Source organism: Flavobacterium sp. P1_E4 (genome assembly GCF_056405915.1).
Window position 1 is genome coordinate 1 of record NZ_JBFUBE010000002.1, and the last position, 57,671, is coordinate 57,671.

Consider the following 57,671-nt stretch of genomic DNA (forward strand, 5'->3'; position numbering starts at 1 on the left):
GATATAGTTCGAATCTGGACGATACTTAAACCTCTAAAGCAATTTTAGCCGATATAGTTCGAATCTGGACGATACTTAAACCTCTAAAGCAATTTTAGCCGTTTTTTTTTGTTTAATTTTTAGAAAAAATTAGATAAAGATATAGTTCGAATCCAGACGATACTTAAAACCTCTAAAGCAATTTAGAGGTTTTTTTTWTGTTTAATTTTTAGAAAAAATTAGATAAAGATATAGTTCGAATCYGGACGATACTTAAAATCTCTAAAGYAATTTTAGCCGTTTTTTTWTGYTTAATTTTTAGAAAAAATTAGATAAAGATATAGTTCGAATTCGGTCGATACTTAAAACCTCTAAAGCAATTATAGTCGTTTTTATGCTTACTAATTTTAAAAAATAAACAAAAGATAGCGCTGAATAAGTAAATGATTGACATAAAAAAAGAGACTAATCATAGTCCCTTTTTTATTAATATTTATAGAAAAATTATTTATCTATTTTTTCAAAAGCTTTTTTTACCATTTGTTTTTCTTCTGGAAACCAGCCTTGAAAGATTAAAACAAAACCAAAAATCATTAGAACAACACTAATTCCTCTTTTGATTTTGTAAATATTTGTTGGTGTCATTTTGTGCTTCAATTGCTTCGCTAAAGCTATTTTAATACAATCAATACTCAAATAAGTTATAATAACTGAAATGAAAAACGTAAATACTCTTGTGGTTTCCATTTCTAATTTTGGACCTACCGAAATAATTACGGCCAACCAAAAACCAAGTACACCAATATTAATAATATTCAGAAAAAAGCCTTTAAAGAAAAGACCAATGTAATTTTTTTTTATAATCTCATTATCGATTGTTTTAGTGTTTATTTTCTTTTCTTTTTTAGTTCCTAAAAAAGATATAAAGCCATAAGCCATCATGATAAAGCCTCCAAAAATAAACAGGGAAGAATTATCATTCAAACTTTGAATCAATCTATAACTACCTAAATAAGCAATTGTTATAAAAAAAACATCTCCTAAAACAACACCTAAATCAAAAACTAAAGCAGCTCTAAATCCTTTAATTATACTTGTTTCAAGTAAAATAAAAAAAACAGGGCCAATCATAAAACTCAATAGAACTCCCCAAGGAATACCAGTTAAAATATCGTTTATCATTAAAAAATGACTTTAAAAATTATTTATTATTTCTGAACAATAGTTCCACCCATAACTGTTTCTTGTTTTATTTCTTTTGGTTTACCATAAATAAAAATAGTCCCTCCAGTTTTTACTTTAGCATCAACAAGAGTAGTTGCATTTACATCAGCATTTCCACCAGCAAATATACTTACAGTTGTTTGGGAAGTTTCTAAATCTTTGCCATTAAAAACACCTCCAGAATTAACAGAAACCGATTGAGTGACCGCTTTACCTGACACTGTAACAATTCCTCCAGAAAAAGCTTTAATAGATGTTTTATCTACATCTAATACAACAGTTATTTTAGCTCCTTCCTGAGTACCTAAATCAAAAGTTGTTTGTTTAAAAGTATCTGCACAAGTTACAGAACTACCTTCATTAGCATCAATACTTTGAATTTTTTTGAAATATAATGTCACTTTTGCTTCATCTCCTGTCATCAATTTTGTTAATGGCATTCTTATTTTCAAAAGTCCATTTTTATTAACAATTTCCACTTTACTTTGTTCAGGTCCTGTAATTATGGCCTTCGTTTCATTGGAAGCTATTAGAGTAACACTTAATTTATCAAACACTTTTACATCATCAAAATCCTTGAGAACTATTGTGGTTTGTGCAAAAGTAAATTGAACTAGAAATACAAAAAATACAAAAATTATTCTTTTCATTTTAATAAAATTTAATTGTTAATATCACTATCTAAAAATAACATTATTCATTCCTTCTTATAAAATTGAAATCCAATTGTTTTTTAACTAAATCGGCATTTTTTACTTTTACATAAATCTCATCACCTAATTGCAATAATCGATCAGAATTGGCTCCAACCAAAGCATATTGTTTTTCGTCAAAAGTATAATAATCCTCTTTTATATCACGGGTTCTTACCATACCTTCACATTTATTTTCTATTATTTCAACATAAATACCCCATTCGGTAACTCCAGAAATAACACCTAGGAATTCCTGATCGTTATGGTTTTGCATGTATTTTACTTGCATGTATTTTATAGAATCTCGTTCCGCATTGGTAGCTAAACCTTCCATAGTTGAGGAATGTAAACATTTTGCTTCATACGTATCTTCATCAACAGATTTTCCTCCATCCAAATAATACTGCAATAAACGATGAACCATAACATCCGGATAACGACGAATAGGAGATGTAAAATGAGAATAATAATCAAATGCTAATCCATAATGGCCAATATTATCCGTAGAATATTTGGCTTTACTCATAGATCGAATGGCAAGAGTATCAATTAAATTTTGTTCTTTTTTACCATTCACTTCTTCCATCAATGCATTCAATGATTTCGAAATATCTCCTTTGTTTCTAAAATCAATTTTATAACCAAACTTAGCAATAAGATTTTGCATCGCTATTAATTTATCTTCATTTGGTTCATCGTGAATTCTATAGATAAACGTTTTCTTTTGTTTACCAATGTATTCCGCCACTTTTCTATTTGCCAAAAGCATAAATTCTTCAATCAAATGATTCGCATCTTTTGAAACTTTAAAATAAACTCCTTCCGGTTCTCCTTCAGCATCCAAGTTGAATTTTACTTCTACTTTATCAAAAGAAATGGCACCTTCATTCATTCTGTTTCTTCTAAATATCTTTGCTAATTGATCCATTTTTAGCGTAGCTGCCACAATTTCATCTGAAACCACATAAGAACTTCCAGTTATAGAAATATCGACAGGAATAGTATTGTCTTTGGTTTCTATGATGTATTGCGCTTCTTCGTAAGCAAAACGTTGATCGGAGAAAATAACAGTTCTACCAAACCATTGATTTACTACTTTGCTAGTTTCTGTAATTTCAAAAATAGCCGAGAACGTATATTTTTCCTCTTGAGGACGTAATGAACAAGCAAAATTAGAAAGTACTTCTGGTAACATTGGTACTACCCTATCCACCAAATAAACTGATGTAGCTCTTTGAAAAGCTTCATCATCGAGTATGGTCCCTTCTTCCAAATAATAAGAAACATCGGCTATATGAATTCCAATTTCATAATTACCATTTTCTAATTGTTTGAAAGATAAAGCATCATCAAAATCTTTGGCATCTTTTGGATCAATTGTAAAAGTCAGCGTATCACGCATATCACGACGTTTCGCAATTTCACTGGCTTCAATCGAAGTGTCTATTTTTTGGGCAAAAGTTTCTACTTCAATAGGAAACTCAGCTGGCAAGCCATATTCGGCTAAAATGGCGTGAATTTCAGTGTCATGTTCACCTGGTTTTCCAAGAACTTTAACCACTTTTCCAAAAGGACTATCGGCTCTTGTAGGCCAATCTTCAATATGGACCAAAACTACATCTCCTTGCTCAGCCTCCCCTATTTTATCCTTTGGAATAAAAATATCTGTGTACATTTTTGGATTCGCAGTTGACACAAAAGAGAAATTCTTTTGAATATCAATAACCCCAACAAAGTCGGTTTTGTATCGTTCAATTACTTCAATCACTTCACCTTCAGCTCTTCTACCGCTTCTTTTATTATAAACATACACTTTTACGGTATCTTTATCTAGAGCGTGATTCAAATTATTGCTTGGAATAAAAACGTCTTCTTCAAATTCTGGACAAATAAAATAAGCAGTTTTACGACCGGTCATATCAATTGTTCCTTCGTAATACTCTTTGCTTGCCGCTTTTATTAAATATTTTCCAGGTTCGGATTCTATAATTTTCTTTGAAGCTGCCAAAATCTTTAGATCTTTTATGATTTGATTACGGCTTTGGGTATCATCTAATTCTAACTTGGCTCCTATTTGCTTATAATTAAAGGCTTTATTGGCACTTTGCGATAATATTTTTATAATTTTATCTGAGAAATCTTTCTCTTTCTTTATCGGCTTTCTTAATCTTTTACTCATGTATCTTTTCTTAAAAGTCTAAAATTACAAAATTGTATTCACTATTCCTTATTCTGCCTAGAGTTTTAAACTAATAATAACTTTACTACATTTATAAAAAATTCAAAATGAAAGGCTTTAAAACGATTGCTATTTTTAATTATCCACATGAAATCGTGGTACTTAGACATATTCTGGATCAGGAAGAAATTCATTATTTTTTTGAAAATGAACATATCGTCTCCATTGACCCATTGGCAAGCTTTGCCTACGGTGGCATACAACTAAAAGTACACCCAAACGATTTTGAACAAGTTCAAGAAATACTAGACAATTTGAATTCCAAACTTTCAATCGTTTAAAAATTTTCAAAAATTCAATTTTATTTTTTGTTTTCAAATTTCAAAGTTGTCAACATATATTAAATACAACAAAAAGAAAATTTAAATTTAAATTAATTATTTATGGTTATTATAGCTTGTTAATAGTTGCTATAAATTTCTAGAAAAATGTATTGAAATGAAGTTTTAGCTTTTTATCTTGAGTTATTAACAGTCTTATTTATACTTAAATTCCTGTTTTTTAGGATATTTTTTAAATTAGTTAACAACTGTTAACAATTCAAAAAATAGATAAATTGTAAATAAGTGAATTTTGTTTTCTTGTTGAAAAACCAATTTTAAGTATTGATAACTTTTCTAAAAATTCATCAAACTTTATTTGGATTTCTAATATAGGTTTTGGATTACTTATTTTTTGTTTACAAACATAAAAAACTTCTAAAATTCTATCTAAAGTTATAAACACTTTTTGTTAACTTAAGGTTAATTGAATATCAAGTACTTACGTTTTGCTATTAACAATACAAAATATTAACATTAAAATTACATTCTGTGTATTGATTTGCAGACTATTATATATTTATGAAAATGTTAATAAACTCCAAAATTTCTTAGTATCAAGGAGTTGTGTTACAGTTATAAAATAATATAGAAGTTCTTATTTCTTAATCTATTATTAGAATTGAATAACTATTTTTTGGCTTATATCTAAAATACTTTGGTTAAATTTGCAGTTCAAAATCTAATACAAAAAAAATGAAAATTTCGATAGGAAATGACCACGCTGGACCAGATTATAAAAAAGCTATTGTTGCAATGCTTGAAGCAAAAGGATATGAAGTGACCAATTACGGTACCGATACTGAAGCAAGTGTTGATTATCCTGATTTTGCGCATCCGGTTGCTGAAGATGTAAGTGAAGGTAGAGCTGATTTTGGAATTGTTATTTGCGGAAGCGGAAATGGAATTGCCATGACTGTTAATAAACATGCTAAAATCCGCGCTGGTTTATGTTGGACTAAGGAAATTGCAGTTTTGACAAGATTGCATAATGATGCCAATATTGTTAGTATTCCGGCACGATTTACTTCTATTCCACAGGCTGTAGAAATTGTTGAAACTTTCTTGGCTACCGAATTTGAAGGAGGAAGACACCAAAATAGAGTTAATAAAATTGCTTGTCAATAAAAAATTCGCGAGGTGCTTCGCACCAAAATATTTAAAGGCTCAGTTTTAAACTGGGCTTTTTTTGTTTTATAATGATATTAAATCAAAATAAAACAAGAAGATAATGGTTATAATCTGAAGGGAAACGATTCCGAAAAATTTCAACAAATAGCTTGTTTTTGATGTTTTGTGCCGAAAAATCGACATCGCAAGCGATGATCCAATTGTTCCACCGATGGCCACCCAGGCCAAAAGTGTTTTTTCGGAAATTCTACTTTTGTTTTTAATGGCTAGTTGTTTGTCGTAGGCTATTGTAATAAACGCCATAAAATTAACAAGAAAAAAGAAATACACTAATAACTTCATTTGAGTAAAATAAGGTTCAAAGATAGTAGAAGTTTGTTGTTTTTATTATATTTAGAGTCTCTATTTAAGCCTTAAAAATATATAAATTATGAGCCCAGTTAAATTATTTGAAGAGAAAAAAGTACGTAGCCATTACGATGCTGAAAAAGAAATTTGGTATTTCTCGGTTATTGATGTGATTCAGATTTTGACAGGAAGTACAATACCTAAAAGATATTGGACAGATTTAAAAAAGAAGTTAAAACTTGAAGGAAGTGAAGCGTACGATAAAATCGTACAGTTGAAAATGCTTGCCGAAGATGGTAAAAATCGCCTGACAGATACCGCAGATACTGAGACATTACTTCGCTTAATCCAATCTATTCCCTCACCAAAAGCGGAACCGTTTAAACAATGGTTGGCAAAAGTAGGTTACGAACGTATACAAGAATTGGCTGATCCAGCTCAAAGTTTAGATCGCGCCCGTGAAAATTGGCAAAAACTAGGAAGAAGCGAAAAATGGATTCAGCAACGAATGACAGGGCAGGAGACTCGTAATAAATTAACCGATTATTGGAAAGAAAGCGGTGTCGAAAAACAAGATGAATTTGCATTATTAACCAATATAATTCATCAGGAATGGACAGGATTATCTGTAAAAAAGCACAAAGAAGTTAAGGGTTTGGAAACCCAAAACTTAAGAGATCATATGAGTGAGGCTGAATTGATTTTTACTGCATTGGCGGAACTTTCTACTAGACAAATAGCAGAAAGTGATCAAGCCAAAGGACTTATTGAAAATGCAAAAGCAAGTAAAAAAGGAGGTGCTATTGCCAAAAATGCCCGTATTGCCCTGGAAGACAAAACCGGAAAAAGCGTAGTGACAGGTGAGAACTTTTTGCCACCATCAAAAAAAGAATTAAACTGATAGAAATGCATTCCTTTTTCTATTTTTACATGATAATAAAATTACAGCATAAATAATGACCAATTTACAATTCATATCAAAGTACGTTGCCACAGCAACAATCAACATTCAAAACACGGTTCAATTATTACAGGAAGACTGCACGATTCCATTTATTTCGAGATATCGAAAAGATAAAACTGGAAACTTAGATGAAGTATTTATTGAGCAAATTGCTAAATTTCAAAAAGAATATGAAACTATTGTAAAACGTAAAGAAGCTATTTTGAAATCCATTCAAGAACAAAATGCTTTGACGCCCGAATTGGATAAAAAAATCCAGCAGAGTTTCGATTTACAAGAGTTGGAAGATTTTTATCTGCCTTATAAAAAGAAAAAAAGAACCAAAGCCGATGTGGCTAGAGAGAATGGATTAGAACCTTTGGCGAAGATTATCATGGCGCAAAGCAAGGATGATGTTGATTTCTTGGCAACACAATATTTGAATGAGAATGTGATTAATGAAGAATCGGCATTGCAAGGTGCAAGAGACATTATTGCCGAATGGATTAATGAAAATATTTACGTTAGAAAGCAACTCAGAAGATTGTTTGAGCGCAAGGCTACAATTACGACTAAGGTTGTTAAGTCTAAAAAAGAGGAGGAAGGCGCCCAGAAATTCAATCAGTATTTTGATTGGGCAGAACCTTTGACCAAAGCACCATCACATCGTTTGTTGGCCATTATGAGAGCTGAAAACGAAGGTTTTATCAAGTTCAAAGTAGATGTGGAGCTTGATGATGCTTACGATATTATTGACGAATTAATTATAAAAGGAGACAACAGTACCACGCCACACATTCAATTGGCGATTGAGGACAGTTATAAACGTTTGTTGAATCCTGCAATTTCGAACGAAGCATTGCAGGAAGCTAAAGCCAAAGCGGATGCCAATTCGATTCAGGTATTTGCGAATAATTTAGGGCAGTTGTTATTGGCTCCGCCATTGGGTGAAAAACGAATTTTGGCAATTGACCCAGGATTTCGTTCGGGATGTAAAGTGGTTTGTTTGGACGAGAAAGGGGATTTGTTGTATAACGAAACCATTTATCCTCATGCACCTCAGAATGAAACTGCAATGGCGATGAAAAAGATAAAATCGATGGTAAATGCCTATAATATTGATGCGATATCAATAGGAAACGGAACGGCTTCACGCGAAACCGAATTCTTCATCAAGAAAATAGCTTTTGATAAACCTTTACAAGTATTCATCGTATCGGAGGCTGGGGCTTCGGTGTATTCGGCTTCGAAGATTGCGAGAGAGGAATTTCCTAATTATGATGTTACGGTTAGAGGATCGGTTTCCATTGGGAGAAGATTATCGGATCCGTTGGCAGAATTGGTTAAAATTGATCCAAAAGCCATTGGAGTTGGGCAATACCAACACGACGTGGATCAAAACAAACTTAAAGAAGAACTGGATAATACGGTGATTCGTTGCGTGAACTCGGTGGGAATAAACATCAATACGGCAAGTAAGCATTTGTTGGGTTACGTGAGTGGAATAGGGGAGAAGTTGGCCGAAAATATTGTAACATACCGTTCAGAAAACGGACCTTTTACAGACAGAAAACAACTCAAAAAAGTGCCTCGTTTGGGTGACAAAGCCTACCAACAAGGAGTTGCTTTTATCCGAATTTCGAATGCTAAGAACCCTTTGGATAATTCTGCAGTTCATCCAGAAGCGTATGCTATTGTTGAAAAAATGGCAAAAGATTTGAAAATAACGGTAAATGATTTGATTGCCAACAAAGAAAAAACGGCTTTAATTAAACCTGAAAATTACATTACGGCGGATATTGGAGTTTTGACCTTGAAAGACATCATAAAAGAGTTAGAAAAACCGGGATTAGATCCAAGGAAAGCAGCGACTGTTTTTGAATTTGATCCGAATGTCAAATCAATAAAAGACGTTAGAACCGGTATGATTTTACCCGGTATTGTGAATAACATTACCAATTTTGGATGTTTTGTTGATATTGGAGTGAAAGAAAGCGGTTTGGTACATATTTCCCAACTCAAAGCGGGTTTTGTAAGCGATGTGAATGAGGTTGTCAAATTACACCAACACGTTCAGGTTAAAGTGACGGAGGTAGATGAAGACAGGAAAAGAATTCAGTTGACTATGGTGATTTAAATGTATAAAAAAGGGGTTCAAATTAAATGAACCCCTTTTTTCATATTTATTATGTTTTTTAAAGTTGGATAACTCCACCTATATTAAAGCTGCCTCCCGAATTTTTGATGTCATCACTAGAAGCGTTATTAATATTGGTTAAACCAGAAAAATTTTGATAATCTAGTAAAATACCGAATTTCTCAGTAACTTCTATTTTATAGCCTATTCCAAAAGTGAATCCTAATTGGAAAGATTTTAAAGTATTGCTAGAAATTTCTGTAGTATTTCCTGAAGGATCACTTACTTCAGCATTTAGTAAAAAAGAAGGACTTATTCCAAAATTTAAATTCCATTTTCGAGTGCTCCCAAAGTGCCAGTTAGCATTTAATGGAATACTCAAATAGTTTAATTTATCTTCCCAGTTACCTCCATATTTATATTCACCCCCCATTTTGTCAAAAACTAATCCAGAACGCAAGCTCCACCTGCTATTAAAATAGTAATCAGCTGTTGCGCCAAATTCTACTCCAGCATTTGCGTCAGTATTACCTCCTTCATTGTTTTCGCTAAAGTTAGAATATCCAATTTTTGGGGTAATTTCAACAGTTCCTTTTTCTCTAGATTGTGCGTTAGCAAATGCAAATGAAATTAAGGCAATTAAAGGCAATAAAATTTTTTTCATAATAGTTTTTTGGGTTAATTTTTTTTGTGGCGAATGTAGTAAGCAAAAACTTTATAAACAACCGAAACAAGAAAAAACTTATGTGTTAAAAAAAGCTGTTTCAATGACGGGAATTATTTAAGAAAATTGGAAGCTTCTAAATTATGTGACTTTATTAAGTATGCATTATTTAAGGTGAAATCAACTACTTATATTTAAGTAAAAAACTACAAATTACATAAAACTACGTATTTTTACTTATTTGTAAAGAATTGCGAATATCCAAATAGCACCGACTCTAAGTAGATGAAATGATAATTGACATCATTTTTTCGGGTTCATTTATAAAAAATGCATAAAAAAAGAGTCTTTTTTTTGAGTTGATAACATGGCTCAGAGGGGTGTGTCAATTACCATTTATTGCGAAAAACCTATACATTTACTTCAAATAAAGACAGTTACAGTATAATTTTTACTGATTTTGTCATTTAACAAAGATTTGTTCATTGATCCAAATGGTCAATAGAAGAATTGGTTTTGGATGTCTTAAACACTTAAAAAACAAACAATAATTAACTACAGATGAAAGAGAATCAAGCTATTTGCAACAGTTGTAGTAATGAAAATTGTTTTATCAAAAAGCATATTCATTTGCCCAACATGCAAAGTTACATAGAGAAGAAACACAGTTTTACCTGCAAGAAGACACAGCAGTTCATTATAGAGGGCGCACCCATTCAGGGGCTTTATTTTGTACAAAAAGGAAAGGTGAAAACGGTAAAAACAGGAATCAACGGCAGGGAACAAATTGTTCGGTTTACCACAAATGGGGATACGGTTGGTTTTAGGGGTTTTGGGACGAGCAATCGATATTTGATAGGCGCTTATGCCTTGGAGGATACGGTTTTGTGTAATTTCAACAATGAAGTGATGCTCGACATTCTTAAAAATGTTCCAGAGTTTACTTATGATATGATGCTTTTTTATGCCGAGGAGTTGAACAAGAGCGAGAATAACATTCGTAAAATTGCCCACATGAATGTGAGAGAGCGCGTGATCGATACCTTATTATATATCCATAGAAAGTTTGGACAAACAAATGATTTGATTAATCTTGATTTGTCCCGAAAAGAAATCGCCGACTTTGCTGGAACAACCGAAGAACAAGTAACCCGAGTGATTTCGAGTTTGAAGAGAGAGGCTTTAATAAAAACGGTTGGGAAGAAAATAGGATTGCAACAAATCAATAAAATGAAATCGGAGATTATGGAACATAAGTATGTATAAGTAGTTTTAGATTTGAACTTTGAATTTATTAAGCCCTTCTGGGGCTTTTTTTGTGGAAATAAATGTTGTTTTAGGAGTATTGGAGGATAAATATTTTTTTGACGTTGAGCTAAGTACGTATTTTAGATAAAAACTAAGTGGCTATTGATACCAATAATTATGGGACTTCATGAGATTTGTTTGCGTTAACGCAGAAAATTAATTGTTTTCTGAATAATTTTTGCTGTGTAAAAAAGAGGTTTTAGGCTGTAAAAAGAAAATACGTAAGTATTAATACGTATGTATATTTGCTTCATACTAATCAAAACCAATTTATCATGCAAAAGATTACAACCACAATACAAAAAATAAAAGCACTTAAAAAAAGAAAAAATTCAAAATCGATACTATTAGGTTTGGCCATAACATTGTTTGGTTATAACGCTGCAAATGCACAGTTAACAGCATCAGGACAATTTAGACCAAGAACAGAATTCAGAGATGGTTACAGTACTTTGCAATCAAAAGACGCCGAGACAGCTGTTTTTACTTCACAAAGAACCAGATTGAATGTTGGGTTTACAGGATACAGATTCAAATTTTTTGTTGCTGTTCAGGATGTTCGCGTTTGGGGACAAGATGCTTCAACAATTAACAGAGTAACAACTGCAGAGAATAATGGAATTCAATTGCACGAAGCCTGGGGTGAAATTATGTTGAATGACACCGTAAGCAGTATTCAAAATTTATCTTTAAAAATAGGACGTCAGGAGATTTCGTATGATGACCAAAAGGTAATAGGAGGACTGGATTGGTTACAACAAGCGCGTTACCATGACGCGATTGTTTTGAAATACTTTAACAAAGGATGGACAGCCGATTTTGGTGCTGCTTTTAACCAAAACAAAGAATTATTAGCGGGAACAATTTACAATGGAGTACCAGCTGCAACTTCTGGTTATACCGCAGGAACCAACGGTTTGGGGACCAATTATAAATCATTGGAATATGCATATTTGGCTAAGAAATTTTTCTTTGGAGACATTTCCTTTTTATTCTTAAGCGATAATTTTAATAAATACTCAAATGTCACTTCGGGAACTCCACCGGTGACGACCAAAGTATTCGAGCAAGGAATTTGGACCCGTAACACTACCGGTTTCTACTATAATATCAATGCTACCAGAAAATTGAAATTTGAAGGAAGTTTGTACCACCAATTTGGTCACGACAAAAACGGCCGTAGTCTAAGCAGTGATTTGACTTCTATAACGGCGACTTTACAAGTAGGCAGAAAATTATTTATAGGCCCTGGAGTTGATTATTTATCAGGAAACGATGGAACAAAAGCCGTTACAGCGACTTCAGAGAACAATCAATTTGATCCGCTTTATGGAACGCCTCACAAATTTTGGGGAACTATGGATTATTTCTACGCCTCAAGCGGTTTTGGAGCTCAAGGTTTGCTAAACTACTTTTTGAAAGCCAAATACAACTTGAAAGACAACCTAACCCTTTTTGCAGATTTACATGGTTTCGAAGCCGCAAACACTTTGTCTAACGGAGCAGGAGGAACGCAAAGCAGTTATTTGGGAACAGAATTAGATTTGAAAATGTCTTATAACATGACCAAAATGATCAATATTGAAGCTGGTTACTCATTCATGCAGGCAACCAATTCAATGTCATCAGCACAAGTTAAAAATGTTGCAAACGCGAATTTAACTCCACAATGGGCTTATGTGATGGTGAATATTAAGCCTAATTTTTTAAACAAAAAGTAATTGAATTAACGATTTAAAAATTAAAAAAATGATACAGACTAAAAAACATATAAGAACTCTTTTTGCCCCATTGATGTTGGTAATGTGTGTGGTTTTGTTTTCTTCTTTCAAAACAAATCCTAAACCGCCAATTGCCGGCGAACCGATCAAATTAGGTTTTATTCCCTTGACCGATTGTTCGCCAATCGTAATGGCCAAAGAACTGGGATTATTCAAAAAATACGGTGTTGAGGTTATCGTAACCAAAGAAACGTCTTGGGCAAATGTTCGTGACAAAATCTTAACAGGTGAATTGGACGGAGCACACTGTTTATACACTATGCCTTTTTCAGTATACACTGGAGTAGGAGGTAAGGCTGGTTCCGAAATGAAAATCGCCATGATGCTGAATGTAAACGGACAAGCAATTACCCTATCGAATGATTTTTGCGGTAAAGTGGGATTCAAACAAATGAATAAAGTAACCCCGGTTGTGGCTGCCAAATTGAAAGCCGAAAAAGAAGTGACTTTCGCCATGACTTTCCCAGGAGGAACCCACGATTTATGGTTGAGAAACTGGATGTCATTGGCAGGATTAAATCAAAAAGCGGTTAAAATCATCACGATTCCGCCTCCGCAAATGGTTGCCAACATGAAAGTGGGTAACATGGATGGATACTGTGTAGGAGAGCCTTGGGGCGGTGTTGCCGTAAAGCAAGGGATTGGATTTACACAGATTGCCTCTCAAGATATTTGGAAAGACCACCCAGAAAAAGCTTTGGTTGTGAACAAAGAGTTTAGCGAAACACGTCGTGAAGATTTAAAGAAAGTTATGAAAGCGATTCTAGAAGCCTGTATCTGGCTGGATAATCCTGCCAATCGCAAGAAAGCGGCCGCTATTATCGGGAAAGCGCCTTATGTAAATGCCCCTGCCGATGTTATTGAAGCCAGACTAATGGGAGATTATAACTTAGGCTGCAACCAAGGAACTGAAGTATATGACAAAGATTATATGTTGTTTTACAAAGGAGGAACCGTGAATTATCCTCGTAAATCTTATGCTATCTGGGCTATGGCACAATTTGTACGATTTGGATATTTGAAAGAAGAGCCAAACTATAAAGCAATTGCCGATAAACTAATTCTTCAGGATTTATACGAAGAAGTGGCCACAAGTATGAAAATAAAGATCCCAACAGACGATATGAAACCCTTCTCGCTCACGATGGACAAAACGGTTTTCAACCCATCGAATCCATCAGCATATTTAAAAGTGGTGAAGCGTTAAAAATTTGGGCGTGACCACGTTGAACAAAGGGGGCTACTTGAGAGACCGCTTATTCGCCCCCTTTGTTCAACGCGGTCGGGCTATCACGAGCGCTATGGCGCCTTGCTCAAATGAAATTCACTGAACTCCAATGAAAATAAATGTATAGTGAAGTAATCCCTCACGCACTTCACAGATTTCAAGATCGATTTGTTCCTTAACACCTATGACAGAGGTATTAAAAACTAATAGCATTGGTACTTAATACAAATAAAAGAGGCAATAAAGACTAATATTATTGGTACTTAGTACCAATAATAGAGGTAATAAACACCAGCACTATTGGTGGTTTGCACCAATAATAGAGGTAGTAAATACCAACACTATTGGTACTTATCACCAATTATAGAGGTAGTAAATACCAATAATAGAGGTAATAAACACTAACACTATTGGTACTTATCACCAACTTTAAACACTAATAAAGAAATATTAATAAAAATCTATAATCATGTCACATTCAACTACAGCAACAATCGAACAAGAAGAAGTAGTAGAAAACTATTCACTTCTCAACACTTTTGGTAAAGTAATTAAGAAAAAAAACCTTAGAAAAGCGTCACGCTATATTTTAGAAAAGGCAAAATCAATTGCATTTGCTTGTATTGGATTGACTATTTTTTGCGGATTTTGGAGCTTATTAAGTTATTATACAAAGGAAGCGCTTCCAGGACCAACAGCAACTTTAAAGGTTTTATACGAAATGTTGAGCGATCCATTCTATGATTATGGGCCCAACGACAAAGGAATCGGACTGCAATTGTTTGTCTCCATCAAAACCGTTTTATTAGGGTTTTCATTAGGTTCCTTATTTGCAATTCCTTTCGGAATCCTGATTGGAGCAAGTTCTTTCTTCAAAAAAGTATTCTATCCTATTGTTCAGTTTTTAAAACCAGTTTCGCCTTTGGCTTGGTTTCCTATCGGTCTAGTTGTTTTCAAAGACACTGGAATGGCGACCATATTTATCGTGTTTATCACCTCTTTGTGGTCTACATTGATTAACACTTCTTTTGGAGTAAGTACAATTCCGCAAGATCATAAAAATGTAGCCAAAGCTTTTGGCTTTTCAAAATGGAGATATTTAACCAAAGTTGTTTTCCCATACACCTTGCCACACATTATAACAGGATTGCGATTGAGTATAAGCGTTGCCTGGTTGGTTATCGTTGCCGGCGAAATGTTATCGGGTGGTGCAGGAATTGGATTTTTCGTATGGGACAGCTGGAATGCATTAAGCCTTGAAAAAGTGATTTCGGCCATAATCATCATCGGATTTGTGGGAATTATTTTTGACGGATTTTTTACAATGATTGAGAAAAAAGTATCTTATTTATAAGATTCTAAGACTCTAAGATTCTGAGTTACTAAGATTTTAAAAGCTGTCTTAGCATTAAAAATCTTTAAAAAACTTAGTATCTCAGCATATTAGTAACTTTAAAAAAAATGAACTCAAAAGTCTTAGAAACTTAGAGTCTCAGTAACTTAAAAACTTTAAAAAAATGAGCTATTTAGAAATAAAAGATTTAGAAATATCTTTTCCAACTCCAAAAGGAAAATACATTGCAGTAAAAGACATTAACCTTTCGATCAAAAAAGGCGAAATCATATCAATCATTGGGCATTCAGGCTGTGGAAAATCAACTATTATGAATGCGATAGGAGGGATGTTGACACCAACAGGAGGATCGGTAGTATTGGACAATAAAAACATCAAAGGGCCAGGACCAGATCGTGGAATCGTTTTTCAAAATTATTCGTTATTGCCTTGGCTAACGGTGGAAAACAATATTTTTCAGGCTGTCGATTCGGTTATGGATTGCTCCACAGCAGAGAAACACGAAATCGTGATCAAAAACCTAAAAATGGTTAATTTGTTCCAACATAAAGATAAATTGCCAGGTCAGCTTTCTGGTGGAATGAAACAAAGAGTGGCTATTGCCAGAGCTTTTGCCATTAATCCTGGAGTATTATTGCTGGACGAACCTTTTGGAGCATTAGACGCTTTAACAAAAGGATCTATGCAACTCGAAGTTTTGAAATTGTGGAATCTGGACAATAGAGAAAAAACTATTATAATGATTACACACGATATCGAAGAAGCATTGTTTTTGTCAGACCGTATCGTGGTTTTGCATAATGGTCCAGCTTCTACCATTCGCGAAATTGTGACGGTAAATTTGCCAAGACCTAGAAATAAAATTGAAATCGTTAAAACCCCTGAATATATCGAGCTAAGAGATCATTTATTGCACCTCTTAACCGACCATTTTTCAATTGAGGATATGGGGGTTACCTATAAAAATTAGTTAATTTGGTTACCTAAAAAAGGCTTTTCAATCTCTTGAAAAGCCTTTTTTTTAAAATAAAAAATTCCAAACTCCTTATATAAAATTGGAATTTGGAATTTAAGATTTAGGAATTTTTTATCAAAATTCTTATTTCGTTTCTTCTTCTTTTTTGTCAGCTGGCTGATCGTCTTTGGCTGCGTTTTTAAATTCTTTAACACCGCTTCCTAAACCTTTCATTAATTCTGGAATTTTTTTACCTCCAAAAAGTAATAAAACAACTGCCAATATAACAAGGATTTCTGGTAAACCTAATCTTCCCATGATTGAATATTTAATGCCGTAGCAAATTTGTAATAAATCTAATGTGCAAATGTATATAGAATAACTTAATACACATTCATTTTGATTGATTTATTTACTTTTGACAGCGTTAAATATTTTATAAAATTGTAGGGTTAGGAATTCAACTACTTAGAGGAGGCTAGTGTTGGCAACGCTTTAAATTATTATATTTGTGACTTAAACAAATATCATGTCCAAGAATCGATTAAAAAAGAAGAAGTTTTTTGACAGATTATTAATCAAAAATCGATTAATAATTTTGAACGAGGATACTTTTGAGGAAATTTTTTCTTTTAAATTGAACATTATGAGTGTCTTTGTTTCGCTTTCATTGGGTGCTATTTTCCTGATTTCAATTACAACCGTTTTGATTGCTTTTACTCCTTTACGAGAATTTATACCTGGTTATTCTTCTTCTCAATTAAAGAGAGATGCAACCGTTTTGGCATTAAAATCAGATTCCCTTTCGATAGCTTTGAAGAAAAATGAAGCCTATATAAAATCGATTCAAAAAGTACTGAACGGTGATTTGGAATACGCCAAATTCAATAAAGATTCTATCCTTTCAAGTGCTGATGAAGCTGTAGAACCAGTAGATTTATCAGCTTCCGAAAAAGAAAAAGAGTTGAGGGAAAGAGTGAGTAAAGAAGAGAACACTCAGCAATCCTCCCCAAAAGGAAAGAACCTAAACACTAAAAAATAATCCGACAGTATCGGAATTATAACAGAATATTACAATTTTTAAACAAAGCCCAAAAGAATGTCACTAAAATCGATTGCAGCAAAAATATTTGCACAAAAAATATATAAAAAGACACAAGCTTGGGCCAATTCTCCAGTTGAAACCCAGAAAGCTGTTTTCCAAAGTTTGATACAGACCGCTAAGCAAACTCAATTTGGGAAAGATCATCATTTTGAACAGATAAAAACGTATGAGGATTTTGCAAAACAAGTTCCTGTTCGTGATTACGAAGCTTTGAAATCCTATGTGGATAGAGTGGTAAAAGGGGAAGAAAATATACTTTGGAAAGGGAAACCACTTTATTTTGCAAAAACTTCGGGAACGACATCGGGAGCGAAATACATTCCGTTGACCAAGGAATCGATGCCGTATCATATTGAAGCAGCCCGAAATGCGATTTTGCTTTATATACACGAAACCAAAAATGCCGATTTTGTAAACGGTAAAATGATTTTCTTGCAAGGAAGTCCTATTCTGGAAGAAAAATACGGAATAAAATTAGGGAGATTGTCTGGAATTGTGGCACATTTTGTTCCAAAATATTTGCAAAAAAACCGACTACCTTCTTGGGAAACCAATTGTATTGAAGATTGGGAAACCAAAGTAAACGCTATTGTTGATGAAACTATTGACGAAGACATGACCGTGATTTCGGGAATTCCTTCTTGGGTTCAAATGTATTTTGAAAAACTGCAGCAAAGAGCAGGAAAGCCCGTTGGTGAGATTTTCAAGAATTTCAATTTGTTTATTTACGGAGGTGTCAATTATGAACCTTACAGAGCCAAATTTGAAAATCTTATTGGGAGAAAAGTCGACAGTATCGAATTATTTCCGGCTTCTGAAGGTTTCTTTGCTTATCAGGATTCCCAAAAAGAAAAGGGAATGTTGCTGTTGCTGAATTCTGGAATTTTTTATGAATTTATAAAAAGTGAAGACTTTTTTACAGAAAGTCCAAAACGATATACCATTGGTGAAGTGGAGTTGGGAGTTAACTACGTTTTGATTATTTCTACCAATGCCGGACTTTGGGGTTATAATATTGGCGACACCGTTCAGTTTACCTCTTTGAAACCCTATCGTGTTATTGTTTCGGGTCGAATCAAACATTATATCTCGGCTTTTGGTGAACACGTTATTGGGAAAGAAGTGGAACACGCTTTGCAGGAAGCCATGACAGGAACAACAGTGCGTGTGAATGAATTTACGGTAGCACCGCAAATTACGCCTATTGGAGGGTTACCCTATCACGAATGGTTTATCGAATTTGAAAATGAACCAGACGACAGCGACACTTTTGCGGAAGCGCTAGACAATGCCATGCGAAAACAAAACATTTATTATGATGATTTAATTGTGGGGCATGTTTTGAAAAAACTTGTTATTACCAAAGTGGCTAAAAACGGTTTTCAAGATTATATGAAATCTATTGGAAAATTGGGCGGACAGAATAAAATTCCAAGACTTTCTAATGATAGGAGTATTGTAGCGGTTTTAAACCAAAAATAAAAACTATACATTTGAGGGTATAAAAGAATATAAGCATGAAAGAGACTAAAAATATATCCAGATCCAGAGCACAAGAATCATCGGCGGCAATTGAAAAAATGTACATTACGATGCGCCATCTTTTCAATAGAGGATTTTACAAACCGATGGGAATTTCTGGAGACACATTAAGAGAAGCTTTGTTGGCTTTAAGACCTGAAATTTATGGAAATATTGCCGAAGAAAAAGTTGAATTAAATGGACTTTTATATGTTATAGAACGTCTTCCGGTAGGAATCGAAGAGTGCCGTTTTATTAATTTAACCTCGGATGAAGGTTATTCCAAATCACATTTTAAAGCTATAGTTCCACCAAAAAGACGTCGCAATTGCTACCGAATAGATGAGGAGCAGATGAATGTTGAAATCACTCGAGGACGATCGGACATTTACGATATTCTGACCCATTTGACGTTTATTTTCATCGAATCACATAAAATTAAGAATAGAGTTTTGCTAGATGATGGCGGTGAAGTTTCCCGTGATTGGATAAAACTGGAATCGGCAGTTTCCCAAAACAAAAAACTGAGTCTTGTTGAAAAAGAAAAAGCTATTTCACATGCAGCTAATATCCTGGGGAGAACCTTCGAGGAAGTTTTGGACATTTATGATGCTTTTGGAACAGAAACAGCGCCAGACCGCTTTTTGCACGTAATTTATTGGTTGGGAAAACTAGCGATAGAAGAAGTTGTTGATAGCAATAAAAGAACGATTACGTTCAGCCCTATTTTAAGAGAACGCTTGGGACATCATATCCACGGAGAAGTTTGGGCAACCAACATCAAGGAAGTTTTAAAAGCTAACCAGCTTTTGGACAGACCGATTCACGTGATTAGTGCTAACATGCACTCGGTGATGAATTCTATTTTTGCCACACCTATTTTGAAAACAAAATTCAAAGACAAAACCGATTTCTTTATTTATGAAGAATTGAGCAAATCGGGGGCGAATGAGCTTCGCAATCAGGTTGAAGCCGTTGCGCTGAAACAAGGTATGATTTTCTTGCCTGATACATCGGGAACCAATATAGATGTTCAAATTTTTGATACTGCCAAAATTGACTGGTCGAAATCATCTTTCCCAAAGGCAGATTTAGGAGAGAAAAAACCGATTATTATTGTTATGGATTATGCTTTTGGAGAACAAGCTTATGAAACCATAGACGAGTTATTGAAACCTTATAAAAAAGATACTTTGCTTAAAGTAAAATCGGTTTCGATTATGGGGAAAGCAGGAATTCTGGAAGGAGGAAAAGGAGATATCATGATTCCAAACGCCCATATCAATGAGGGAACAGCCGACAATTATTTCTTCGAAAATGAATTGACTGCCGAAATGTTTGAAGGTAATGACATAGCAATTTTTGCAGGGCCAATGGTTACGGTTCTTGGAACATCGTTGCAAAATCGTGATTTATTGAAATTCTTCCACGAATCGACTTGGGGAGTTATTGGGTTGGAAATGGAAGGTTCCTATTATCAAAAAGCCATTCAATCTGCTTCCAAAATCAGAAAAAGCGTTCCTCACGACATCAAAGTGCGTTATGCTTACTATGCCTCAGATAACCCTTTGGAAACAGGAAGTACGTTGGCTTCTGGAGGTTTGGGAACCACAGGAGTAAAACCTACGTATTTGATCACGATTAAAATACTGGAACAAATTTTTAATGTAAAATAAAAACAGAACATGAGTATACAAAAAGAAAATAATCCTGAGAATCCAGAAATTGACTTGCGAAATGTTTTTAGTAGGATAGCAGATTTCTTCGAATGGATTAATACTTTGTTGTTTAGAATCATTCGTTTTTTTATAAAAAACGCAATTGTTATAGGTGCCTTGGTGGTGGTTGGATTTGGGATTGGCATGTATTTGGACACTAATCTAAAGGCCTATGATAATCGTATTATTGTAGCGCCAAATTTTGGAAGCAGTGATTATTTATATTCAAAAATTAATTTATTAAAAGCAAAAATCGCTGAAGGAGACACTGTTTATTTGAAAAAAATAGTTGGATTACAGCAACCTAAAATTTTAAAAAGTATTGAAATAAAATCTATTACGGATGTTTATCAATTTATAGAAGATAAGGAGAAAAATTTTGATTTAATTAAATTGATGTCTGAAGAAGAGGGTTTACAAAAAGTTATTAATGATACGACTACGAGTAAAAACTACACCTATCATAAAATTTATTTAACGACCAATAGTTTGGTAAACGACCAAAATTTTGTTCAACCGTTATTGAATTATCTTAACAAATCAGATTATTACGATAAAATACAGGCTATTAGTTTGAAAAATTTGCAACAGGAAATAGTTCAAAACGATACTATTTTAGCACAGATTAACGCTGTTTTAAATGGGTTTTCTAAAGGGAACGGCTCGAAGAATGACAAATTGGTTTATTATAATGAGAATACACAACTCAATGATGTCATAAGAACAAAAGAAGATATAATTAGGAATCAAGGAAAGAATCGAGTAAAATTGGTCCGATTTGATAAAACGATTAAAGAAATAAGTTCCATTCTGAATATTAAAAAGGCTCAAAAAATAAAAGGGAATATGACTTTTGTATTGCCTACTTTATTTGTAATTCTATTTGTTCTTTTGCGATTTTTTATGGCGTTCTATAAAAAACAATCATTGAAGGAGAAAGAAAAGCAAGCTTTTTAGGTATTTGTTTTAGCCACTTATATTCAATTTACAAACTGGATTTTTCATATTTGAGCAAGAAAATTAATTGTTTTGTTATAAATTGAAAATATAAAAATTAAGATGTATAAAGGAAAATTTAGTATTGATACTATTTCTTTTTGTATTTCATTATAAAATGGAAACTGAAAAAAAACTAAAAGCAGTTAAAGACTATTTAATATATGGTTCAGGACAATTAATAAATTTAATTGCCCCGTTATTAGTAGCTCCAAAAGTAATTTCGACCTGTGGTATTGAAAATTGGGGAAAAGTAGGCGTAGCACTATCAATTTTTACTTTATTGGGATTATTTATTGATTTTGGATCCAATCTTTTGGGAGTTAAAGAAATTAGTAGCAATAAGGACAATTTTTCCAAAATTAGAAATTATTTGGATTTATCCTTTTCATTTAAATGGATGGTTTTGTTTGCTCTATTTTTAATCGTAATTGTTGTCATTTTTGCTTTTGACATACAAGAGAGTAAACTTTATTTTTTGGGATTGGCTATGCTATCTGCTCAATTTTTTAATGTGACTTGGATATATCAGGGACTGGAAAAATTTTCGTCGATTAATAAAGTTATTTTTTTTTCAAAAACATTATATATTTTACTAATCTTTATTTTAGTAAAAAAGAGCGAAGACTATATCTATGTTCTGTTTTTACTGGGAATTTCCAATACGTTGGTCTATTCTTTTTTCTTCTTAAAAATGGTTCGTTTTTATAAGCTCAAAATATTTAATGTGAATTTTCCTTCACTCAGAAGATTTATTAAAAATGAATATTCAATATTCATATCCAACATTTCAATTTCTGTTTATACACAGTGTCCAATATTAATAATTAGGTATTTATTGGGAGATTATTATGCTGGGATATACAAAATTGGGGATATGATATTAAGTGTTTTTAGAAGTTATCTATCCGTTTTTTTTAATGTTAGTTTCCCTAAATTTTGCAGTGCTTATACAAAAAACAAGTCTGATGGAATTTTATTTTTAAAGAAGGTTAATGGGATAAATGTTTTATTATTAGGTGTTGGGATATTTTGTTGCATTGTATCTGGATTTATAATTCTTGATACTTTACAAATGAATACTAAAACACAGGAACTAATAGTTTTTTATACATACTTTACTATTGTGCCTATTATAACGGCGTTAAACATTCCATTTTACCAATTCTTGATTTATAAAAACCAGCAAAAAGCATTGTCAAGAATTTTATCTTTGTGTTCATTGCTTATGCTGTTTGTTTGTTTTTTTCTCACTAAAGCATTTCATTTAAAAGGTAGTTTAATGGCAGTTTTTTTAATTGAGACGGTTATCTCTTTCTTAATAATATTATATTGCAGCGTTAAGTATAAAGTAAATTTAAAAACGACAATTTTAAATGTCAAATAAGATGGAAGATAGCTACTTAGAGAAAAGCAAGGATTATTTTTCAATTATTCGAGAAGATATCATTTCATTTATAGGGAATGAGAAAGATTTAAATATTTTGGAAATAGGAGCGGGAGCGGGTGAAACTTTATTGGAGCTAAAAAAAAGAGGTATTGCAAATCAAATCTCTGGTTTTGATATAGTGGATATAAATCCTAATAAGGAAAAATTTGATCGTTTTATTATAGGTAATATCGAGAACGAAATAAATCCTTTTGACAAAAAGGAATTTGATATCATTATTTTGGCAGATGTATTGGAACATCTTTATGATCCTGAAAAGGTGATTCAAAAATTGATTCCTAGTTTAAAAAGAGGAGGGAGTTTTTATATCAGTTTACCTAATATTAGAAACCTCGAAGCATTATATCAAATTTTCCTAAAAGGAAGTTTTAAATATACAGATAACGGAATTTTTGATAGAACCCATATCCGTTTTTATTGTAAAAAAGATGTTGTTGAGCTTATGAGTTTATTTGATGAACTAGAGATAGTTAAAATCGAGTCAAATTTGAATCATATTTCATCCATAAAATCAATCTTAAATAAACTTACGTTCAGATTTTTTGAGCAGTTTTTGAGTATGCAGTATTTTATAAAAGCAACATTAAAATAAAGGGTTTAAATACAAAGAACAACAAGAGTTAAGTGCCAAATAAAGTTTATATAGTACTCTTAAATTACAATGGCTTTTTGGACACGATAGAGTGTCTAGAAAGCATATTGAAATTGGACTATGAAAACTTTCAAATATTAGTAATTGATAATAGTCAGACGCAGATACCTTTTGAAAATTTGTCCAATTGGGCTTTAGGAAAAATAGACATCACTGAAACTGTTTTCGAAAACCTTGTTTTCCCATTGGAGCAAAAACCCCTAGATTTTTGTACAACATCTGAAAATGATTTTTTGCAAAAAGAGCTAAACCACAAAGTAGTCCTTGTAAAAGCCAATCAGAACAATGGATTTGCGGCTGGGAATAATATCGCCCTGCGTTATGTTTTAAAATTCGGAACTCAGGATTCGTATATTTGGTTATTAAACAATGATACCGTAATTGGTAAGGATGCACTTTTATCCATTGTAAGTCAAATGAATTTACAGAAAGAAGTAAAGTACATTTATGGGACACCACTGCTAGAATATTATAATCCAATAAGAGTTCAGTCTATCGGGGGTCTTTATAATAAAAAAACAGGTTTGTCTTCTCACTTTGGAGAGGGCAAAAAGACAAGAGATTTTGACAATACTTTTGATGAGGTAATCAAAAGTATTGATTATCCGATAGGAGCGTCAATGTTAATAAAGATGCCTTTTTTAAAGGAATTAGGCTTGTTGAGTGAGGATTATTTTTTGTTTTTTGAAGAATTAGATTGGGTTCATAGAGCCAAAATTATTGGTGGTAAAGTATCGATTTTAAATTATTTTGGAGTATTTCATAAACAAGGCAAAAGTACCGAGTCCAAATTCAAGGAGAAAAAATCAGAATTTATAGATTTGATTTCATTGAATAGTAGAGTTCTCTTTGCTAAAAAATTTAATCGAGAGAATCTTCTTTTAATTCAATTGTCCATTTTAACACTTACATTGGGGAAAAGAGTTTTGCAGGGTAATTTTAAAATTATACCCAAAATAATTAGATTGGTATTCAAAGAAGGGGTGACTTATGATGAAAATTTTTATTGTTCAATAGGATATAAAAAAATCAATTAATTATGAAAATTGACATCAATAAACTTTTCCTTGTATTTTTGCCTTTTACCCAGGCATTGACTATTAGTATTTTTTTTCCATTAAAAATATCCGAAATAGCGCTTGTGATTCTATTGCTTTTTTATTTAAACAAGAAAGTGATCTCGTCAAGTTCTATTTGGTTTTGTAATGTCAATAAGATTGTTTTGTTGTTTTCACTAATAGTAACGCTTTCATTTATTGTAAATATATATTGGAGCTATCCATATTCTGCCAAAATTTTTCCTTTTCGTATTAATAGAGTTGGGGATAGTTTTATTAGGCTATGTTATTTTTATTTGTGCTTGTTGGCCTATTATGTTTCTTTTAAATTTTTCGTAAAAGATATTAAATTATTGGACAAATGGATATTGGGTGCATTGATAGTAGCAATATACGGTTGGTATTTGTTTATATTTTCAAAACTAAATTTGCCATATATCAAACTTCCCGGGATGGATGATGTTCCGTTAAGTTTAAATGGATTTATAAGATGCAGCACTTTTAAAGAGGGTAATTATTTTGGATTATATTTAATTTTATCGGCTGCCATAGCGTTCTATCTTCAAAAGAAAAAAGAGGCTTGGTTTTTACTTTTTAGTGTAATTATTACATTGTCTACTATTTCAATAGTATCAGCATTTGTATTTTTAACGTTTTATTTCCGAAGAGAGTTTTTTAAAATGCGATTTTTATTAAAAACTGTTCCAATAGTGGTTCTTTCCATTTTCATTTTCACAAAAACAGATTTTTATAAACTTTATATTTATGGAAAAATATTCGATTCAACAAAAACACTAACCACTGGAAATTTTTCTAAAGTAGACAGAATCATTACGGGTCAGGTTGCAATAGATTCTGGATTAGACAACCCATTTTTGGGAGTTGGCCCAGCCAATTATGGATTGCATTATGATCATTACAATCATTATAAAAAAATTGTAATCAATAGGGATGATTATTTTGATCAATTGGCTAGAAGGAAGAATATAAGGAGTATTCCGAATAACGTATATCTAGAAGTTTTGTCCGAATATGGAGTGATAGCATTCGTTTTGTTTATTGTTTTTTTAGTTTCAATTTTGATTAAAAGCTATTATTTAAAAGAAGATGCTTTAACGGGAGGAATGCTGGCGCTAATACTGTCTTTAAATGCTTTTCCTTCCTTTATAATGTTATTTATTTGGGTTTTTATTTCTATTCCTTGTGCTTTAGAATGGAATAAAAGAAATGACAAAAGGAGCACAGAGAAGGTAATTTTGGACAACTAAATAACTAAATATGAACTTTATATACATGGCAAAAATGTATGATGCATTTAAGGAAAAAATTGTGTTTTTTTTACTGGCATTTGCGTTTGTGTTTAAGATTAAATGGGCAACACCAATAATTCTATTTTTATTATTTATTAGTTTTTTTGACAAATCAAAGAATACAGATTCCAATAGCGTAAAGAAGTTATGTTTTGTTTTTGGGAGTTTCATTTTTCTTTATGTCCTTTCGTATGTTTTTAATTTTGATTCTTCCCCGAGATTGATAATTAGATCTTTAGGGTTTGTGTTTATACCCCTGTTGTTTTTACTCAAGAAGTTTTCTTTATACCAGATAAAGAATTTTGCATATTCATTTTTGGTATTGCAATTAATACACATACTCTATATTGATTTTATAGTAATCCATTATTATTTATTCTCGACGGTAAAAAGTTTTGAACTTTTCAATTCATTAGTCGAAAATAGATTTATACTTGAGAGACCTTATTTTGCATTAAATTGTTTGTTATCCATCGTATGCATAAAATTCGTGATGGAGAATAGTAATATAAAAAAGGGATTCCTATTTTGTTTTCTTGCAATTATTGTTATCACTTTGTTCATTATTGCGGCTAGACTTGCGATGGGTATTTCTGTTTTACTTAGCTTTCTTTTCTTTTTGAAAGAGAAGAAAATAGTTTATTTTATAATACTCTCTTCAATATTAGTAATAACAATTATTAGTAACAGATATATAATTCAGCGGATAGCAATTGAAAAAGGAGAACCAAGAATTGCAATATGGCAATGTGCAAGGACCATTGTTGATGAAAAAGGGTTTAATTATTTTGTAGGGACATTTAGCAGCGAAGAGGTGGATAATAAACTTATTGCCTGTTATAATTCCAAAGAGGTGAGTAATGGGCCTTATTGGTGGATTGGAAAAAATAACTATAAGTATAATACACACAATCAATTTTTATGGTTTTTTACCAGTTATGGTCTAGTAGGAACTATACTTTTCTTGTCTATTTTTGTTATCCATATTAGTAATTTCTATAAACATAAAAATGACTATTCGTTATTTTTTGTATTAATATTTCTATTTCAATGTTTGTTTGAAAATGTATTAAGTAGGCAGCTTGGTATTTATGTGTTTTTATGGTTTTGTTTTGTTTTTATAAATTCACCTAAAAACAGCCTTAAAAATGAGTGATAAAATATATGTAAATGGTAGGTTTCTTACTCAAAAAACAACAGGCGTTCAGAGGGTAGCAACTGAAATAAGTACTCATTTGCAAGCTCATTATAAAGGCGAAATTATTTTTGTTTGCCCAAATAAAGAATTTTTAAATCCAGTTGCTGAGTCTTTGAATTGTATTAAGGTGGGTTTTTTTGGAGGACATTTATGGGAACAAATTGAGTTGCCATTCTTTTTGTTTAGAAAAAAAGCTGCCTTACTGTTAAACTTTTGTAATACAGCTCCAATGCTGTGCAGCAAAAATTTTTTGGTGATTCATGATGTTGCTTTTAAAGTCAATGAGAAATGGTTTGATTGGAAATTTATCCTTGTTTATAACATTTTGTTTTATTTTAATTTAAAAAAAGCAAAAAGAATTATAACAGTAAGCAATTTTTCTAAAAATGAGATATTAAAGTATTATCCCAAAATAAAAAACGAAAAAATAGAAGTTGTTTATTTGGCAAGTTTTTTAGAATACAATGGAAATAAATTCTTTAAAAAAGGATATTATTTAGCTATTAATTCTTTGAATGAAAGAAAAAACATTAAAGTAATTATTGAAGCTTTTAAGTTGCTTGCCCCCAATATTTACAGGTTAAAAGTAATCGGAGAGAAAAATATAAAAGTGTTTAAAATGAACAATTATGAAGCCATTTCTAATGTTGAGTTTTTAGATGAGGTTACCGATGATTCATTATATAAATGGATAGTGGAGGCAAAAGCTCTAATAAATGCCTCTTTTTATGAAGGTTTTGGTCTTCCTGCTCTTGAAGCTATGAGTTTATATACACCTTGTATTTTGTCTGACATTCCTGTTTATAGGGAATTATATGGTGAAAGCGCATTTTTTTTTGATGCCGTAAGTGCTAATCAATTGGCACAAAAAATAGTAGAAATGGAGCAATCTGATAATTATTTTGAAGTTTGTAAAAAAGGATTTGAATTAGCACAAAAAAGCTCTTGGAATAAAGCCTCAAAGCAATATATTTCGATAATTGAAAGTTATAAAAAAACAAAAGTAATATATTTTGAAAAAAGCATTAATTAACGATTGGTACTATGTAAATGGTGGAGCCGAGAAAGTGATTCATTCGTTTAATCATATTTGGGATGATTTTGATCATTATGCTTTAATTGACTTTTTGAATGAAACGGATCGAGAATTTATTTTAAATGGAAAAAAAGCCAAGACAAGTTTTCTCCAATATTTACCCACTGTCAAGTCCAATCACCGAAAATTTTTGCAACTTTTTCCGTTTGCAATAGAAAGATTTGACTTAAGTGAATATGATTTAGTACTAAGTTCTTCTTCTTCGATTGCAAAAGGGGTTCAAACAAAAAAAAATCAATTGCACATTTGTTACTGTCATTCTCCTATGAGATACGCATGGAATTTGCAAGAGCAATACTTGAAGGATTCTGGTTTGAATAAGGGGTTAAAAGGAATCTATGCTAAGTATGTCTTAAATAAGATTAGAAAGTGGGATGTTTCAAATTCAGAGAATGTTACTTTTTTTATTGCTAATTCTAATCATATTGCAGAAAGAATAAAAGAAACATACAATCGAGAAGCTACTGTAATTTATCCTCCTGTTGATGTTGAATTTTTTACTTTAGAAGAAAACAAAAAGGATTACTATTTTACGGCATCCCGAATGGTTTCTTATAAAAAAACACTCTTGATTGTTGAAGCTTTTAATGAATTGCCACATCTGAAACTCGTTGTTGCAGGCTCTGGCCCCGAATTCAATGCCATAAATAAAATAGCCAAAAGTAATATTTCTTTGATCGGACATATTGATACTTTGGAATTAAAAAAACAAATGCAGGAAGCAAAAGCCTTTGTTTTTGCTGCTGAAGAAGATTTTGGAATTGTACCCGTGGAAGCACAAGCTTGTGGGACTCCCGTAATTGCTTTTGGAAAAGGAGGTGTTCTGGAAACCGTTGCAGAGGGTAAAACTGGTGTTTTTTTTAAGGAACAAACAGCCCAAAGTTTAAAGGATGCCGTACTTTATTTTGAAACTCAAAAATTCAACTCAAAAGAAATTCGAGAGCACGCTTTGCAATTTTCTAAAGAGCGATTCGAAAGAGAAATTAAGGCATTTGTGGATGAAAAACACCAAGAACATCGAAACTTGAATATGAATAGTTTATTATAAAAAGATAGGAAATAAGGAGTATTGCAAAACGCATTCTCACTATATTTGCGGTCAATATTTATTTTTATGAAATCGCCAAGACAGTATTTGTCGCAAATACCAATGAGGATCTGGCGATACCATATTCCAACTAAAACAATATTATCTTCTTATGAAAAGAATACTCATCACCGGAGCAGCAGGATTTTTGGGATCTCATTTATGTGATCGTTTTATCAAAGAAGGATATCATGTAATAGGAATGGATAATCTTATCACAGGTGATTTAAAAAACATAGAACATTTGTTCAAATTAGAGCATTTTGAATTTTATCATCATGATATCACCAAGTTTGTGCATGTTCCAGGAAAGATTGATTACATTTTGCATTTTGCTTCGCCGGCAAGTCCTATAGATTACCTTAAAATTCCAATTCAGACTTTGAAAGTTGGTTCGTTGGGAACGCATAATCTGTTAGGTTTGGCAAGAGTAAAAAAAGCTAGAATTCTTATAGCTTCTACATCTGAGGTTTATGGAGATCCTTTGGTTCACCCACAAACAGAAGAATATTATGGAAATGTAAATACGATTGGACCAAGAGGAGTGTATGACGAAGCCAAACGTTTTCAGGAATCAATTACGATGGCATATCATACCTTTCATGGTGTGGAAACTAGAATTGTTCGAATTTTTAATACTTATGGACCAAGAATGCGACTCAATGATGGTCGTGTTATTCCAGCTTTTATTGGGCAAGCCATTCGTGGAGAAGATTTAACCATTTTTGGGGACGGAATGCAAACCCGTTCTTTTTGTTATGTAGATGATCAGGTAGAAGGCATTTTCAGATTATTACATTCAGATTATGTTTTTCCTGTAAACATTGGTAATCCCGATGAAATCACCATCAAAGATTTTGCTGAGGAGATTATAAAATTAACAGGAACTAATCAAAAAGTAGTTTACCATCCGTTACCTGTAAACGACCCTTTACAACGCCAGCCAGATACTACAAAAGCCAAGGAATTATTGGGTTGGGAAGCAAAAGTTAATCGTGAAGAGGGGATGAAAATAACCTATGATTATTTTAAGTCTTTATCCAAAGAAGAATTATCCAAGGAGGAACATAAAGATTTTTCTAAGTACATTAATTAGTGAAAACTAAAACAGGAAGATATTCGGGTTATATTCGCCCATTTTCGCGCTTATTAGATTTGGTTATTATCAATGTTTTTGCTGCGTATTTTTCTGGTATACCTATTTTTCAGGACTTTTATGCTTTGTTCATAAGTTGCGCATGGTTTATTATTGCAGGCAATTTAGGCTTCTATGAAGTCTATCGATACACCAAAGTAATAGCTATATTGAACTGTACTTTGAAGCAAGCTATTGCTTTTGCAACGTGTTGTCTAGCCCTTGCTTATTTTTATCCCGAAAGAAATAGTTTGTCTACAATACTGAAATTCATAACAATATCTGTTGACATAATTCTTGGTTTTAAATTATTTATTTATTTTTTTCTAAGAAAATACCGAATCATATTTGGTGGTAATTTTAGAAGAGTAGTGCTTATTGGAAAGAATAAAAGTATTGAACCCCTACAGCATTTTTTTGAAGAAAATCTTGATTACGGTTATAAATTGATTAAAGTATTCAATTTGGAAAATCATAAAATGGAACATCTTCAAGAAAGTTTTTCTTTTATTTTGGACAATAAAATAGATGAAATTTATTGTTCTTTGACAGATTTGACCAGTAAGCAAGTGGATGATTTTATATTTTTTGCCGACAATAATTTGAAAACTCTTAAGTTTATTCCAGACCAAAAACAATTACTTTCTTTAAATACAGTTTTTGAATATTATGATTACATCCCTGTAATTTCGCAAAGAACTATTTCCCTTGATGAATCCTTGCATAAAATAATCAAACGCATTTTTGACACTGTTTTTTCAATATTGATTATAGTTGGGATATTATCTTGGTTAACACCTATTTTGGCCATTATTATTAGAATGGATTCCAAAGGGTCATTATTTTTTGTTCAAAAAAGGAATGGATTGAATAACAGGGAATTTAATTGTTTTAAGTTCCGATCTATGGAAATAAATGAGTTAGCAGATATTGAACAAGTATCTAAAAATGATGCAAGAATCACAAGAGTTGGTAAGTTTATACGAAAAACAAGTATCGATGAATTGCCACAGTTTTTTAATGTTTTATTGGGAGATATGTCTGTAGTGGGACCAAGACCGCATATGGTAAGTCACACCAATATGTATGCAGAACGGATTGATAAGTTTATGGTGCGTCATTTTATAAAACCTGGTATAACTGGTTTGGCCCAAACCAAAGGGTTTCGAGGTGAAGTTGAAACAGACAAAGACATTATAAACAGAGTGAGGTATGATATTTTTTATATAGAAAAATGGTCGCTTTTGTTGGATTTGAAAATCATTTTCAATACTATTCATAACACTTTAAAAGGAGACAAGAAAGCGTATTAAAATGGAAAAACCTTTAGTATCTATAATTACTCCGTCCTTCAACTCTGAAAAATTCATTGCTGATACAATTCGGTCGGTACAAAATCAAACCTACCAGAATTGGGAGATGATTATTGTGGATGATTGTTCTACAGATAAGACCTTGTCTATCATTGAAGATTTTATCGCCAATGACAATAGAATACATTTTTTTCAATTGGATAAAAACTCAGGAGCTGGTATTGCTAGAGGAGAAGCGTTATCAAAAGCGCAAGGAGATTACATAGCTTTTTTGGACGCAGATGATTTGTGGAAACCTTTAAAACTTGAAAAGCAGCTTCAATTTTTAAAAGACAATAGTGCACCTTTTACATTCTCTTTCTATGATTGCATGGACGAAGAAGGAAATTCTTTAAACAAAAGGGTTGAAGCACCAAGAAATCTTTCGTATCATCAATTGTTCTTTTGTAATTATGTTGGAAATCTTACAGGCATTTATGATAGAAACTATTTTGGAAAAATAGCGATTTCATCAACTCGAAAACGCCAAGATTGGATGATGTGGCTTACCATTTTGAAAAAGATGAAGAAAGCAAGACCCGTACCAGAAAGTTTAGCAATTTATCGCATCAGGGATAATTCACTATCGGCCTCAAAAGTTGAATTATTGAAACATAATTTTGCTGTTTATAGAAGTTTTCACGGCTATAATTATGTTGTTTCCTTTTTCATTATGATTGGGTTTTTATTTACTCAATTGATAATAAAACCGCGTTATATAAAGAAAATTTAATTTACATTTTTGTGGCTATTTTTTATATCCAATTTTTACCCTTTTGCTTTCATTTTCCTTTTTCTCCGTTAATTCATCCAGATAAGAAAAAACCAATTCAATGTTCTTATCATGATTTTCTAACTTTTTTTGAATTTGAACAATGTCGATTTTAATTTCGGTGGTATCCAAAAGCATTTGTCTCACTTTTGTAAAAATGCGCATGATTTGGATATTCGTTGGAATGGCTTTATTGCTATTTAAAACACTTGATAACATAAAACGCCGTGTTCGGTGAAAGCCATTGGAGCATATCGCAAACCTATTTTATCGGAATTGGAGATCACAATTTGTGATCTCCAATTTTCAAACTCTGATTTATTAAGTTCAAACATAAAATCTTCAGGAAATCTTGATATATTTCTTTTGACAGCTTGTTTTAAAACTCTGGTTTCAATCCCGTAAAGTGATGCTAAATCACGATCAATCATTACTTTTTGATTACGAATAAAATAAATTTTGTTGGAAATAGTTTCTTCTGAAAGGAAAAATTCGTCGCTCATTTTTTTAATTTAAACGACTAATATACGATTTTATTTACATTATAAAAATGAAGTAAACTGCTTCAATTTTCCACGATTGCTTCTTTCCAAGACTTTTTTTCGGCTAAAAGTAAAGTGTAAATTTGGTTCTAGGTACAGTGCAACGGCTTTGTTTATTTTTCCAATTTGTCCTTCATCCAATTCTGATTCGCTGACATATTCTATTTCAAAGCGGTCTATTTTAGTTTGTTTGATGACAAATTCTTTTACATTTCCATCTTCTTCTATGATGCTTTTGGTTACGTAATAAAAAGTCAATCCAGGTGATTTTTTACCGCTAGGTAAAATAGCAATATCATTGGTTCTACCTATTAATTTTTTTAGAATTGGTTTTTTCACGGTGCTTTTTTCGTCTAAAACTCCGATGTCGCCAATATCATATCGAATAAAAGGATGTGCTTTGTTGAATAATGAAGTGATTACAATTCGTCCTGAAGTTCCGTTTGGAACTACTTGATTATTTTCGTCCAAAATCTCTACAAATAGGGTTTCTGAATTGACTAGCCATTCATCTTCTAGATTTTGAAAAGCGATTAAGTCCAATTCTGAAGCTCCGTACTCATTAACAATCGGAATGCCAAATTGTTTTCCCAACAACAGTTTGTCTTCTTTAAAAAGCATTTCGGAAGTGACCATACACACTTTTAAAGTGGGACAGATATCTTTTAAAACAATGTTTTTTTTCTGTAAAAATTTGGCAAATAAAACTATCGATGAGGTATAGCCATTGACATAGTCGAATTTTTTGGTTTTAAAATCTTTTAAAAATTGCTCCAAAACTTCATCAGATAAATTGAATATTGAAAACCGATATCGTTGACTCAAAAAATCCTTAAACCTTTCTTTTTTGTTTCCGATAAAATCTAATGGGATTCCATAAAAACGTGCTTGATAGGAGGAGTTAAAATCAATTCCATACCAGCCGAAACGATAAATATTGGAAGCCCATGTCAAGGCATGGCAAAATTTATCTTTGGCAAATACAAAAGGATGCCCGCTAGAACCGGATGTTTTATTAATATATACTGATTTTTCAGTGTAGCCCTGAGAAAGCCTTTCATTCAAGGGCTTCTGTAAGTTTAGTTTATTCAAAATTGGTAAATCGGACCAGTTTTTTAAAGATTCGATTCCGGCCAATTCCCTGTAAAAAGGATTATTATTTAAATGAAAATTTACGATATCCATTTTTTTTTGTTCAATGAAATGACCATATTCTTCTTCAGGAATAGCAATGATTTTTTGCAATTCAGCTTTGGCTTTCTGCATAGGAAAACCATTTATTTGAAGCGTTAAGTCGAATATTTTGAACATTGGAGGAGTATATTTTGTCAAAAATAATATTTAGCCACAACTATTGGTGATTTAGTTACAACTTTTTGACATATAATTATTTTTTAAGTTCAAAAGCAATTATTTTTGCACCATCTGTCAAAAGACAGTAATGCAACTAAAAAACCGCACCATGAATATTTTACTATTAGGATCAGGAGGAAGAGAACATGCTTTTGCATGGAAAATGATTCAAAGTCCACTTTGTGACACCCTTTTTGTAGCGCCAGGAAATGCTGGAACTGCTCAAATTGCAAAAAACGTTGACATTAGTGCCACTGATTTTGAAGCAATAAAAGCATTGGTAATCAAAGAAAATATAGAAATGGTTGTTGTTGGACCAGAAGATCCTTTAGTAAAAGGGATTTATGATTTTTTCCTAAACGATCAAGAGTTAAAGGATATTCCAGTAATTGGACCTTCAAAAATTGGGGCAACATTGGAAGGAAGTAAAGAGTTTGCCAAAGAATTTTTGATGAAACACAAAATTCCAACAGCAGCTTATGATAGTTTTACTGCAGAAACTGTTGAGAAAGGATGTAAGTTTCTGGAAACATTACAACCTCCATATGTTTTGAAAGCAGATGGTTTGGCAGCGGGAAAAGGAGTTTTAATCATTCAGGATTTGGCGGAAGCTAAATCTGAATTAAGAAATATGTTGGTAAACCAAAAATTTGGTGCAGCAAGTTCCAAAGTAGTTATTGAAGAATTTCTGGACGGAATAGAATTGAGCTGTTTTGTATTGACTGATGGGAAAAATTATAAAATTTTACCAACTGCCAAAGATTACAAACGTATAGGTGAAGGAGATACAGGTTTGAATACAGGTGGGATGGGAGCAGTTTCTCCAGTTCCTTATGTTGATGCCGTTTTGATGGAAAAAATAGAAACACGCATTGTAAAACCAACAATTGAAGGTTTTCAAAAAGACGGGATTCCATATAAAGGTTTTGTGTTTATTGGATTGATCAATGTCAACAATGAACCAATTGTTATCGAATACAATGTGAGAATGGGAGATCCTGAGACAGAAGTGGTTGTTCCAAGGTTGAAATCGGATTTGGTTGAATTGTTTTTGGCTGTAGCCAATGAAAAACTGGATGAATTCAATCTTGAAGTTGACGAAAGAAGCGCCACTACGGTTATGATTGTTTCTGGCGGATATCCTGAAGATTTCGAGAAAGGAAAAATAATTACAGGTTTAGAAATGGTTACTGATTCTATCGTTTTTCATGCGGGAACCAAATTGGACAATGGAAATGTAGTAAGTAATGGAGGAAGAGTTATGGCGATCACTTCATATGGTGATAGTTTTCAAGAAGCCTTGAATAAATCATATAAAAATGTTGATCAAATACATTTTGAAAAAATGAATTTCCGAAAAGATATCGGATTCGATTTAATCTAAAATAAAAAAACACGAATTGAACAAAATAGTAAGTTCAATTCGTGTTTTGGTTTTTATTTGGATTCGATTTTTAGTCCAAAAAAGAATGAGCAGTTGTGTCTTGAAACTCCTCGCCATTTTCTTTATGTAATTTCAATTGTTTAATCCAATAAACGATAGCAACTGAACAAATAATCATGAAGATCCAGTTGATAGTATTGGCACCAAACCATGATTTAAGCTCTAATGAACGTAAAAAGTCTAAAGGAGCGAATAAAATGTTTACAAATAAGTATTGTATTCCTTCAAAAAATGATGTCATAATGTATCTCTTTTATTTTATTATTTATGTTTTGGAATTTAGAACGTCAAATAAATCAAATTTTCTATTGAATCTTTTTTAATCTTGTTCCATTCCTTTTTAAACAAGTATTATATTTACAGTCACAAAAGTATAAAATATCMTTATGATAACAAGTGTTTTTAAAAAATCTACACCATTAAATTTTTCTTTGGTAGTTATTTTAATGCTGGTTTTCTTTTTTCTATATCAAATTCAAGATGTTACTTGGGTAAATTCTGTTATTTCTATTTTAAAAAGTGTAGGACTATTAGTGATTTTGTTGGCCACTATTTTTCTTTCCAGTTTTATTTCAAAACGTAACGGATTGAGCAGGGACAGTACTTACACCGCTTTTTTTTATTTTCTATTTCTGCTTTTTTTTCCAGATTTATTAAAAAACACAAATCTGATTCTTGCCAATTTTTTTATTTTGTTGGCCATTAGACGCCTTGTTTCTTTACAAACTTTAAAAGAAACAAAAGAGAAACTTTTTGATGCCTCATTGTGGATTTTTATAGCCGCTTTATTTCAATTTTGGAGCATTTTATATATTCTTCTGGTTTTTATATCCGTTATATTTCACGTTTCAAGAGATTATAGAAACTGGGTTATCCCTTTTATAGCTCTTTTTGGAGTAACGATTTTATTTCTTTTATGTTCTTTAATTTTTGATTTCCACAGTATTGCTTTTTTGCAGGAGAAAAGCAAAATCAGCTTAAGTCTTGATTATTTTACCAATAATTATCAAAATATCGCTTTTTCTATTTATGTTACAATCGCTTTATTTTTTGTAATATCAATGTTTTCAACATTATCTAGCAGACCTTTGGTATTGCTTTCTTCGTATAAAAAAGTGATTGCTTCGTTTTTTATAGGGATTTTAGTTTTTGTTTTGTCAGCGAATAAAAGCAACGAATTATTAGTCTTTACTTTTGCGCCATTGACAATAATGGCTACGTCCCATATCGAAATATCACAACCAAAACTAAAAGAAGAAATTGTTATGTTTGTGCTTTTGGCTTGTAGTTTTTTTACTTTCTTTTCTCAGTTATAATTTATCTCCGTAGGCCAAATCTCCAGCATCGCCAAGTCCAGGAACAATATAACTTTTATCATTAAGTTTTTCGTCCAGTGAAGCAACCCAAAGATGACAGCTGTCGGGTAAATTTTGTTTTAGATATGATATTCCTTCTGGAGCGGCAATAATCACGGCGATATGGATTTCTTTTGGGATACCTCTTTCCATTAGTTTATTAAAAACAGCCACCAAAGATTGCCCAGTGGCCAGCATTGGGTCAACCAACAAAATATTTTTCCCGTTAATATCAGCAATTGCTTGGTATTCCACTAGTATGTCAAAGAAATCATCATGATTAGGATGGTGCCTGTAGGCCGAAATAAAACCATTTTCGGCATTGTCAAAATAGTTTAAAAAGCCTTGATGTAAGGTTAATCCAGCTCTTAAAATGGAACATAMAACCAACTGATCTGCAATTTCGGTAGTTTTTTTGACCCCAAGAGGAGTTGTTATTTCAATATCTCTGTAATGAAAAGACTGGCTCATTTCATAGGCCATAATTTCTCCAATGCGCTCAATATTTTTGCGAAATCGCATACTGTCTTTTTGAATATTGACATTCCGAATTTGACTTAAAAAATGATTTAGCACACTATTTTTTTCTGATAAATAATGAATTTCCATGGAGTCGTTATTAGAAATTTAATTTGTGGAGTTTTTTTTACACTATCAAAAGTATAAAAAGTATCTTTGTATTTCTAAAATCATTAAGATATGTTTTCAAAATTAGCTTATTCAGTATTTGAGCAAAGTATAAAAGATTATCATCAATTTGATAATGTTGATCAACCTATAAACAATCCTTTTCCAAAAGATAAATTTGAACATTTGTTATATCTAAAAAACTGGATTGACACTGTGCAATGGCATTTTGAAGATATCATTCGTGACCCAAATATTGATCCAGTTGCAGCTTTGACTTTGAAAAGAAGAATCGACGCTTCAAATCAGGAACGTACAGATATGGTTGAATATATAGATAGTTATTTTCTTCAAAAATACAGTCATGTTGTAGTTAAGGACGATGCTAAAATCAACTCAGAAAGTCCAGCTTGGGCTTTTGACAGATTGTCCATTTTGGCTTTGAAAATTTACCATATGAATGAAGAAGCTACACGTACAGAAGCTTCACAAGACCATAGAGATAAATGTCAAGTAAAATTGAACATTCTTTTGGAACAAAGATCTGATTTGTCAATGGCAATCGATGATTTATTGACAGACATTGAAAATGGAGATAAATTCATGAAAGTGTACAAACAGATGAAAATGTACAATGATGATGATTTGAATCCTGTTTTGTATCAAAATAAAAAATAATTTTTTGGTAACAAACTTGTCTCCAAAAATTAAACATATAGCCGTCATAAGACTTTCCGCAATGGGGGATGTCGCTATGACGGTTCCTGTTTTACGAGCTTTTTCGAATCAGTATCCGGAAGTAAAAATCACGGTAGTTTCTAGACCTTTTTTCAAACCTTTTTTTGCTGGCATTCCCAATCTCTCTTTTTTTGCTTTTGATGAAAAAGAAAGGCATAAAGGATTCTTGGGACTGTGTAGGTTATATCAGGATTTGGGACCATTGAATATTGATGCTTTTGCTGATTTGCACAATGTACTACGTTCTAAAGTAGTGCGAACACTTTTTGCTGTAAGCGGGAAAAAAATAGCATCTGTAGATAAAGGTAGAGAAGAGAAAAAAGCCCTTACGCGTTCTGAAAATAAAATTTTCAAACCATTGACCACGATGTTTGAAAGACACACCAAAGTCTTTGAAGAACTTGGTTTTTCTGTGGATTTAGCCAATCCAATATTTCCACCGAAAGCCATTTTGGATTCTGAAATTCTAAGTCTAATAGGTAATTCACAAGAAAAATTTATTGGGATTGCACCTTTTGCACAATATGATTCAAAAGTATATCCTTTGGATTTAATGCAAGAAGTGATAGACACTTTAGCATTAGACCAAAACAACACTATTTTGCTTTTTGGAGGAGGAAAAAAAGAAATCGAAATTTTGAGTACATTATGCTCCGGCAAAGCGAATGTCATCAATATGGCTGGAAAAATTAAGTTTCAACAGGAATTGCAACTTATATCAAATCTGGATGTGATGCTTTCTATGGATTCTGGAAACGCTCATATCGCGGCAATGCTTGGAGTAAAAGTCATTACACTTTGGGGTGCGACACATCCTTATGCAGGATTTTCACCGTTCAATCAGCCTTTGGAAAACGCCTTAGTTTCGGATAGGAATTTGTATCCAAAATTACCAACATCTGTTTATGGCAATAAAAAAGTAGAGGGTTATGAAAACGCCATGAGAACTATTGTTGTTGAGGACATAGTTTCTAAAATTAAATCCTATTTAATTTAAGCCACTAAATTATATTCTCCATTCACATCGAGAAGGTAATAACCCATTATCTTCTTTTTGGTTCTATTTACAATAATTACAACAAAATGATTTTCCTGTTCAGTAGATAGCAGAATGTGTTCAAATTCTCCTGTAGAATTGCGGTAAACTTTATATATCAGTTCCTGTTCTTTATTTTTTTTCGATATAACTTTAATCGATTTTAACTTATCTACATAAGGCCAAATATTAAAAACGATCACTTCTGCTCGCACTATTTCTTCCATTTTTCCAACCATTGTAGAATTGTATTTTTCTTTTGTTAGTAATTTTGGCCCTTTTTTATTTCTCGTCTTTTTAATTATAACGAGTGCGCACAAAAAAGCTGTTATTGCAAAAAGCGAAATAAAATGTAAGTGGATGTGGTGAAGGATAGTCATGGTATTTAGTTTTTTATTAAACGTACTTCAATAATGTAAACTAGAGATTTGTCAAACAAACCTATCTAAAATTAGGGATGTCAAGATTATTCTAATTTATTTTACTAATATAATAAAAAACAACCACTTATAAAACAAAAAACTTCTCTTTTTGGAGAAGTTTTTTGTTTATCATTTGCGATTTCTAAATTTAAACATCATCATAATCCACCCGTATTGTGGCAGTAGTTGGATGTGCTTGACAAGTAAGGATTAAACCTTCTTCAATTTCGCTATCGGTAAGAATAGAATTTTTCTTCATTAAGGCTGCTCCAGATGTTACACGTGCCAAACAACTGCTGCAAATACCTCCTTGACAAGAATATGGTGCATCAATTCCTTGTTTTAGGGATGCCTCAAGAATAGTTTGTTTTTGTGACATTTCAAACGTCGTTTCATCATCATCAACCATAACGGTGATTTTTGAATGTCCAATTAACGCCTCTTGAATGGTGTTTTCATGTGAAGAGGTCTTGAAAAGTTCGAATTTTATGGCCGAATCTCTCACATTTTTTTCTTTCAAAATACTTGAAACGGTATTGATCATTTCTTCTGGGCCACACAAATAGAATTTTTCAAAATCCAATGCTGCGTGTTTATTATTCAAGGCAAAGTTTACAACTGACTTGTCAATTCTACCAAACAAAGCATTTTCAACATTAGCTTGGCTATACACATAATGTACAAAAAGACGGCCTACATATTGCAATTGTAAATCATGTAATTCTTGATGAAAAATAGTTTGTTCAGGCGTTTTATTTCCATAAACCAAGACAAATGAACTTTTAGGCTCGCTTTTCAAAACTGATTTTATAATTGATAAAACGGGAGTAATTCCGCTTCCTGCAACAAAAGCAATATAGTTTTTTTGACGGTCTATTTCGGGTTCAAAAATAAATTTCCCCTCAGGTTTCCCTACTTCAAGTACATCACCCGCTTTTAATTTACTATTGGCAAATTGAGAAAAAACTCCGTCTTTAACGGCTTTCACAGCAATTCGCAATTCACCGCTTCCAGGAGCTGAACAAATGGAATACGCACGACGAATTTCAACATTATCCAATGTCAGTCGTAAATTAATATATTGACCAGCAATAAAAGTATAATTAGGTTTTAATTCTTCAGGGACATTAAAAAGTATCGAAACAGCATCTTTGGTTTCGCGTTTTACTTCTTTTACGATCAATTTTAGAAAGGATGGCATAGGAATATTTTTTTGCAAAAGTAATAAAACTATTTAGGATTGAAAGAATTTGATACTATTCAAGTTTATTTCTATTGCATTTTGTAACATTTTCCTACTTTAAACTACTTATTTGCAAAATCAAACAAAAAACCATGTTTACAAAATTTATTTATCTCGAATGGAAATCTTTTACGAGATCCGCTTCGTTCGCTTCGAATTTGGCTTTGAAAATTTTAATGGGATTCCTTGTATTATATTTTACATTAGTTTTTTTAGCATTAGGAATAGGAGCTTTTTATATTCTTAGAAAAATGAAACTGGATCCGTTGGTTACCGTAAATCAATTTTTGGTGTATTATTTTTTGATGGATTTGATTGTTCGGCTTTTGCTGCAGGCAATTCCAGTTATGAATATTCGACCGATGTTAACGTTGCCTTTTAAAAAAGCAACCATTGTCCATTTTTCGCTAGGGAAGACCATGTTGTCTTTTTTTAATATAGTACATGGTTTTTTCTTTCTTCCTTTTTGTGCTGTTTTAATCTATGAAGGCTATGATGTAATTAGTGTATTGCTTTGGGGAATAGCTCTTTTTTCATTAGTTTTTTGCAATAATTTTTTAAATATTTTACTAAACAATAAAGACAACCTATTAGGAGTTTTTATAACAATTGTATTGATTTTGGCTGGTTGCCAATATTACAAACTTTTTGATATTACTAGTTATGTTTACCCATTTTTTGAAGCATTATTCCATACCAAATGGGTTTTTATGTTGCCAATTCTAGTTTTAGCAGGATTGTATTTTTGGACTTATAACTATCTAAAAGGGGATTTGTATTTGGACGCGGGACTATCTTCCAAAAGCGATATTGCCAAAACGGAGAATCTAACTTGGTTAAACCAGTTTGGAACTTTAGGGACATTTTTGAAAAATGACATTAAATTAATCAAAAGGAATAAACGCTCGAAAACCACTGTTGGTTTAAGTATCTTGTTTTTATTTTACGGACTAATATTTTTTAACAGTAATTCACATCAACCAGAAGTGATGAAAATTTTTGCTGGAATATTTGTTTCAGGAGGATTTTTATTTACGTTTGGTCAGTTTGTTCCTAGTTGGGATAGTTCCTATTATCAATTGATGATGACGCAAAATATTCCATATCGAGGCTATTTGAGTTCTAAGTGGTGGCTAATTGTTATTGCTACAGTTATTTCTACCATTTTGGCTTCTTTTTATTTGTATTTTGGATGGCAAGTGTATCTTACGATTGTCGCGGGAGCCATTTATAATATTGGAGTGAACTCACATTTGGTGTTGTTGGGAGGTGCTTTTACAAAAACGCCTATTGATTTATCGATGTCGAAAGGTGCTTTTGGCGACAAAAAAGGTTTTAATGTTAATACCATGTTGCTTTCTATACCAAAATTAGTTCTGCCATTAGTTTTATATTGGTTGGGGGCTTATATAATGAGCCCAAAATTAGGATTGGCTTTTGTTGCTTTTGCAGGTGTACTAGGGTTTATGTTTAGAAACACCGTTTTTTCAATAATAGAAAAAATTTATAAAAAGGAGAAATACAAAACTATTGCAGCTTACAAACAGAAAGCTTAATAAATAACTTTCTATAGTGTTCAATCTAAAAACGATTATCTAAAATTTACAATTACTATGATACAAGTAAATAACCTTTCCAAAGAATACAACGGGACTACCGTATTGAATATAGAATCATTAGAAATTCCAAAAGGACAGAGTTTTGGATTAGTAGGAAATAACGGAGCAGGAAAAACCACTTTTTTCAGTTTGTTATTGGACTTGATTCAGCCTACAACGGGTTGTGTTTTAAATAATGAAATTCAGGTGAATACAAGTGAAGATTGGAAACCTTTTACGGCTTCTTTTCTAGACGAAAGTTTTCTAATAGGGTACTTAACCCCCGAAGAATACTTCTATTTCATTGGTGATTTGAGAGGGCAAAACAAAGCCGATGTTGATGCGTTATTGACTCAATATGAAGAATTTTTCAATGGTGAAATTCTTAAAAATAAAAAATACTTACGCGATTTATCCAAAGGAAACCAAAAGAAGGTGGGAATCATCGCTACATTAATAGGGAATCCAGAGGTAATTATCTTGGACGAGCCTTTTGCCAATTTAGACCCGACAACAGTAAATAGACTAAAAAAAATTATTAAAGAATTGGCTGTTAATCCAAATATAACGGTGCTGGTTTCTAGTCATGATTTGCAGCATACAGTTGAAGTTTGTGATAGAATTGTTGCATTAAACAAAGGGGAATTGGTAAAAGATATGCCAACTACAAAAGAGACACTCCAAGAATTGGAATTGTTTTTTGCGGTTTAAATTTATATATTTCAAAAAGAAACGTATTTTTACAAGTCATTATACTAAAATACTTTTTTATAAGTTTAATGATTTAAACGTTTACCCTTGAATAGCAATACATTTAAATACTTTTTGGCCGTATTATTTTTATCATTTTTGATAGCCTGTTCTACCAAGAAGGATACTTTTTTGGCTAGAAATTCCCATGCTTTAAGTACAAAACTTAACATACTGTACAATGGGCAAATTGCTTTAGAAAAAGGTGTGAAAGGAATAAATGACAACACAGTCGAGAATTTTTGGAAACGTTTACCTGTGGAAAAAATGCAAGTCAGTGATGATGTTCCAGTTGATGGGAAACCTAAAAATTCCGATTTTGAAATTGCCGAAGCAAAAGCAACCAAAGCCATCCAAAAACATTCCATGAATATTGGTGGTCGAGAAAAGAACTATCAGATTGATGAAGCTTATTTATTGCTTGGAAAATCAAGATATTATGATCAAAGATTTATTCCTGCTTTGGATGCTTTTAATTACATTCTTTATAAATATCCTAATAGCAGCAATATTTATGATGCTAAAATGTGGCGTGAAAAAACAAATGTCCGTTTGGGGAATGATGCTTTGGCTATAAAAAACACCTCAAAACTCATAAAGGATAACGATTTAAAAAAGCAAGAATTTGCCAATGCGAATGCTATTTTAGCAAGTGCTTTTTTGAATATTGAAGAAAAAGACAGCGCAATCGTTAAACTAAAATTGGCAAACGACTTTACCAAAATCCATGAGGAAAAAGAACGTTATTCTTTTTTGTTGGGACAATTGTATGAAGAAGCAGGCCAAAAAGACAGTGCTATCTATTTTTATCAAACGGTTATTGATATGAATAGAAAAGCAGAAAGAAAATTTGTTATTCAGGCTTACGCCAAAAAAGCTAAACTCAATAATTATCAAGGAGAGGACTATGATTTATTTGTCAAAAAATCCAAAAAAATCATGGAGGACAGAGAAAATAGACCTTATTTGGATGTTATTTATCATAGCATTGGAATTTTTTATGATAATAATAATGAGAAAGAAAATGCATTAGATTATTACAATGCTTCTTTGGATGCCAAATCTACAGATCCTTATTTGAATGCTTCTAATTATAGAAATATTGGAAATTTATATTTCAAACACACTGATTATTTTTTTGCAGCCAAAAGTTATGATAAATGTTTGGAATTATTGGATCCAAAAACCAGAGAATATCTTCAGATTTCTAAAATTAGAAAGAATTTGGATGAGGCGATTGTCAATGAGGCGATTGCCAAACGTAATGACAGTATTATCTATGTTGCTTCTTTAAAAGAGCCGGAACAAGTAATATATTATGAAAATTATATTCAAAAATTAAAAAGTAGCGATGAGCTTAAAAAATTACTTGCCGAGAAACAAAAAAAAATAGAAAACAATATTGCATTAAATGTTGGGGTAAATATGCCTGATAATGCAACCTCAAATCAAAATGGTCAAGAAACAAATCCAACGTCTTTTGCACCGCCTACTAATAATAATCCAGCAGCAACATCCAATACATTCTATTTTTATAATCCCAACACTGTTGCTTACGGAAAATTGGAGTTTAAAAAAATATGGGGCAACAGGGCGCAAAACGGTTATTGGAGAGTTTCATCAGTAGGGGGGCAAAATCAAAACACACCAGGAAGCACAGCTGTGGTTGAGATTACAGAAAAACCAGTAGTTTCGACGGAAGTAAATGAAAAATATACTACAGACTATTATTTAAAACAATTACCAAAATCACAAACTGCAATTGACAGTATTACCAAAGAAAGAAATGCAGTTTATTATCAATTGGGAGTTATTTATAAAGAAAAATTCAAAGAATATAATTTAGCGTCTGCGAGATTAGAACAGTTGCTATTGTATCAGCCTGAGGAAAAATTAATTCTTCCTACGAAATACAATCTATATAAGATATATGAAATTACCGATCCAACAAAAGCGGAGTCAATTAAAAATGAAATAGTAAGCCAATATCCTGATTCTCGTTATGCTCAGATCATTACTAATTCAAGTCCAAAAACAGGCATTGGCAATGACACCCCAGAAGGAGAATATGAAAATTTATATAGATTGTTTCAGCAGGAATATTTCACCTCTGTCTTGAAACAGGTGGATGGTTTGATCAATCATTTTACAGGAGAAGCGATTGTCCCGAAATTTGAGTTGTTAAAAGCGTTTACAATTGGAAAGTTATATGGATTGGAAGCTTATAAAAAAGCAATACAATATGTAGCCGATAATTATGCCAACAGCAATGAAGGAAAAGATGCTATTGAAATTCTTAAAACGCAAATTCCGCTTTTGGAAAAAATGAGTTTTAGTACAGTTGATTCTAAAAATTGGAAGGTCATTTTTAGAATTGATAAGAATGATGAGAAAGGTGCATCGGCAATTGAAAGCAAAGTGACTTTGTTTTTTGCCAATGAAAATGTGGAGAAATTAAAATATAGCTGTGATATTTATACTGAAAAAGAAAGCTTCATCTCTATTCAAGGAATCCATTCAGAATCGTATGCTCAATTTGTAGCCGCTCTTTTTGCAGAAAACGAAAAATACAAAATTAGCCAACCAGGAATAGTGATTTCAAATGAAAATTATAAAATAATTCAAATCAAGAAAAATCTTGAAGAGTTTCTTTTATTAAAAAAACCGTAATTATGTTTGATCAAAAACCAAAATCGTACACAGATCTTTTAGGGAAAACGAATAGAATTGTAGAAGGCACTACAATACACGGGGACATAATTTCACCAGCCGATTTTAGATTAGATGGTGAATTGATAGGTAATTTTACATCTAATGGAAAATTAGTGATTGGGCCTGCAGGAAGTGTCAAAGGTGATATCATTTGTAATATGGCAGACATTGAAGGAAAATTTGAAGGGAAAATTCAGATTGAGGATACTTTAAACATTAAAGAATCAGCCAGTATTATAGGAGAAGTTATCATAGGTAAATTATCGGTAGAGCCGGGTGCCACTTTCAATGCAACCTGTGTTATGTTGTCTAATAATACTAAAGGGACAAAAAGTGCCGACGAATAATGACCCTAAAAAGAACAACTACAACAAATGGTTGGCATTAATTAATATCCCAATACAAATGGGAATTATTATTTATCTTTTTGCCTATTTTGGAAACTGGTTGGATGAAAACCATCCCAGCAGAAGAGTTTATTATGTAAAAGTGATGGCAATGGTAGGAGTTGTTTTGGCACTTTATAATGTTATCCGACAAGTAAACGAAATCAACAAAAAACAGTAAAATCAGAAGCATAATGAATCTTAAAAAAACGCTCCCATTTTTAACTTTATTGGGTATTGTATTCTTATTATATGTAATTCATAAATTGGTTTTCTATGGTTTTAATATCAACCAGGAGACCTTTCACTATTCTCTAGAAACGCTTTATTTGTTTTTCTTCGTTTTGTCTGCTATTATTTTCAGAGTTTTATTAACAATAAGAAAAAGAAGTTTTGACAATGTCGGAATGTCTTTCCTTGTGGCAACAAGTATAAAGATGGTTTTTTGTTATTTGATTTTGAGGCCATTATTACAAGTGCCAAAGACTAATGACCCTACAGAAAGAATAAATTTTTTCATATTGTTTATTGTCTTTTTAACAATTGAGACCCTTTTTACTATACGCTTAGTAAACGAAAAGCAATAATCACTACCTCTGTGAATCAAATTCTCAAAAAAATACTTTTATATGCTTTTGAGTATTAATAAAAAATGTACCTTTGCACCAAATTTTAGAATCGTTAAAAAATAAGATATTTAAGAGATATGGTGATTTCCAACAAAGCACTTAGATTTATTATAGCGACTTTCGTTATATGTCTTCCTTTTATTAGTATGGCAAGTCCAGAAAAGGACACTACAATTGTTCAAACTGTAGTAGCACATGAAGGTGCAGAAGCAAGCCACGAAGCACATGCTGAACCAACAGATGTGAAATCTAAAGTAAAAGCATTTATAAAACACCACGTTTTAGATTCTCATGAATTTTCTTTTTTTCAAGATGATGAAACAGGAGTTCATTACGGTTTTTCATTACCTATTATTATTTGGGATAATGGTTTTCAAATTTTCTCTTCTTCAAAATTTGAACATGGAGAAGCTGTTGCTGAATCAAACGGGAATTTCTACAAAATAAACCACCACGACGGAAAAATTTATAAAACTGACGCTGCTGGTACAATTACCGAAGATGAAAAATCAGGACATCCTACAAATGTACGTCCTTTGGATTTGTCAATTACAAAATCTGTTTTGTCTATAATGATTGCAGCGGTTTTGATGTTTTTCCTTTTTACAGGTTTAGCAAAATCATATGCTAAGAATAATGGAATCGCTTCTGGTGCTGGTCGTATTTTTGAGCCAGTTGTATTGTTTATTCGTGATGAGATTGCTATTCCAAATATTGGTGAGAAGCACTACAAGAAATACATGAGTTATTTATTGACTATATTTTTCTTCATATTATTTTTAAATATTTTCGGTCTGATGCCGTTCGGTATCAATGTAACAGGGAATCTTACTATTACATTTTCATTAGCTATATTGACGTTTTTAATCACAAATCTTACTGCTAATAAAAATTATTGGGGACACATTTTTTGGATGCCAGGTGTGCCAAAACCGATGCGTATTGTATTGGCGCCAATAGAATTATTAGGAGTAGTTATTAAGCCGTTCTCATTAATGATACGTTTGTACGCGAATATTTTTGCAGGACATATTGTATTGATGAGTATCATTGGGTTGATGTTTATCTTCAAAAGTTGGTTAGGAAGCAGCTTGTCATTTGGTTTGTCATTTGCGCTTTCTATTCTTGAGATATTAGTTGCGTTTTTACAAGCGTATATTTTTACCTTGCTTTCTGCTTTGTATTTTGGTATGGCAGTAGAAGAGCATCATCATGAGGAAGCTCATCACTAAAATGTTTAACTGTTAATTTGTTTAACCGATTCAACGATTCAACAAATTATCGATTAAACCATAAAAAAGAATGTTTAATTTTTAATATATATATTATGGAAGGTTTAAATTTCGTAGGAGCAGGATTAATTGTAATTGGAGCAGGTTTAGGAATTGGTAGAATTGGTGGTTCAGCAATGGATGCTATTGCTCGTCAACCAGAAGCTTCTGGAAAAATCCAAACAGCTATGCTTATTGCAGCTGCACTTATTGAAGGTATTGGTTTCGCAGCGTTATTCGCAGCTTAATTAGCACTTAAAAAACAAACAATAGTTACAACGGTTGGTTGTAACTATTGTTTTAATTAAATGTTGAAAATTATATTAAACAGATTAAATTTTATTTTTTAAAATACAATTTACAATTTACAACTTATAAAAAATGGAAAAGTTAATAAATCAGTTTGAGTTAGGTTTGTTTTTCTGGCAAGTATTAATATTTATCGGATTAATAATCTTATTGAAAAAATTCGCTTGGAAACCTATTCTTGATGCTGTAAACGATAGAGAAGAAGGAATTAAAAATGCTTTACTTTCTGCTGAAAATGCTAGAAAAGAAATGCAAAACTTGCAAGCTGACAACCAACGTATTTTGCAAGAAGCTAGATTAGAGCGTGACAACATGCTTAAAGAAGCTCGTGAAATGAAAGATAAAATGGTTGATGATGCAAAAACTGAAGCTCAAGCTCAAGGTCAAAAAATGATCGATCAAGCTAAGGCTGCAATTGAAAGCGAGAAAAATGCAGCTATGGCTGAATTGAAATTACAAGTTTCAACTTTGTCTTTAAGTATTGCTGAAAAATTATTAAAAGAAGAATTGTCTAACAAAGAAGCTCAAACTAAATTGGTTGAGAAATTGTTAGGTGACGTAAAATTGAACTAATCATGGCAAGTACTAGAGCAGCAATTCGTTATGCAACCGCAATTTTAGATTTATCCAATTCAAAAGGGGTATCTGAAGCTGTGAATAATGACATGAAATCTATTGCTTCAACGATTAAGGGTAATACGGAATTGAGTACTTTTATTCAAAATCCAACCATTAAAGTAGAAGTGAAAGAGAAAGCACTTTTAGAAGTTTTTGCTACTGTTGATAATGTAACTAAAGGTTTGCTTCATTTGTTGTTTGAAAACAAAAGATTCGGAATTTTAGATGTTATCGCTGCAGAATATAGCAAATTGTTTGATATCATGAATAATGTTGAAGTAGCAAAAGTAACTACAGCTATTGCTATGGATGCTGAGCTTGAAGCTAAAGTATTGGCTAAAATAGCAACACTTTCTGATAAAAAAATCACAATCGAAAATACTGTAGATCCTTCTATAATTGGAGGGTTTATATTAAGAATAGGTGATCAGCAGTATAATGCTTCTGTTGCCAACAGATTACAAATATTAAAAAGAGAGTTAAGTAATTAGTTTTATTACACATTAGTGTCTAAATTATAAATTAAGATGGCGGAAATTAAACCTGCTGAAATATCAGCAATATTAAGAAAGCAAGTAGAAGGTTTTGAATCTGGTGCTACGCTAGAGGAAGTAGGAACGGTGCTTCAAGTTGGAGATGGTATTGCTCTTATTTATGGGCTTTCAAATGTTCAATACGGTGAATTAGTTGAATTCGAAAACGGATTAGAGGCTATCGTTTTGAACCTTGAACAAGACAACGTTGGGGTGGTACTTTTAGGACCTTCAACAGGAATCAAAGAAGGATCTACTGCAAAAAGAACACAACGTATTGCTTCCCTTAAAACAGGAGAAGGAATGGTAGGACGTGTAGTTAACACTCTTGGTTTTCCAATTGATGGAAAAGGACCAATCGGCGGTGAATTATTCGAAATGCCTTTGGAAAGAAAAGCTCCTGGAGTTATCTTCCGTCAACCAGTAACAGAACCATTGCAAACAGGTGTAAAAGCTGTTGATGCTATGATCCCAGTTGGTCGTGGACAACGTGAGTTGGTTATTGGTGACCGTCAAACAGGAAAATCTACTGTTTGTATCGATACCATCTTAAATCAAAAAGAATTTTACGATGCAGGAAAACCTGTATTTTGTATCTATGTAGCAATTGGTCAAAAAGCTTCTACTGTTGCAGGAATTGCAAAAACATTAGAAGAAAAAGGAGCAATGGCTTATACAGTGATCGTAGCAGCAAACGCTTCTGATCCAGCTCCAATGCAAGTTTATGCTCCTTTCGCAGGTGCTGCTATTGGAGAATATTTTAGAGATTCTGGTCGTCCAGCTTTAATTGTTTATGATGATTTATCTAAACAAGCAGTTGCATACCGTGAGGTTTCTCTTTTGTTGAGAAGACCACCGGGACGTGAAGCATATCCTGGAGACGTTTTCTACTTACACTCTCGTTTATTAGAGCGTGCTTGTAAAGTGATTGCTGATGATGGAATTGCAAAAGACATGAATGATTTACCAGATTCTTTGAAAGGAATCGTAAAAGGTGGAGGTTCTTTGACTGCATTACCAATTATCGAAACACAAGCAGGTGACGTATCAGCATATATCCCAACAAACGTAATTTCGATTACAGATGGTCAAATTTTCTTAGATGGAGATTTGTTTAACTCTGGGGTTCGTCCAGCGATTAACGTAGGTATCTCTGTATCTCGTGTTGGAGGTAATGCTCAAATTAAATCAATGAAAAAAGTAGCAGGTACTTTGAAATTAGATCAAGCACAATTCCGTGAATTGGAAGCGTTTGCTAAATTTGGTTCTGACCTTGATGCTGTTACATTGAACGTAATTGAAAAAGGAAAGAGAAACGTTGAAATCTTGAAACAAGGTTTGAATGATCCTTATACAGTTGAAGACCAAGTTGCAATTATCTATGCTGGATCTAAAAACTTATTGAGAAATGTTCCTGTGAATAAAGTGAAAGAATTTGAGAAAGATTTCTTGGAATTCTTGAACAACAAACACAGAGCTACTCTTGATGCTTTGAAAGCAGGAAAATTAACAGATGAAATTACAGACGTACTTGAAACTGTTGCAAAAGAAATTTCAGCGAAATATAACTAATCTAGTGAATAGTGAAAAGTGAGTAGTTAAGGCTATTCACTTTTCACGACTTACTATTTACTTAAACATAAAATGGCAAATTTAAAGGAAATCCGTAATAGAATTACTTCCATTTCATCAACGATGCAAATCACATCGGCAATGAAAATGGTTTCTGCAGCAAAGCTAAAGAAAGCACAAGATGCAATCACAGCAATGCGCCCTTATGCCGAAAAATTAACGGAATTATTACAAAATCTTTCAGCTTCACTTGATGGTGATGTTGGTGGAGAATTTACTACACAACGTGAGGTGAAAAAAGTTTTAATTGTTGCTATCACTTCTAATAGAGGTTTGTGTGGTGCTTTTAATACGAATGTAATTAAGGAAGCTAAAAACCGTTCTGAATATTATGCTGGTAAGCAAGTAGATATTTTTGCTATCGGTAAAAAAGGAAACGATATTTTGTCAAAAAATTTGACTGTAATTGATAATCAAAGTTCAATATTTGATCAATTAACTTTTGAAAATGTTGCTGTTATTGCTGAAACATTAACTCAAAAATTTGTTTCAGGTGAATATGATAGAATTGAATTGGTTTACAATCAATTTAAAAATGCTGCTACTCAAATTGTACAAACTGAACAATTTTTGCCATTGGCGCCTATTCAATCTGATAAAGCAGTATCTAATGGAGATTACATTTTTGAACCTGCAAAGGAAGAAATTGTAATGACATTAATCCCAAAAGCATTAAAAACACAATTATACAAAGGTATTCGTGATTCATTCGCTTCTGAGCACGGAGCACGTATGACTGCTATGCACAAAGCTACAGACAACGCAACCGACTTGAGAGATCAATTGAAATTAACTTACAATAAAGCTCGTCAGGCGGCTATTACTAACGAAATCCTTGAGATTGTTGGTGGAGCAGAAGCTTTGAAAGGATAATTTATAAAATACATTAAATGAAAAAAGAGCCGTTTGGCTCTTTTTTTATGCTTTGTTTTTAAAGGAACAAATAGCTTTATAATCCTTCTGCTCTATGTTTAAGGGTGAATCTAGCTTTTCCCTGAGCTTTTTTTTGAGGGAACAATTAGCTTTATAAACCCTATGCTCTGTTTTGTGGGGATCAATTAGCTTTATAAACCCCTTATCTTAATTTTGTTATACAAATATCAGTCATTATAAAGGTTTATACAATACCCACTTTTGGTGATATTTCAATAAATTGTTTTCACTTTTCTGAATGGTTCTTTTTTGTTTATTTTTGTTTCATCTATTTTTTAAATTCTATTCAATTGAAACTCGTCGAACTTACTACCGTTCCAGAAATGCTAGCTCAAATTGAAGTGATGCAACATTTGTATCCTAAACTTACTTTAGAAAAGTATGAATCATATTTGCAGGAAATGGTTCCCCATAATTACAAACAAGTGGTGGTTTTTGAAAATGACATCTGCGTTGGAATATCTGGTTTTTGGACAGCAATTAAACTTTGGACCGGAAAGTATATTGAAATAGATAATTTTATTGTTCATTCTGAACATCGTTCTAAAGGAATTGGAAAAATGATGACTGATTATATTGATGTAAAAGCCAAATCTGAAGGATGTACTGCTATTGTCTTGGATGCTTTCACCGGAAATTTTACAGCGCATCGTTTTTATTATAATCAAGGGTATGAACCAAGGGGCTTTCATTTTTTGAAAATGCTAAATGAAGAAGGATTAACATAATCATAATTTCATTTTTGAAACTTTATTCAACAGTAAAACTCCAAAAATAACCAAAGAATTGGTTATTTTTGTTTCATAATAATTAACAGAAAATTAATTTTGGGATTATATAAAAAGCTTTTTAAACAAACGGCCATATATGGGCTTGCCACAGTAATACCAAGGATGTTCAGCTTTTTGCTGGTACCACTCTATACGGGACTATTACCTCAAGCTGAGTACGGAAAAGTATCTATAATATTTGCTTGGATGATTTTTTTCAATGTTATTCTTGCTTATGGTATGGAAACTGCTTTTTTTAGATTTTATAATTCTGAGAAAAATAAGGATAGCGTAGTAGAAACGACAACAGTTTCCATTTTCTGGTCCACAATTCTTTTCGTTTTTATAGCCTTATTGTTTCGAAACTCTTTGGCACTTTGGTCTGGAGTCGATACACAATACATTACTTATTCCATCTGGATTTTAGCATTGGATGCTTTAGTTATTGTCCCTTTTTCAAAGTTGAGAGCCAATCAAAGACCTAAATTTTATGCTTTGATCAAAATTGGAAATGTAGTAGTCAATCTATCATTCAACATATTCTTTTTAGTGTATTTACCAAGCGTTTCAGTATCACAACCTGACAGTTTTTTAAGCTCCGTTTATATTGAGAATTTCCAGATAGGTTATATTTTTCTTGCCAATATCATAGCCAGCTTCTTAACTTTTGTGGTGCTTTTTCCAGACTATTTTACAATAAAATGGAAATTTGATTATGAGCTTTGGAAACGAATGATGCGTTATGGATTGCCTATTATGATTGCCGGAATTGCCTTTGCAATTAACGAACAGTTTGATAAAATTCTTTTGGGTAAATTATTACCGGCCAATATTGCGGCTGAGCAAGTAGGGGTTTATTCGGCCTGTTATAAATTGGGACTGTTTATGGTTTTGTATAGAACTGCTTATACACTAGGAATTGAGCCTTTCTTTTTTAGCCATGCTTCCAATGAAAATGCACAACAAACGTATGCGACTGTTACCAAATATTTTGTGATTTTCGGATCCTTTATTTTATTGTCCGTAATCGTATTTGCTGATCTTTTGAAACAAGTTATGATTCCAAATTCTTCCTATTGGGAGGCAATGAAAGTGGTTCCGCTTATTATTTTGGCCAATTTTTTCTTGGGGATTTACACCAATCTTTCTGTTTGGTATAAACTCATCGATAAGACTTATGTTGGAGCCTATATTTCTATTGTTGGAGCAGTGGTAACTTTGGTATTAAACTATTTATTGATTCCAAAATACAGTTATTACGGTTCGGCAATTGCTACAATTTCGGCTTATGGGAGCATGATGTTCATTTCCTATTATCTCGGAAACAAGTATTATCCAATTCCTTACGACAAGAAAAAAATAGTAGGATACCTTACTTTATCTACCGGTTTTTCATGTATTTCTTTTTATGGTTTTAACGGGAATTATTTTATTGGGGTATCACTTTTAGCAATATTTATGGGCTTCATCTATTATAATGAAAAAGAAACACTTTTACGAATTTTAAAACGTCCAACTAAAAATTAGGAGCTATTCCTGCTATTCGTTACAAACGAAGTTCACTGAACTCCTATGAAAATAAAAGTATAGTGAAGCAATCTTGCTGGTTGAACACCGGCCAACAAGGATTTTCACTACTATCAGGGCTAGGGCATTCCGTAATCAAATAGATTTTATATTAAAAAAATAATGACAATAAACATCATCAACAAATCACAGCATGCATTGCCAAATTACGAAACCATTGCTTCTGCAGGAATGGATTTAAGGGCAAATTTAACTCAATCAATAACATTGCAACCTTTAGAAAGAACTATTGTTAAAACAGGTCTTTTTATAGAATTGCCAATAGGTTATGAGGCTCAGGTTCGTCCAAGAAGCGGATTGGCTGCCAAAAATGGTATAACCGTTCTTAATGCTCCCGGAACAGTCGATGCCGATTATAGAGGTGAGATTGGAGTAATTTTAGTAAATTTATCCAATGATCCATTTGTTATAGAAAATGGAGAACGCATTGCACAACTCATCATCGCCAAACACGAACGCGCCGATTGGATCGAAGTACAGGAATTAACCGAAACATCAAGAGGTGAAGGAGGATTTGGAAGTACAGGAGTTAAATAAAAACATTTAATAATTCAAAAGTTAAACAATTTAGAAGTTCTGTGAATTTTTAAATCTTTAATTAAAAATAACCAACCAAAATGAAAATAATCGTACCAATGGCTGGACGTGGATCACGCCTTCGCCCACATACATTAACCATCCCTAAACCTTTAATTCCAGTAGCCGGAAAACCGATCGTACACCGTTTGGTCGAAGATATTGCTGGTGTTTTAAATCAGGATATTGAAGAAATTGCTTTCATCATTCACGAAAGTTTTGGAAAAAAAGTAGAAGAAGACTTAATTGCAATTGCCCAAAAGTTAGGAGCCAAAGGGACTATTTATTATCAAAACGAAGCACTTGGAACAGGTCACGCAATTATGTGTGCCAAAGATTCTTTGAGTGGACCGGCGGTTATTGCCTATGCCGATACTTTAATTCGCGCCAAGTTTGATTTGGATGCCAATGCCGATAGCGTTATTTGGGTAAAACAAGTAGATCAGCCAGAAGCTTTTGGTGTGGTGAATTTAAATGAGACAAACGAAATAATCGAATTGGTTGAAAAACCAAAAGAATTTGTTTCTGATCTTGCCGTTATTGGAATTTATTATTTCAAAGATGTTGCCGTTTTAAAAAATGAACTTCAATCAGTGTTGGATAACAACATTATTCACGGAGGAGAATATCAAATTAATGACGGAATAAAACAAATGATGGCCAAAGGCATGAAATTTGTTCCAGGAAAAGTAGATGAGTGGATGGATTGCGGAAACAAAGATGTTACCGTTGAAACTAATTCCAGAATGTTAGGTTTTCTTCAAAGTGACGGAATCAATTTGGTTGATGAAAGTGTTAAGTTAGAGAATTCGACTATTATTCCACCTTGCTATATTGGAAAAAATGTAATTTTAATCAACGCAACCGTGGGACCAAATGTTTCATTGGGAGACGCCTGTCATGTACAAAACAGTACAGTACAAAACTGTTTGATACAAACTCATTCACATATAAAAAATGCCAATTTAGACAATGCAATGATTGGAAATCACGCTAGTTTTGATGGAAATTTCAAGAATGTAAGCATTGGTGATTATTCGGTTTTAGAATAATTTTAAGCATATATTTAAAAATATCAAGCAGCATTATTTAAGTTTTTATTATGCTGCTTTGTTGTTTTTTTAATTTATTTTGCAAAGGAGAACAATACTGTTGATTTTGTTCCCAAAGACTTATTTTTCAATGAAAAAAAAATGGACTTTCATATTCGCTTTTTCTGTTTTGCTAAGCAATACTGTTACGGTATTGGCACAAACAGAACCTGAGGAAATTAAAGTGGAAGGTGATAAATTTCAAGATTTTTTCTATGAATCCATTTTTCAAAAAAGCATAGAAAATTACGACAAATCGCTAGTCGCATTGGAACAATGTTTAAAATTGCAGCCCAATGATGCTACCATTTATTTCGAAATGGGGAAGAATTATCAATATTCCAAAGATTATAAGAATGCCTATTCCTCTTATGAGCACGCCACTCAAATTGACGCTAACAATAAATGGTTTTGGGTAGGACTGTATGATGTGTGTTATGAAACCAAAGATTTCAATCAAGCTATAATCTACGTCAACAAAATCATTCCTTTTGATGCAGAATACAAAGAAGATTTGGTTTCACTTTACATGGTAACCAAACAACACGACAAGGCTTTGGCGTTAATTAATGACTTGAACGAAAAGGTAGGGAAGACAGAGAGAAGGGAAATGTATAAAATGGAAATCTTGTCTGAAGGGAAATATCAAAACACCGAGATTGATAATTTAAAAGAGCAAATTGAAAAAAATCCAAAAGAGGAATCCAATTATATTGCTTTGATATTTTTATATTCAAACAATAATGAGGAAGATAAAGTA

Annotated in this window: 57 protein-coding genes (1 of these 57 running past the window's edge); 44 read left to right on the forward strand and 13 right to left on the reverse strand. The window is 32.4% G+C overall.

Features of this window, described 5'->3' with window-relative positions:
- Nucleotides 1-483: 483 nt before the first annotated feature.
- The 3 genes from AC1DY0_RS01805 to rnr are packed head-to-tail and all read right to left on the reverse strand — an operon-like array spanning nucleotide 484 to nucleotide 4,077.
- Nucleotides 484-1,161, reverse strand: a complete 678-nt coding sequence (locus AC1DY0_RS01805; RefSeq protein ID WP_477186980.1) for a LysE family translocator — start codon at nucleotides 1,159-1,161, stop codon at nucleotides 484-486.
- A gap of 26 nt (nucleotides 1,162-1,187) precedes the next feature.
- Complete coding sequence (locus AC1DY0_RS01810; protein ID WP_477186981.1) at nucleotides 1,188-1,853, reverse strand: head GIN domain-containing protein; 666 nt, start codon at nucleotides 1,851-1,853, stop codon at nucleotides 1,188-1,190.
- 43 nt (nucleotides 1,854-1,896) lie between these two features.
- A complete protein-coding gene (gene rnr / locus AC1DY0_RS01815; RefSeq protein ID WP_477186982.1) occupies nucleotides 1,897-4,077 on the reverse strand; it encodes a ribonuclease R in 2,181 nt (726 codons plus the stop codon).
- A gap of 107 nt (nucleotides 4,078-4,184) precedes the next feature.
- Here rnr and AC1DY0_RS01820 point away from each other — a divergent pair, with 107 nt between their 5' ends.
- Together AC1DY0_RS01820 and rpiB are read left to right on the forward strand one after the other, a co-directional pair.
- A complete protein-coding gene (locus tag AC1DY0_RS01820) occupies nucleotides 4,185-4,418 on the forward strand; it encodes a putative signal transducing protein (RefSeq protein ID WP_477186983.1) in 234 nt (77 codons plus the stop codon).
- A gap of 735 nt (nucleotides 4,419-5,153) precedes the next feature.
- Nucleotides 5,154-5,585, forward strand: coding sequence for a ribose 5-phosphate isomerase B (gene rpiB, locus AC1DY0_RS01825; RefSeq protein WP_326399813.1), 432 nt, complete (start codon nucleotides 5,154-5,156; stop codon nucleotides 5,583-5,585).
- Between the two features lie 66 nt (nucleotides 5,586-5,651).
- Here rpiB and AC1DY0_RS01830 read toward each other — a convergent pair whose 3' ends face one another.
- Nucleotides 5,652-5,930 (reverse strand): DUF1294 domain-containing protein, encoded by a 279-nt coding sequence (locus AC1DY0_RS01830; protein ID WP_477186984.1) that lies wholly within the window; start codon nucleotides 5,928-5,930, stop codon nucleotides 5,652-5,654.
- Between the two features lie 88 nt (nucleotides 5,931-6,018).
- On the opposite strand from AC1DY0_RS01830, the gene AC1DY0_RS01835 reads away from it, so the two are divergent.
- Together AC1DY0_RS01835 and AC1DY0_RS01840 are read left to right on the forward strand one after the other, a co-directional pair.
- On the forward strand, nucleotides 6,019-6,837 hold the full coding sequence (locus AC1DY0_RS01835; RefSeq protein ID WP_477186985.1) for a BRO family protein: 819 nt from the start codon (nucleotides 6,019-6,021) through the stop codon (nucleotides 6,835-6,837).
- Between the two features lie 55 nt (nucleotides 6,838-6,892).
- Nucleotides 6,893-9,016, forward strand: coding sequence for a Tex family protein (locus AC1DY0_RS01840; protein ID WP_477186986.1), 2,124 nt, complete (start codon nucleotides 6,893-6,895; stop codon nucleotides 9,014-9,016).
- A 58-nt stretch (nucleotides 9,017-9,074) separates the two neighbouring features.
- On the opposite strand, the gene AC1DY0_RS01845 is transcribed toward AC1DY0_RS01840, so the two are convergent.
- On the reverse strand, nucleotides 9,075-9,680 hold the full coding sequence (locus tag AC1DY0_RS01845; protein ID WP_477186987.1) for a porin family protein: 606 nt from the start codon (nucleotides 9,678-9,680) through the stop codon (nucleotides 9,075-9,077).
- A gap of 561 nt (nucleotides 9,681-10,241) precedes the next feature.
- Between AC1DY0_RS01845 and AC1DY0_RS01850 the strand changes: the two genes are divergently transcribed.
- The 5 genes from AC1DY0_RS01850 to AC1DY0_RS01870 all read left to right on the forward strand — a co-directional run bounded on the left by AC1DY0_RS01850 (nucleotide 10,242) and on the right by AC1DY0_RS01870 (nucleotide 16,321).
- Nucleotides 10,242-10,946, forward strand: coding sequence for a Crp/Fnr family transcriptional regulator (locus AC1DY0_RS01850; RefSeq protein WP_477186988.1), 705 nt, complete (start codon nucleotides 10,242-10,244; stop codon nucleotides 10,944-10,946).
- 317 nt (nucleotides 10,947-11,263) lie between these two features.
- The gene (locus AC1DY0_RS01855) at nucleotides 11,264-12,709 is read left to right on the forward strand and encodes an alginate export family protein (protein ID WP_477186989.1); all 1,446 of its coding nucleotides are present in this window, start codon (nucleotides 11,264-11,266) and stop codon (nucleotides 12,707-12,709) included.
- 28 nt (nucleotides 12,710-12,737) lie between these two features.
- On the forward strand, nucleotides 12,738-13,976 hold the full coding sequence (locus tag AC1DY0_RS01860; protein WP_477186990.1) for a CmpA/NrtA family ABC transporter substrate-binding protein: 1,239 nt from the start codon (nucleotides 12,738-12,740) through the stop codon (nucleotides 13,974-13,976).
- Nucleotides 13,977-14,466: 490 nt separating this feature from the next.
- Nucleotides 14,467-15,351, forward strand: a complete 885-nt coding sequence (ntrB, locus tag AC1DY0_RS01865) for a nitrate ABC transporter permease (protein WP_477186991.1) — start codon at nucleotides 14,467-14,469, stop codon at nucleotides 15,349-15,351.
- Between the two features lie 163 nt (nucleotides 15,352-15,514).
- Nucleotides 15,515-16,321: an ABC transporter ATP-binding protein gene (locus tag AC1DY0_RS01870; RefSeq protein WP_477186992.1), complete on the forward strand. Its 807-nt coding sequence runs from the start codon at nucleotides 15,515-15,517 to the stop codon at nucleotides 16,319-16,321.
- Nucleotides 16,322-16,450: 129 nt separating this feature from the next.
- On the opposite strand, the gene tatA is transcribed toward AC1DY0_RS01870, so the two are convergent.
- Nucleotides 16,451-16,624, reverse strand: coding sequence for a twin-arginine translocase TatA/TatE family subunit (gene tatA / locus AC1DY0_RS01875; RefSeq protein ID WP_111408361.1), 174 nt, complete (start codon nucleotides 16,622-16,624; stop codon nucleotides 16,451-16,453).
- Between the two features lie 211 nt (nucleotides 16,625-16,835).
- Here tatA and AC1DY0_RS01880 point away from each other — a divergent pair, with 211 nt between their 5' ends.
- The 14 genes from AC1DY0_RS01880 (at nucleotide 16,836) to AC1DY0_RS01945 (ending at nucleotide 32,717) form a co-directional block, all read left to right on the forward strand.
- Nucleotides 16,836-17,348 (forward strand): peptidase, encoded by a 513-nt coding sequence (locus AC1DY0_RS01880; RefSeq protein ID WP_477186993.1) that lies wholly within the window; start codon nucleotides 16,836-16,838, stop codon nucleotides 17,346-17,348.
- 57 nt (nucleotides 17,349-17,405) lie between these two features.
- The gene (locus tag AC1DY0_RS01885; RefSeq protein ID WP_477186994.1) at nucleotides 17,406-18,893 is read left to right on the forward strand and encodes a GH3 auxin-responsive promoter family protein; all 1,488 of its coding nucleotides are present in this window, start codon (nucleotides 17,406-17,408) and stop codon (nucleotides 18,891-18,893) included.
- 35 nt (nucleotides 18,894-18,928) lie between these two features.
- A complete protein-coding gene (locus tag AC1DY0_RS01890) occupies nucleotides 18,929-20,608 on the forward strand; it encodes a DUF6909 family protein (RefSeq protein ID WP_477186995.1) in 1,680 nt (559 codons plus the stop codon).
- Nucleotides 20,609-20,617: 9 nt separating this feature from the next.
- Nucleotides 20,618-21,607 carry a hypothetical protein gene (locus AC1DY0_RS01895; RefSeq protein ID WP_477186996.1) on the forward strand — a complete coding sequence of 330 codons (990 nt, stop codon included), beginning with the start codon at nucleotides 20,618-20,620 and terminating at the stop codon, nucleotides 21,605-21,607.
- A gap of 157 nt (nucleotides 21,608-21,764) precedes the next feature.
- Nucleotides 21,765-23,033 carry an oligosaccharide flippase family protein gene (locus AC1DY0_RS01900; RefSeq protein ID WP_477186997.1) on the forward strand — a complete coding sequence of 423 codons (1,269 nt, stop codon included), beginning with the start codon at nucleotides 21,765-21,767 and terminating at the stop codon, nucleotides 23,031-23,033.
- A 1-nt stretch (nucleotide 23,034) separates the two neighbouring features.
- Nucleotides 23,035-23,688, forward strand: coding sequence for a class I SAM-dependent methyltransferase (locus AC1DY0_RS01905; protein WP_477186998.1), 654 nt, complete (start codon nucleotides 23,035-23,037; stop codon nucleotides 23,686-23,688).
- Between the two features lie 77 nt (nucleotides 23,689-23,765).
- The gene (locus tag AC1DY0_RS01910; RefSeq protein WP_477186999.1) at nucleotides 23,766-24,785 is read left to right on the forward strand and encodes a glycosyltransferase family 2 protein; all 1,020 of its coding nucleotides are present in this window, start codon (nucleotides 23,766-23,768) and stop codon (nucleotides 24,783-24,785) included.
- 2 nt (nucleotides 24,786-24,787) lie between these two features.
- Nucleotides 24,788-26,074, forward strand: coding sequence for an O-antigen ligase family protein (locus AC1DY0_RS01915; RefSeq protein ID WP_477187000.1), 1,287 nt, complete (start codon nucleotides 24,788-24,790; stop codon nucleotides 26,072-26,074).
- 535 nt (nucleotides 26,075-26,609) lie between these two features.
- Entirely contained in the window at nucleotides 26,610-27,272 is a 663-nt protein-coding gene (locus tag AC1DY0_RS01920) for a hypothetical protein (RefSeq protein ID WP_477187001.1), read from the forward strand.
- Nucleotides 27,265-28,347, forward strand: coding sequence for a glycosyltransferase family 4 protein (locus AC1DY0_RS01925; protein WP_477187002.1), 1,083 nt, complete (start codon nucleotides 27,265-27,267; stop codon nucleotides 28,345-28,347). Before AC1DY0_RS01920 ends, AC1DY0_RS01925 begins: the two co-directional genes overlap by 8 nt.
- Nucleotides 28,328-29,458, forward strand: a complete 1,131-nt coding sequence (locus AC1DY0_RS01930) for a glycosyltransferase (protein WP_477187003.1) — start codon at nucleotides 28,328-28,330, stop codon at nucleotides 29,456-29,458. The genes AC1DY0_RS01925 and AC1DY0_RS01930 overlap by 20 nt, the downstream gene beginning before the upstream one ends.
- Nucleotides 29,459-29,609: 151 nt before the next feature.
- Nucleotides 29,610-30,593 (forward strand): UDP-glucuronic acid decarboxylase family protein, encoded by a 984-nt coding sequence (locus AC1DY0_RS01935; RefSeq protein ID WP_477187004.1) that lies wholly within the window; start codon nucleotides 29,610-29,612, stop codon nucleotides 30,591-30,593.
- Nucleotides 30,593-31,945, forward strand: a complete 1,353-nt coding sequence (locus AC1DY0_RS01940) for an exopolysaccharide biosynthesis polyprenyl glycosylphosphotransferase (RefSeq protein ID WP_477187005.1) — start codon at nucleotides 30,593-30,595, stop codon at nucleotides 31,943-31,945. Before AC1DY0_RS01935 ends, AC1DY0_RS01940 begins: the two co-directional genes overlap by 1 nt.
- A 1-nt stretch (nucleotide 31,946) precedes the next feature.
- On the forward strand, nucleotides 31,947-32,717 hold the full coding sequence (locus AC1DY0_RS01945; RefSeq protein WP_477187006.1) for a glycosyltransferase family 2 protein: 771 nt from the start codon (nucleotides 31,947-31,949) through the stop codon (nucleotides 32,715-32,717).
- Between the two features lie 15 nt (nucleotides 32,718-32,732).
- Here the strand turns inward: AC1DY0_RS01945 and AC1DY0_RS01950 are convergent, their stop codons facing one another.
- From AC1DY0_RS01950 to AC1DY0_RS01960, 3 genes are read right to left on the reverse strand one after another with little or no spacing between them, the layout of a single operon-like run.
- On the reverse strand, nucleotides 32,733-32,975 hold the full coding sequence (locus AC1DY0_RS01950; RefSeq protein ID WP_477187007.1) for a hypothetical protein: 243 nt from the start codon (nucleotides 32,973-32,975) through the stop codon (nucleotides 32,733-32,735).
- Nucleotides 32,957-33,259, reverse strand: coding sequence for an ORF6N domain-containing protein (locus AC1DY0_RS01955; protein ID WP_477187008.1), 303 nt, complete (start codon nucleotides 33,257-33,259; stop codon nucleotides 32,957-32,959). Before AC1DY0_RS01955 ends, AC1DY0_RS01950 begins: the two co-directional genes overlap by 19 nt.
- Nucleotides 33,260-33,298: 39 nt before the next feature.
- Nucleotides 33,299-34,609, reverse strand: coding sequence for a phenylacetate--CoA ligase family protein (locus AC1DY0_RS01960; protein WP_477187009.1), 1,311 nt, complete (start codon nucleotides 34,607-34,609; stop codon nucleotides 33,299-33,301).
- 151 nt (nucleotides 34,610-34,760) lie between these two features.
- Here AC1DY0_RS01960 and purD point away from each other — a divergent pair, with 151 nt between their 5' ends.
- Complete coding sequence (purD, locus tag AC1DY0_RS01965; protein WP_477187010.1) at nucleotides 34,761-36,035, forward strand: phosphoribosylamine--glycine ligase; 1,275 nt, start codon at nucleotides 34,761-34,763, stop codon at nucleotides 36,033-36,035.
- A gap of 70 nt (nucleotides 36,036-36,105) precedes the next feature.
- Here the strand turns inward: purD and AC1DY0_RS01970 are convergent, their stop codons facing one another.
- Complete coding sequence (locus tag AC1DY0_RS01970) at nucleotides 36,106-36,336, reverse strand: DUF6341 family protein (RefSeq protein ID WP_477187011.1); 231 nt, start codon at nucleotides 36,334-36,336, stop codon at nucleotides 36,106-36,108.
- A gap of 145 nt (nucleotides 36,337-36,481) precedes the next feature.
- Between AC1DY0_RS01970 and AC1DY0_RS01975 the strand changes: the two genes are divergently transcribed.
- On the forward strand, nucleotides 36,482-37,411 hold the full coding sequence (locus tag AC1DY0_RS01975) for a DUF6427 family protein (RefSeq protein WP_477187012.1): 930 nt from the start codon (nucleotides 36,482-36,484) through the stop codon (nucleotides 37,409-37,411).
- Here AC1DY0_RS01975 and upp read toward each other — a convergent pair.
- Nucleotides 37,406-38,059 (reverse strand): uracil phosphoribosyltransferase, encoded by a 654-nt coding sequence (upp, locus tag AC1DY0_RS01980; RefSeq protein ID WP_477187013.1) that lies wholly within the window; start codon nucleotides 38,057-38,059, stop codon nucleotides 37,406-37,408. The two genes, AC1DY0_RS01975 and upp, sit on opposite strands and share 6 nt — an antisense overlap.
- Before the next feature lie 90 nt (nucleotides 38,060-38,149).
- On the opposite strand from upp, the gene AC1DY0_RS01985 reads away from it, so the two are divergent.
- Together AC1DY0_RS01985 and AC1DY0_RS01990 are read left to right on the forward strand one after the other, a co-directional pair.
- Nucleotides 38,150-38,755 (forward strand): DUF4254 domain-containing protein, encoded by a 606-nt coding sequence (locus tag AC1DY0_RS01985; protein WP_477187014.1) that lies wholly within the window; start codon nucleotides 38,150-38,152, stop codon nucleotides 38,753-38,755.
- Nucleotides 38,756-38,816: 61 nt separating this feature from the next.
- Nucleotides 38,817-39,812, forward strand: coding sequence for a glycosyltransferase family 9 protein (locus AC1DY0_RS01990; RefSeq protein ID WP_477187306.1), 996 nt, complete (start codon nucleotides 38,817-38,819; stop codon nucleotides 39,810-39,812).
- On the opposite strand, the gene AC1DY0_RS01995 is transcribed toward AC1DY0_RS01990, so the two are convergent.
- On the reverse strand, nucleotides 39,809-40,231 hold the full coding sequence (locus tag AC1DY0_RS01995) for a hypothetical protein (protein ID WP_477187015.1): 423 nt from the start codon (nucleotides 40,229-40,231) through the stop codon (nucleotides 39,809-39,811). The genes AC1DY0_RS01990 and AC1DY0_RS01995 overlap by 4 nt on opposite strands.
- Before the next feature lie 190 nt (nucleotides 40,232-40,421).
- Nucleotides 40,422-41,474, reverse strand: coding sequence for a 2Fe-2S iron-sulfur cluster-binding protein (locus tag AC1DY0_RS02000; RefSeq protein WP_477187016.1), 1,053 nt, complete (start codon nucleotides 41,472-41,474; stop codon nucleotides 40,422-40,424).
- A 134-nt stretch (nucleotides 41,475-41,608) separates the two neighbouring features.
- Between AC1DY0_RS02000 and AC1DY0_RS02005 the strand changes: the two genes are divergently transcribed.
- The 17 genes from AC1DY0_RS02005 to AC1DY0_RS02085 all read left to right on the forward strand — a co-directional run.
- Nucleotides 41,609-43,072, forward strand: a complete 1,464-nt coding sequence (locus AC1DY0_RS02005; protein ID WP_477187017.1) for a DUF5687 family protein — start codon at nucleotides 41,609-41,611, stop codon at nucleotides 43,070-43,072.
- Between the two features lie 57 nt (nucleotides 43,073-43,129).
- Nucleotides 43,130-43,825 carry an ABC transporter ATP-binding protein gene (locus AC1DY0_RS02010; RefSeq protein WP_477187018.1) on the forward strand — a complete coding sequence of 232 codons (696 nt, stop codon included), beginning with the start codon at nucleotides 43,130-43,132 and terminating at the stop codon, nucleotides 43,823-43,825.
- A gap of 87 nt (nucleotides 43,826-43,912) precedes the next feature.
- Nucleotides 43,913-46,534: a type IX secretion system periplasmic lipoprotein PorW/SprE gene (gene porW / locus AC1DY0_RS02015; RefSeq protein ID WP_477187019.1), complete on the forward strand. Its 2,622-nt coding sequence runs from the start codon at nucleotides 43,913-43,915 to the stop codon at nucleotides 46,532-46,534.
- 2 nt (nucleotides 46,535-46,536) lie between these two features.
- Nucleotides 46,537-46,923, forward strand: coding sequence for a bactofilin family protein (locus tag AC1DY0_RS02020; RefSeq protein ID WP_477187020.1), 387 nt, complete (start codon nucleotides 46,537-46,539; stop codon nucleotides 46,921-46,923).
- Complete coding sequence (locus AC1DY0_RS02025; RefSeq protein WP_477187021.1) at nucleotides 46,910-47,143, forward strand: AtpZ/AtpI family protein; 234 nt, start codon at nucleotides 46,910-46,912, stop codon at nucleotides 47,141-47,143. The genes AC1DY0_RS02020 and AC1DY0_RS02025 overlap by 14 nt, the downstream gene beginning before the upstream one ends.
- Nucleotides 47,144-47,156: 13 nt before the next feature.
- Nucleotides 47,157-47,549: a DUF6168 family protein gene (locus AC1DY0_RS02030; protein ID WP_477187022.1), complete on the forward strand. Its 393-nt coding sequence runs from the start codon at nucleotides 47,157-47,159 to the stop codon at nucleotides 47,547-47,549.
- Between the two features lie 119 nt (nucleotides 47,550-47,668).
- Nucleotides 47,669-48,823: a F0F1 ATP synthase subunit A gene (gene atpB / locus AC1DY0_RS02035; protein WP_477187023.1), complete on the forward strand. Its 1,155-nt coding sequence runs from the start codon at nucleotides 47,669-47,671 to the stop codon at nucleotides 48,821-48,823.
- Nucleotides 48,824-48,918: 95 nt separating this feature from the next.
- On the forward strand, nucleotides 48,919-49,110 hold the full coding sequence (gene atpE / locus AC1DY0_RS02040) for an ATP synthase F0 subunit C (RefSeq protein WP_100842815.1): 192 nt from the start codon (nucleotides 48,919-48,921) through the stop codon (nucleotides 49,108-49,110).
- Between the two features lie 133 nt (nucleotides 49,111-49,243).
- Complete coding sequence (locus AC1DY0_RS02045; protein ID WP_477187024.1) at nucleotides 49,244-49,744, forward strand: F0F1 ATP synthase subunit B; 501 nt, start codon at nucleotides 49,244-49,246, stop codon at nucleotides 49,742-49,744.
- A gap of 2 nt (nucleotides 49,745-49,746) precedes the next feature.
- Nucleotides 49,747-50,280, forward strand: coding sequence for an ATP synthase F1 subunit delta (atpH, locus tag AC1DY0_RS02050; protein WP_477187025.1), 534 nt, complete (start codon nucleotides 49,747-49,749; stop codon nucleotides 50,278-50,280).
- A gap of 36 nt (nucleotides 50,281-50,316) precedes the next feature.
- Nucleotides 50,317-51,894: a F0F1 ATP synthase subunit alpha gene (gene atpA, locus AC1DY0_RS02055; RefSeq protein ID WP_111408331.1), complete on the forward strand. Its 1,578-nt coding sequence runs from the start codon at nucleotides 50,317-50,319 to the stop codon at nucleotides 51,892-51,894.
- A 72-nt stretch (nucleotides 51,895-51,966) separates the two neighbouring features.
- Nucleotides 51,967-52,827: an ATP synthase F1 subunit gamma gene (gene atpG, locus AC1DY0_RS02060; protein ID WP_477187026.1), complete on the forward strand. Its 861-nt coding sequence runs from the start codon at nucleotides 51,967-51,969 to the stop codon at nucleotides 52,825-52,827.
- 344 nt (nucleotides 52,828-53,171) lie between these two features.
- On the forward strand, nucleotides 53,172-53,615 hold the full coding sequence (locus AC1DY0_RS02065) for a GNAT family N-acetyltransferase (RefSeq protein ID WP_477187307.1): 444 nt from the start codon (nucleotides 53,172-53,174) through the stop codon (nucleotides 53,613-53,615).
- 99 nt (nucleotides 53,616-53,714) lie between these two features.
- On the forward strand, nucleotides 53,715-55,184 hold the full coding sequence (locus AC1DY0_RS02070; protein ID WP_477187027.1) for a lipopolysaccharide biosynthesis protein: 1,470 nt from the start codon (nucleotides 53,715-53,717) through the stop codon (nucleotides 55,182-55,184).
- Nucleotides 55,185-55,346: 162 nt separating this feature from the next.
- A complete protein-coding gene (dut, locus tag AC1DY0_RS02075) occupies nucleotides 55,347-55,781 on the forward strand; it encodes a dUTP diphosphatase (RefSeq protein ID WP_477187028.1) in 435 nt (144 codons plus the stop codon).
- An 80-nt stretch (nucleotides 55,782-55,861) separates the two neighbouring features.
- On the forward strand, nucleotides 55,862-56,872 hold the full coding sequence (locus AC1DY0_RS02080; protein WP_477187029.1) for a sugar phosphate nucleotidyltransferase: 1,011 nt from the start codon (nucleotides 55,862-55,864) through the stop codon (nucleotides 56,870-56,872).
- 130 nt (nucleotides 56,873-57,002) lie between these two features.
- On the forward strand, nucleotides 57,003-57,671 hold the beginning of the coding sequence (locus tag AC1DY0_RS02085; protein WP_477187030.1) for a tetratricopeptide repeat protein. Its footprint extends 684 nt past the window's final position; only the first 669 of its 1,353 coding nucleotides appear in the window; the start codon lies at nucleotides 57,003-57,005; its stop codon lies off the right edge, out of view.

Bases quoted from the DNA above. Each gene is read 5' to 3' on its own strand.
- AC1DY0_RS01850 (WP_477186988.1), top strand. From the start codon at position 10,242: ATGAAAGAGAATCAAGCTATTTGCAACAGTTGTAGTAATGAAAATTGT.
- AC1DY0_RS01970 (WP_477187011.1), bottom strand. From the start codon at position 36,336: ATGACATCATTTTTTGAAGGAATACAATACTTATTTGTAAACATTTTA.
- dut (WP_477187028.1), top strand. From the start codon at position 55,347: ATGACAATAAACATCATCAACAAATCACAGCATGCATTGCCAAATTAC.
- AC1DY0_RS01855 (WP_477186989.1), top strand. From the start codon at position 11,264: ATGCAAAAGATTACAACCACAATACAAAAAATAAAAGCACTTAAAAAA.
- rnr (WP_477186982.1), bottom strand. From the start codon at position 4,077: ATGAGTAAAAGATTAAGAAAGCCGATAAAGAAAGAGAAAGATTTCTCA.
- AC1DY0_RS01960 (WP_477187009.1), bottom strand. From the start codon at position 34,609: ATGTTCAAAATATTCGACTTAACGCTTCAAATAAATGGTTTTCCTATG.
- AC1DY0_RS01945 (WP_477187006.1), top strand. From the start codon at position 31,947: ATGGAAAAACCTTTAGTATCTATAATTACTCCGTCCTTCAACTCTGAA.
- AC1DY0_RS02020 (WP_477187020.1), top strand. From the start codon at position 46,537: ATGTTTGATCAAAAACCAAAATCGTACACAGATCTTTTAGGGAAAACG.
- purD (WP_477187010.1), top strand. From the start codon at position 34,761: ATGAATATTTTACTATTAGGATCAGGAGGAAGAGAACATGCTTTTGCA.
- AC1DY0_RS01860 (WP_477186990.1), top strand. From the start codon at position 12,738: ATGATACAGACTAAAAAACATATAAGAACTCTTTTTGCCCCATTGATG.
- atpE (WP_100842815.1), top strand. From the start codon at position 48,919: ATGGAAGGTTTAAATTTCGTAGGAGCAGGATTAATTGTAATTGGAGCA.
- AC1DY0_RS01840 (WP_477186986.1), top strand. From the start codon at position 6,893: ATGACCAATTTACAATTCATATCAAAGTACGTTGCCACAGCAACAATC.
- AC1DY0_RS02030 (WP_477187022.1), top strand. From the start codon at position 47,157: ATGAATCTTAAAAAAACGCTCCCATTTTTAACTTTATTGGGTATTGTA.
- AC1DY0_RS02010 (WP_477187018.1), top strand. From the start codon at position 43,130: ATGATACAAGTAAATAACCTTTCCAAAGAATACAACGGGACTACCGTA.
- ntrB (WP_477186991.1), top strand. From the start codon at position 14,467: ATGTCACATTCAACTACAGCAACAATCGAACAAGAAGAAGTAGTAGAA.
- AC1DY0_RS01895 (WP_477186996.1), top strand. From the start codon at position 20,618: ATGAGTATACAAAAAGAAAATAATCCTGAGAATCCAGAAATTGACTTG.
- AC1DY0_RS01935 (WP_477187004.1), top strand. From the start codon at position 29,610: ATGAAAAGAATACTCATCACCGGAGCAGCAGGATTTTTGGGATCTCAT.
- AC1DY0_RS01975 (WP_477187012.1), top strand. From the start codon at position 36,482: ATGATAACAAGTGTTTTTAAAAAATCTACACCATTAAATTTTTCTTTG.
- AC1DY0_RS01920 (WP_477187001.1), top strand. From the start codon at position 26,610: ATGGAGAATAGTAATATAAAAAAGGGATTCCTATTTTGTTTTCTTGCA.
- AC1DY0_RS01880 (WP_477186993.1), top strand. From the start codon at position 16,836: ATGTCCAAGAATCGATTAAAAAAGAAGAAGTTTTTTGACAGATTATTA.
- AC1DY0_RS01985 (WP_477187014.1), top strand. From the start codon at position 38,150: ATGTTTTCAAAATTAGCTTATTCAGTATTTGAGCAAAGTATAAAAGAT.
- AC1DY0_RS02000 (WP_477187016.1), bottom strand. From the start codon at position 41,474: ATGCCATCCTTTCTAAAATTGATCGTAAAAGAAGTAAAACGCGAAACC.
- AC1DY0_RS01870 (WP_477186992.1), top strand. From the start codon at position 15,515: ATGAGCTATTTAGAAATAAAAGATTTAGAAATATCTTTTCCAACTCCA.
- AC1DY0_RS01890 (WP_477186995.1), top strand. From the start codon at position 18,929: ATGAAAGAGACTAAAAATATATCCAGATCCAGAGCACAAGAATCATCG.
- atpA (WP_111408331.1), top strand. From the start codon at position 50,317: ATGGCGGAAATTAAACCTGCTGAAATATCAGCAATATTAAGAAAGCAA.
- AC1DY0_RS01925 (WP_477187002.1), top strand. From the start codon at position 27,265: ATGAGTGATAAAATATATGTAAATGGTAGGTTTCTTACTCAAAAAACA.
- AC1DY0_RS01915 (WP_477187000.1), top strand. From the start codon at position 24,788: ATGAAAATTGACATCAATAAACTTTTCCTTGTATTTTTGCCTTTTACC.
- AC1DY0_RS02080 (WP_477187029.1), top strand. From the start codon at position 55,862: ATGAAAATAATCGTACCAATGGCTGGACGTGGATCACGCCTTCGCCCA.
- AC1DY0_RS02045 (WP_477187024.1), top strand. From the start codon at position 49,244: ATGGAAAAGTTAATAAATCAGTTTGAGTTAGGTTTGTTTTTCTGGCAA.
- AC1DY0_RS01950 (WP_477187007.1), bottom strand. From the start codon at position 32,975: ATGTTATCAAGTGTTTTAAATAGCAATAAAGCCATTCCAACGAATATC.
- rpiB (WP_326399813.1), top strand. From the start codon at position 5,154: ATGAAAATTTCGATAGGAAATGACCACGCTGGACCAGATTATAAAAAA.
- AC1DY0_RS01900 (WP_477186997.1), top strand. From the start codon at position 21,765: ATGGAAACTGAAAAAAAACTAAAAGCAGTTAAAGACTATTTAATATAT.
- AC1DY0_RS01845 (WP_477186987.1), bottom strand. From the start codon at position 9,680: ATGAAAAAAATTTTATTGCCTTTAATTGCCTTAATTTCATTTGCATTT.
- AC1DY0_RS02005 (WP_477187017.1), top strand. From the start codon at position 41,609: ATGTTTACAAAATTTATTTATCTCGAATGGAAATCTTTTACGAGATCC.
- AC1DY0_RS01905 (WP_477186998.1), top strand. From the start codon at position 23,035: ATGGAAGATAGCTACTTAGAGAAAAGCAAGGATTATTTTTCAATTATT.
- AC1DY0_RS01885 (WP_477186994.1), top strand. From the start codon at position 17,406: ATGTCACTAAAATCGATTGCAGCAAAAATATTTGCACAAAAAATATAT.
- AC1DY0_RS01995 (WP_477187015.1), bottom strand. From the start codon at position 40,231: ATGACTATCCTTCACCACATCCACTTACATTTTATTTCGCTTTTTGCA.
- atpB (WP_477187023.1), top strand. From the start codon at position 47,669: ATGGTGATTTCCAACAAAGCACTTAGATTTATTATAGCGACTTTCGTT.
- atpG (WP_477187026.1), top strand. From the start codon at position 51,967: ATGGCAAATTTAAAGGAAATCCGTAATAGAATTACTTCCATTTCATCA.
- tatA (WP_111408361.1), bottom strand. From the start codon at position 16,624: ATGGGAAGATTAGGTTTACCAGAAATCCTTGTTATATTGGCAGTTGTT.
- AC1DY0_RS01955 (WP_477187008.1), bottom strand. From the start codon at position 33,259: ATGAGCGACGAATTTTTCCTTTCAGAAGAAACTATTTCCAACAAAATT.
- AC1DY0_RS01835 (WP_477186985.1), top strand. From the start codon at position 6,019: ATGAGCCCAGTTAAATTATTTGAAGAGAAAAAAGTACGTAGCCATTAC.
- AC1DY0_RS01830 (WP_477186984.1), bottom strand. From the start codon at position 5,930: ATGAAGTTATTAGTGTATTTCTTTTTTCTTGTTAATTTTATGGCGTTT.
- atpH (WP_477187025.1), top strand. From the start codon at position 49,747: ATGGCAAGTACTAGAGCAGCAATTCGTTATGCAACCGCAATTTTAGAT.
- AC1DY0_RS01805 (WP_477186980.1), bottom strand. From the start codon at position 1,161: ATGATAAACGATATTTTAACTGGTATTCCTTGGGGAGTTCTATTGAGT.
- AC1DY0_RS01990 (WP_477187306.1), top strand. From the start codon at position 38,817: ATGGGGGATGTCGCTATGACGGTTCCTGTTTTACGAGCTTTTTCGAAT.
- AC1DY0_RS01820 (WP_477186983.1), top strand. From the start codon at position 4,185: ATGAAAGGCTTTAAAACGATTGCTATTTTTAATTATCCACATGAAATC.
- AC1DY0_RS01810 (WP_477186981.1), bottom strand. From the start codon at position 1,853: ATGAAAAGAATAATTTTTGTATTTTTTGTATTTCTAGTTCAATTTACT.